The organism is Microcoleus sp. S13_C3, from assembly GCF_036700905.1.
Classification (GTDB): domain Bacteria; phylum Cyanobacteriota; class Cyanobacteriia; order Cyanobacteriales; family Microcoleaceae; genus Microcoleus.
This window is the reverse complement of record NZ_JAUBPT010000041.1, coordinates 1-51952: the sequence shown is the minus strand read 5'-3', so window position 1 is coordinate 51952 and position 51952 is coordinate 1. Positions and strand designations below refer to the sequence as shown.

47 protein-coding genes and 1 tRNA gene are annotated in these 51952 nt (G+C 46.0%); 15 read left to right on the top strand and 33 right to left on the bottom strand.

Going from position 1 to position 51952, the window contains the following annotated elements:
* Positions 1 to 70 precede the first annotated feature (70 nt).
* The 15 genes from QUA16_RS13885 to QUA16_RS13815 all read right to left on the bottom strand — a co-directional run bounded on the left by QUA16_RS13885 (position 71) and on the right by QUA16_RS13815 (position 17338).
* Positions 71 to 232 carry a hypothetical protein gene (locus tag QUA16_RS13885; protein WP_333103907.1) on the bottom strand — a complete coding sequence of 54 codons (162 nt, stop codon included), beginning with the start codon at positions 230 to 232 and terminating at the stop codon, positions 71 to 73.
* A 426-nt stretch (positions 233 to 658) separates the two neighbouring features.
* A tRNA-Gly gene (locus QUA16_RS13880) sits at positions 659 to 729 on the bottom strand.
* A gap of 162 nt (positions 730 to 891) precedes the next feature.
* A complete protein-coding gene (uvrC, locus tag QUA16_RS13875; RefSeq protein ID WP_333103906.1) occupies positions 892 to 3000 on the bottom strand; it encodes an excinuclease ABC subunit UvrC in 2109 nt (702 codons plus the stop codon).
* Positions 3001 to 3116: 116 nt separating this feature from the next.
* Positions 3117 to 3869 (bottom strand): amino acid ABC transporter ATP-binding protein, encoded by a 753-nt coding sequence (locus tag QUA16_RS13870; protein ID WP_333103905.1) that lies wholly within the window; start codon positions 3867 to 3869, stop codon positions 3117 to 3119.
* A 50-nt stretch (positions 3870 to 3919) separates the two neighbouring features.
* On the bottom strand, positions 3920 to 5119 hold the full coding sequence (locus tag QUA16_RS13865; RefSeq protein ID WP_333103904.1) for an amino acid ABC transporter permease: 1200 nt from the start codon (positions 5117 to 5119) through the stop codon (positions 3920 to 3922).
* Between the two features lie 16 nt (positions 5120 to 5135).
* Positions 5136 to 5735, bottom strand: coding sequence for a hypothetical protein (locus QUA16_RS13860; protein ID WP_242723093.1), 600 nt, complete (start codon positions 5733 to 5735; stop codon positions 5136 to 5138).
* Positions 5736 to 5785: 50 nt separating this feature from the next.
* Entirely contained in the window at positions 5786 to 7000 is a 1215-nt protein-coding gene (locus QUA16_RS13855) for an ABC transporter permease subunit (protein ID WP_333103903.1), read from the bottom strand.
* A 299-nt stretch (positions 7001 to 7299) separates the two neighbouring features.
* Positions 7300 to 8385 (bottom strand): amino acid ABC transporter substrate-binding protein, encoded by a 1086-nt coding sequence (locus QUA16_RS13850; protein ID WP_333103902.1) that lies wholly within the window; start codon positions 8383 to 8385, stop codon positions 7300 to 7302.
* A 317-nt stretch (positions 8386 to 8702) separates the two neighbouring features.
* Positions 8703 to 8930 (bottom strand): hypothetical protein, encoded by a 228-nt coding sequence (locus QUA16_RS13845; protein ID WP_333103901.1) that lies wholly within the window; start codon positions 8928 to 8930, stop codon positions 8703 to 8705.
* Positions 8931 to 9528: 598 nt separating this feature from the next.
* Positions 9529 to 14634, bottom strand: coding sequence for a PAS domain S-box protein (locus tag QUA16_RS13840; protein WP_333103900.1), 5106 nt, complete (start codon positions 14632 to 14634; stop codon positions 9529 to 9531).
* Between the two features lie 329 nt (positions 14635 to 14963).
* On the bottom strand, positions 14964 to 15365 hold the full coding sequence (locus QUA16_RS13835; protein WP_006634220.1) for a fasciclin domain-containing protein: 402 nt from the start codon (positions 15363 to 15365) through the stop codon (positions 14964 to 14966).
* Between the two features lie 346 nt (positions 15366 to 15711).
* Positions 15712 to 16107 (bottom strand): hypothetical protein, encoded by a 396-nt coding sequence (locus tag QUA16_RS13830; protein ID WP_333103899.1) that lies wholly within the window; start codon positions 16105 to 16107, stop codon positions 15712 to 15714.
* Positions 16100 to 16462, bottom strand: coding sequence for a hypothetical protein (locus QUA16_RS13825; protein WP_333103898.1), 363 nt, complete (start codon positions 16460 to 16462; stop codon positions 16100 to 16102). Before QUA16_RS13825 ends, QUA16_RS13830 begins: the two co-directional genes overlap by 8 nt.
* Before the next feature lie 128 nt (positions 16463 to 16590).
* On the bottom strand, positions 16591 to 16974 hold the full coding sequence (locus tag QUA16_RS13820) for a hypothetical protein (RefSeq protein WP_333103897.1): 384 nt from the start codon (positions 16972 to 16974) through the stop codon (positions 16591 to 16593).
* Between the two features lies 1 nt (position 16975).
* The gene (locus QUA16_RS13815; RefSeq protein WP_333103896.1) at positions 16976 to 17338 is read right to left on the bottom strand and encodes a hypothetical protein; all 363 of its coding nucleotides are present in this window, start codon (positions 17336 to 17338) and stop codon (positions 16976 to 16978) included.
* A 6-nt stretch (positions 17339 to 17344) separates the two neighbouring features.
* Between QUA16_RS13815 and QUA16_RS13810 the strand changes: the two genes are divergently transcribed.
* Positions 17345 to 17653: a hypothetical protein gene (locus tag QUA16_RS13810; RefSeq protein WP_333103895.1), complete on the top strand. Its 309-nt coding sequence runs from the start codon at positions 17345 to 17347 to the stop codon at positions 17651 to 17653.
* A gap of 14 nt (positions 17654 to 17667) precedes the next feature.
* On the opposite strand, the gene QUA16_RS13805 is transcribed toward QUA16_RS13810, so the two are convergent.
* Both QUA16_RS13805 and QUA16_RS13800 read right to left on the bottom strand, forming a co-directional pair.
* Positions 17668 to 18108 (bottom strand): Hsp20/alpha crystallin family protein, encoded by a 441-nt coding sequence (locus tag QUA16_RS13805; RefSeq protein ID WP_333103894.1) that lies wholly within the window; start codon positions 18106 to 18108, stop codon positions 17668 to 17670.
* 254 nt (positions 18109 to 18362) lie between these two features.
* On the bottom strand, positions 18363 to 18650 hold the full coding sequence (locus QUA16_RS13800) for a hypothetical protein (RefSeq protein WP_333058030.1): 288 nt from the start codon (positions 18648 to 18650) through the stop codon (positions 18363 to 18365).
* Positions 18651 to 18836: 186 nt separating this feature from the next.
* Between QUA16_RS13800 and QUA16_RS13795 the strand changes: the two genes are divergently transcribed.
* The 4 genes from QUA16_RS13795 (at position 18837) to plsY (ending at position 22262) form a co-directional block, all read left to right on the top strand.
* Entirely contained in the window at positions 18837 to 19631 is a 795-nt protein-coding gene (locus tag QUA16_RS13795; protein WP_333103893.1) for an MlaE family lipid ABC transporter permease subunit, read from the top strand.
* 53 nt (positions 19632 to 19684) lie between these two features.
* Positions 19685 to 20077 carry a DUF3119 family protein gene (locus QUA16_RS13790; RefSeq protein WP_333103892.1) on the top strand — a complete coding sequence of 131 codons (393 nt, stop codon included), beginning with the start codon at positions 19685 to 19687 and terminating at the stop codon, positions 20075 to 20077.
* Between the two features lie 59 nt (positions 20078 to 20136).
* Positions 20137 to 21468 (top strand): DUF3086 domain-containing protein, encoded by a 1332-nt coding sequence (locus QUA16_RS13785; protein WP_333103891.1) that lies wholly within the window; start codon positions 20137 to 20139, stop codon positions 21466 to 21468.
* A gap of 113 nt (positions 21469 to 21581) precedes the next feature.
* Complete coding sequence (gene plsY / locus QUA16_RS13780) at positions 21582 to 22262, top strand: glycerol-3-phosphate 1-O-acyltransferase PlsY (RefSeq protein ID WP_333103890.1); 681 nt, start codon at positions 21582 to 21584, stop codon at positions 22260 to 22262.
* Between the two features lie 97 nt (positions 22263 to 22359).
* Here plsY and QUA16_RS13775 read toward each other — a convergent pair whose 3' ends face one another.
* Positions 22360 to 23145, bottom strand: a complete 786-nt coding sequence (locus tag QUA16_RS13775; RefSeq protein ID WP_333103889.1) for a calcium-binding protein — start codon at positions 23143 to 23145, stop codon at positions 22360 to 22362.
* 148 nt (positions 23146 to 23293) lie between these two features.
* Between QUA16_RS13775 and QUA16_RS13770 the strand changes: the two genes are divergently transcribed.
* Both QUA16_RS13770 and QUA16_RS13765 read left to right on the top strand, forming a co-directional pair.
* Positions 23294 to 25750, top strand: coding sequence for a bifunctional serine/threonine-protein kinase/ABC transporter substrate-binding protein (locus tag QUA16_RS13770; RefSeq protein WP_333181173.1), 2457 nt, complete (start codon positions 23294 to 23296; stop codon positions 25748 to 25750).
* A gap of 168 nt (positions 25751 to 25918) precedes the next feature.
* Positions 25919 to 28354 carry a bifunctional serine/threonine-protein kinase/ABC transporter substrate-binding protein gene (locus tag QUA16_RS13765; protein ID WP_333103887.1) on the top strand — a complete coding sequence of 812 codons (2436 nt, stop codon included), beginning with the start codon at positions 25919 to 25921 and terminating at the stop codon, positions 28352 to 28354.
* Between the two features lie 36 nt (positions 28355 to 28390).
* Here the strand turns inward: QUA16_RS13765 and proC are convergent, their stop codons facing one another.
* The 8 genes from proC to der all read right to left on the bottom strand — a co-directional run bounded on the left by proC (position 28391) and on the right by der (position 35297).
* Entirely contained in the window at positions 28391 to 29236 is an 846-nt protein-coding gene (proC, locus tag QUA16_RS13760) for a pyrroline-5-carboxylate reductase (RefSeq protein WP_333103886.1), read from the bottom strand.
* Between the two features lie 187 nt (positions 29237 to 29423).
* Positions 29424 to 30041 (bottom strand): cell division protein SepF, encoded by a 618-nt coding sequence (locus QUA16_RS13755; RefSeq protein WP_333103885.1) that lies wholly within the window; start codon positions 30039 to 30041, stop codon positions 29424 to 29426.
* 117 nt (positions 30042 to 30158) lie between these two features.
* Positions 30159 to 30824 (bottom strand): YggS family pyridoxal phosphate-dependent enzyme, encoded by a 666-nt coding sequence (locus QUA16_RS13750; RefSeq protein WP_333103884.1) that lies wholly within the window; start codon positions 30822 to 30824, stop codon positions 30159 to 30161.
* Positions 30825 to 30896: 72 nt separating this feature from the next.
* On the bottom strand, positions 30897 to 31166 hold the full coding sequence (pipX, locus tag QUA16_RS13745; RefSeq protein WP_333103883.1) for a transcriptional coactivator PipX: 270 nt from the start codon (positions 31164 to 31166) through the stop codon (positions 30897 to 30899).
* Between the two features lie 42 nt (positions 31167 to 31208).
* Positions 31209 to 31667: a holo-ACP synthase gene (acpS, locus tag QUA16_RS13740; protein ID WP_333103882.1), complete on the bottom strand. Its 459-nt coding sequence runs from the start codon at positions 31665 to 31667 to the stop codon at positions 31209 to 31211.
* A 501-nt stretch (positions 31668 to 32168) separates the two neighbouring features.
* Entirely contained in the window at positions 32169 to 33167 is a 999-nt protein-coding gene (locus QUA16_RS13735; RefSeq protein WP_333103881.1) for an energy-coupling factor transporter transmembrane protein EcfT, read from the bottom strand.
* A gap of 290 nt (positions 33168 to 33457) precedes the next feature.
* On the bottom strand, positions 33458 to 33829 hold the full coding sequence (locus QUA16_RS13730; protein ID WP_333103880.1) for a four helix bundle protein: 372 nt from the start codon (positions 33827 to 33829) through the stop codon (positions 33458 to 33460).
* Between the two features lie 106 nt (positions 33830 to 33935).
* On the bottom strand, positions 33936 to 35297 hold the full coding sequence (der, locus tag QUA16_RS13725) for a ribosome biogenesis GTPase Der (RefSeq protein ID WP_333103879.1): 1362 nt from the start codon (positions 35295 to 35297) through the stop codon (positions 33936 to 33938).
* A gap of 245 nt (positions 35298 to 35542) precedes the next feature.
* Between der and QUA16_RS13720 the strand changes: the two genes are divergently transcribed.
* The 3 genes from QUA16_RS13720 to QUA16_RS13710 all read left to right on the top strand — a co-directional run bounded on the left by QUA16_RS13720 (position 35543) and on the right by QUA16_RS13710 (position 38203).
* Positions 35543 to 36751, top strand: a complete 1209-nt coding sequence (locus tag QUA16_RS13720) for a NupC/NupG family nucleoside CNT transporter (RefSeq protein ID WP_333103878.1) — start codon at positions 35543 to 35545, stop codon at positions 36749 to 36751.
* Positions 36752 to 36972: 221 nt separating this feature from the next.
* On the top strand, positions 36973 to 37560 hold the full coding sequence (locus QUA16_RS13715) for an acireductone dioxygenase (RefSeq protein WP_333103877.1): 588 nt from the start codon (positions 36973 to 36975) through the stop codon (positions 37558 to 37560).
* A 43-nt stretch (positions 37561 to 37603) separates the two neighbouring features.
* Entirely contained in the window at positions 37604 to 38203 is a 600-nt protein-coding gene (locus tag QUA16_RS13710) for a class I SAM-dependent methyltransferase (protein ID WP_333103876.1), read from the top strand.
* Positions 38204 to 38467: 264 nt separating this feature from the next.
* Here QUA16_RS13710 and QUA16_RS13705 read toward each other — a convergent pair whose 3' ends face one another.
* From QUA16_RS13705 to QUA16_RS13690, 4 genes are all read right to left on the bottom strand, one after another.
* Positions 38468 to 39286, bottom strand: coding sequence for a hypothetical protein (locus QUA16_RS13705; protein WP_333103875.1), 819 nt, complete (start codon positions 39284 to 39286; stop codon positions 38468 to 38470).
* A gap of 409 nt (positions 39287 to 39695) precedes the next feature.
* Complete coding sequence (locus QUA16_RS13700) at positions 39696 to 40172, bottom strand: DUF732 domain-containing protein (RefSeq protein ID WP_333103874.1); 477 nt, start codon at positions 40170 to 40172, stop codon at positions 39696 to 39698.
* 193 nt (positions 40173 to 40365) lie between these two features.
* Complete coding sequence (locus tag QUA16_RS13695) at positions 40366 to 40986, bottom strand: cupin domain-containing protein (protein ID WP_333181171.1); 621 nt, start codon at positions 40984 to 40986, stop codon at positions 40366 to 40368.
* A 144-nt stretch (positions 40987 to 41130) separates the two neighbouring features.
* Positions 41131 to 41697, bottom strand: coding sequence for a sigma-70 family RNA polymerase sigma factor (locus tag QUA16_RS13690; RefSeq protein WP_333103872.1), 567 nt, complete (start codon positions 41695 to 41697; stop codon positions 41131 to 41133).
* Positions 41698 to 42630: 933 nt separating this feature from the next.
* Here QUA16_RS13690 and QUA16_RS13685 point away from each other — a divergent pair.
* The 3 genes from QUA16_RS13685 to QUA16_RS13675 all read left to right on the top strand — a co-directional run bounded on the left by QUA16_RS13685 (position 42631) and on the right by QUA16_RS13675 (position 47130).
* The gene (locus QUA16_RS13685) at positions 42631 to 43845 is read left to right on the top strand and encodes a DUF4331 domain-containing protein (RefSeq protein WP_333103871.1); all 1215 of its coding nucleotides are present in this window, start codon (positions 42631 to 42633) and stop codon (positions 43843 to 43845) included.
* A 282-nt stretch (positions 43846 to 44127) separates the two neighbouring features.
* Entirely contained in the window at positions 44128 to 45528 is a 1401-nt protein-coding gene (locus QUA16_RS13680) for a tetratricopeptide repeat protein (RefSeq protein ID WP_333103870.1), read from the top strand.
* A gap of 96 nt (positions 45529 to 45624) precedes the next feature.
* Entirely contained in the window at positions 45625 to 47130 is a 1506-nt protein-coding gene (locus QUA16_RS13675; RefSeq protein ID WP_333103869.1) for a HoxN/HupN/NixA family nickel/cobalt transporter, read from the top strand.
* Between the two features lie 120 nt (positions 47131 to 47250).
* On the opposite strand, the gene QUA16_RS13670 is transcribed toward QUA16_RS13675, so the two are convergent.
* The 3 genes from QUA16_RS13670 to QUA16_RS13660 all read right to left on the bottom strand — a co-directional run bounded on the left by QUA16_RS13670 (position 47251) and on the right by QUA16_RS13660 (position 48601).
* Positions 47251 to 47691: a DUF6918 family protein gene (locus tag QUA16_RS13670; RefSeq protein ID WP_333103868.1), complete on the bottom strand. Its 441-nt coding sequence runs from the start codon at positions 47689 to 47691 to the stop codon at positions 47251 to 47253.
* A gap of 374 nt (positions 47692 to 48065) precedes the next feature.
* The gene (locus tag QUA16_RS13665) at positions 48066 to 48248 is read right to left on the bottom strand and encodes a hypothetical protein (protein WP_333103867.1); all 183 of its coding nucleotides are present in this window, start codon (positions 48246 to 48248) and stop codon (positions 48066 to 48068) included.
* 47 nt (positions 48249 to 48295) lie between these two features.
* Positions 48296 to 48601: a hypothetical protein gene (locus QUA16_RS13660; RefSeq protein ID WP_333103866.1), complete on the bottom strand. Its 306-nt coding sequence runs from the start codon at positions 48599 to 48601 to the stop codon at positions 48296 to 48298.
* A gap of 18 nt (positions 48602 to 48619) precedes the next feature.
* On the opposite strand from QUA16_RS13660, the gene QUA16_RS13655 reads away from it, so the two are divergent.
* Positions 48620 to 50194, top strand: coding sequence for a Ycf66 family protein (locus tag QUA16_RS13655; RefSeq protein ID WP_333103865.1), 1575 nt, complete (start codon positions 48620 to 48622; stop codon positions 50192 to 50194).
* 204 nt (positions 50195 to 50398) lie between these two features.
* Positions 50399 to 51865 (top strand): cobyric acid synthase CobQ, encoded by a 1467-nt coding sequence (cobQ, locus tag QUA16_RS13650; RefSeq protein ID WP_333103864.1) that lies wholly within the window; start codon positions 50399 to 50401, stop codon positions 51863 to 51865.
* Positions 51866 to 51952: the final 87 nt, after the last annotated feature.

Sequence of the window (51952 nt, the reverse complement as noted above, 5' to 3'; positions counted from 1 at the left end):
TTCAAAATCCAAGTCGATCGCTTGAAGTAAGGCTTGAGCCGTGTGAGTGCGAAAGTCTCATGCACGGTTCTTAGGGGAGGGGAGAGCGGTGACGCTTGAACCTTACCCGACTATCCCCCCTCGACTCAACCAAACCGAAAATTTTAGATTTGAGCTTGACACCTTGGCGAATTTCTTCGAGAAACTGTTGCCGTTCCCGCAGCAAATACATTACTACTGAAAAATATTTCACGGGCCCTCCTTGTGACTGATGCGACTCCGAATCAGTCATAACTCAAGCTGAGTTCGATCGGCAATCTTGCCAAATCAGGGCACTCTATGTTAACCAATTGTTCTTGTACCGAGCTCACCACAAGCTCAGATGTGGAGGCGTTTTGAGAGATACCTGCAAAGCTAAACGGCTGAAACTGAATACACTTATGCTTTGTATTCAATTTGTATTCATTTGTCTCCAAATTGTCTCCACAAAGGGCGATCGGGTAGTCATTTGATACTCAGTTGATACTCAGTTTGGTCGTTCCGTAGTCAAATCGTAGTCATTTTGTCTCCAATTTGTATCCAATTTCTAGTCAAGTTGACCCCTTGATAACCCAAAAAATCAGCACTAAAAAACCTCAAACCGTTGATTTCTCGTTGGTTTGAGGTTTTTATAGACATAAGCGGGCAGCGGGAATCGAACCCGCATAGTTAGCTTGGAAGGCTAAAGTTTTACCACTAAACTATGCCCGCGCACAGAAACTAAACATACCACAAGTCTCTGGGGATTGCAATAGGCCTGTGCAAAATTTTTGAATACCTCCCTCACAGTGACTGAATCCGGGCTGAATCGGGACTTGCGGCCCGATCGCCCCCTCACCCCAAAAATCCCCGTCTCCAATGCTGGGTAAGACTTTACGGGTGGAAATAATCGTAAATTTGCTGCGCTAGACGCGGGCCAATCCCAGAAACTTCTGTCAACTGTTCGGGAGTCGCTAAACGGAGATAGTCGATCGACCGAAAATGTGCCAACAATTGTTTTTGTCGGTGGTGTCCCAATCCGGGAATTTCATCAAGGCGCGATCGCTTCATTCTCTCGCTTCTTCGATCCCGGTGAAAACTCACAGCAAACCTGTGCGCCTCATCCCGCACCCGGCGCAATAATTGTACCCCAGGCTGCTCAGAATTAGTTGGCAGCGGCAAAGATTCCCCCGGCAAAAATATTTCCTCTCGCTGCTTTGCCAAACTGACAACGCGCAACTCTTCTAGCAAATTCATCTCCCGCAAAACAGCCACAACTGCTGACAGTTGACCTTTGCCGCCATCTATCATAATTAAGTCTGGTTTGTCGGAGATAGTACGAGAAACTGAGGATAAATTGCTGATTGTTTCCGAATTTCCTAAATCGCTAAATTCTTCTTCCTTATTCGTTCTATCCGTTAAATCCTTTATAAAATCCGTTGCCGAACTTTCTTCTTCCTTCAATCCTCGGAATCGGCGACCGATAACTTCTGCTAAACTAGCAAAATCATCAGAATGACCCGATTTAATTTCAGGATTTTTAATTTTGTAATGGCGGTAGTGTTGATTTGCCGGCAAACCGTCAATAAATACGACGCGAGAAGCTACGGCGTCAGAACCTTGAATGTGAGAAATATCGTAACCTTCAATGCGGCGAGGAACTTCTGGCAAATCGAGAATTTCTGCTAAATCTTCCATTGCTTGAGAATTGCGATCGCTCAATCTTTGCATTCTCGCCAATTCATACTCAGCATTGCGTTCCACCATCTCAATCAACTCTGCCTTAGTTTGCCGCTGCGGAGTCAAAATGGTAACTTTTCGCCCCTTACGGTTGCTCAACCAATCTGCTAATATTTCTCCTTCTGGCAATTCGTACTGCACAGAAATTTCGCTGGGAATTTCTACGGATTCAACATTTTGATAGTGTTCTTCCAACACCCGCTGTAAAATCGCTCCGGCCTCTACCCCCCCTCGTTCCCCCCCTTGCCAAGGGGGGGAGGAAAGAGAAAGTTCAGATAACTCTTGCCCATCTTTTACAAGAGATTGAGATAACTCTTCCCCCCTCGATTGTAGGGGCGGTGCCCCCGTGCCCGCCCTGGGTTGGGAGGGTATTTCCGCCATAAATCCCAATCTTCCGACCAATTGACCAGCGCGAATTTGGAACAATTGGACGCAAGCGTGCTGGGTGTCGGCCGCAAGTGCGATCGCATCTCTGGAAACAGTATCGTCTGGCAAAGACACTTTTTGACCCGCACTCAAAGACTGCAAACCTTTAATTTGATCGCGAATGCGCGCCGCCGTTTCAAAGTTTAAATCTTCGGCAGCTTGTTCCATTTGCGGCGCTAACAAGTCGAGCAATTCCTGAGTTCTTCCCTGGAAAATCATCGCTACTTTTTGGATTATTTTCCGGTATTCTTCAGGCGAAGTTAACCCTTGACAAACGCCAACGCAGCGCCCGATGTCGTAGTTCAAACAAGGACGGTCTTTAAATAGCGGTTGAGGGCGCTGCCGCAGCGGGAAAATCCGCTTAATTAAATGCAGCGTACTCCTCAGTGCCCCTGTATCGACGTAGGGGCCGTAGTAGCGGTCTTTTGCATTACCTGCGCGGCGTTTGCGGGTGATAAAAATGCGCGGGTATTCCTCCGACCAAGTTATGCACAAATAAGGATATTTTTTATCATCTTTGAGGAGGACATTAAAGTAAGGTTGGTGCTGTTTTACGAGGTTTGCTTCTAAGGCTAAAGCTTCTGCTTCTGTGTCGGTGGCGATGAATTCAATTTCGCGCACTTGCTGCACCATCATCGCGATGCGGGGACTGAGATTTTGGCTTTCGCGGAAGTAGGAACGGACGCGGTTTCGGAGTTTTTTTGATTTGCCGATGTAAAGGATGCGATCGCTCTCGTCTCGCATTAAATATACACCAGGAACCGCCGGAATTTCTTTGAGGCGACTTTCTAGGCGTTCCGAGTCTTTAACTAACGGCAGAGTTTTTGTGGATGGCATTGCAAGCTATCTCAGCAAAATAGAGACTGATTGTACACTCTTTTATTTTACCTTAATTATGTCTATTTTTACTGCTGCTACCGTCGCCAAACCCACCGACTAAACTTAAAAAGCAGTTACAAAATCTGAGATAAAAACTTGCGAGTGCGTTCTTCCTTCGGATTCTGAAAAAACTCTTCCGGCTTCGCTTCTTCCACTAAAACGCCGCCATCCATCAAGACAATGCGATCGGCAACTTCGCGCGCAAACCCGACTTCGTGAGTCACAACCACCATTGTAATTCCCGTTTGAGCCAAATTTCGCATTACATCTAAAACTTCCCGCACCATCTCCGGGTCTAATGCTGATGTCGGTTCATCAAATAACATGATTTTAGGCTGCATGGCCAGAGAACGTGCAATAGCGACACGCTGCTGCTGTCCTCCAGACAACTGTCCGGGATATTTTTTTGCTTGTTCCAATATTCCCACTCTTTCTAAGAGTTGCATTGCCACTTCTTCGGCTTTTTTCTTCGGCCAGCGGCGCACCCATACTGGCGCTAGCATGACGTTTTGCAAAACTGATAAGTGGGGAAACAGGTTAAATTGCTGAAACACCATTCCTACTTCGCTGCGAATTGTCTCAATGTTGCGTAAGTCGTGGGAAAGTTCGATGCCGTCGATCGTAATTTTACCTTGTTGGTATTCTTCTAATGCGTTGAATGTGCGAATAAACGTTGATTTTCCCGAACCAGAGGGCCCCATCACGACCACGACTTCACCTCGGTTTACGGTCATGCTGACGCCTCGCAGTACGTGAAATTGTCCGTACCATTTGTGGACGTTTTCTGCTATGATTACTTGTTCGGGGATTGTGGGTTTAGTTTCCATATTTTTTTGTTCTTAAACCGCAGATGAACGGGGATGAACGCAGATTTTTTTCACCTTTGACCTACGCCTAAAGTTCGCTCTATTTTACGGCTTGCTAGGGACATTGAGTAGCAAAATATCCAATAAATTATCCCGACGAATATGTAAACTTCGGCGTATCTGCCGATATAGGATGGATTTGCTAAAACTGCGCGGGATATTCCTATTAATTCTAACATTCCGAATAGAGAGAGCAGGGAAGTATCCATAAATAATCCGATGAATTGACCGCCGATCGCCGGAATGACTATTCGCAGTGCTTGAGGCAGTACAATGAGAATTGTAAGCAGGGGTGTATTGAGCCCGATCGACCTAGCTGCTTCTATTTGTCCCCTGGGCACGGCCTGCAAGCCACCGCGCACGTTTTCCGCCAAGTATGCCGCACTAAATAAGGTTAATCCAGCAATCGCTCTAATTACTCTATCCAATTTCGGATATTCTGGCGGCAAGAAGAGTTGCAGCATCACTTGACCTAAAAACAAAATGCCAATTAATGGTAAACCGCGAATAATTTCGATGTATAATGTGGATAACAATCTCACAACTGGCAAAGAACTTTGTCTGCCGAGTGCTAGCAATACTCCCAAAGGAAAGGAAAGCACAATACTAATAACTGCTAAAAACAGCGTCAATACTAAACCGCCCCAATCATTTGTTGACACTTCTGTCAAACCCAACCCGCCTTTAATTAGCCACAAAATTATGGGGAAGGAAAGAGCCCAAATTGCAGGCATCCAGTCCATCATTTTTGGGTTAATTTGCCTGCCGATGGCATAGCTGGCGGCGGCTGCGATAATATTTGCTAGCAGGTAAAGGCGAGAGGTGAGGTCGATCGGCGAAATGACCGCACCCACAACCGCAGCACCGAGTATAATTAGTAAAGGCGGATTCCAAAGACGTTCTTGCCGCTGAATGTTTCCCCAAGTTAATCCTCCCAACAAGGCAATTATGGCCGATACTATCCACAGCCGCCAGTACGATTCGCGGGGAAATCTTCCTGCAAAAAATAGCGGCAAGTTGGCTTCTAAAACGCGCCACTGAGCTTTTGTTGTTGCCCAAACGATAATTCCTTTAATAGTTTGGAAGGCGATAATTACGCAAAATACTGTCAGAATGCTGTTGTACCAGGTACTAAATAAATTTTTGCGCGCCCAATTCCAAGGAGTAGGCGATTCGGTGGCTGGGGGCGGTAATACAGGTATTGTTTCCATCAGTTTTTAGTTCTTCTTAATTTCTAATACTGTTCGCTAAGATTCCTAAAATTTTATTCACATCTCTCAAGTAATATTCACCTAAATCAATTTCAATAATTTGTTCTTGCAACTTCAGGAATTTCCAGATAGTACCTGTAGTAACAGTCCCATAAATCGCAGGAATTTCGTTGCCTTCACGTTCATTAAATATTCTAGCAGCCAACATTTCTGCTACGCACTGTCCCAATCCGCCATTGATATTTTCCTTCTTGGCTTCTACAATGATGATTATTGGCGCTCTAACAATTAGTAATTCTGGGGAATGACTGATCAGAAAATCGCAACTCCCATTTAATCCTTTTTCAACATCTACTGTAAAGTCTATTCCCGAAAACAAACTAATTTCCAATTTTAACTGTTTTCTAAGCTCAATCAAAATCGGTGCGATAATCATTTCCGATCGAGCTTTTTCAGTGTTGCTGCTCAATGCTAAGGGTACATTATCTTTGAGAATTTCTGCCAGTAACCTACTCGGCTCTAATTCTGAGACAGCAGCGAACATATCAATTTTATCGGAAATCGTTAAATCAAAATTTTTAGTTACTCTGTCTAAGCTAAAGTCACTGTATGCCATTTAACGCGCTCTCCTTTTATCACCCTTAAAATATATTAAAGTTAAACTATTTATCTTTCCTTGATTTGTACGGTTTTATTGTACCAATTCATGAACAGAGAAACTATCAAACTAATTGTTAGATATGTTACCATGATAATTAACATTGCTTCGATCGCCCGCCCGGTCTGATTCAACGTCGGAGAGCCCACCACAAAATAAACGTCGGGATAAGCAACCGCAACCGCTAAACTCGAATTCTTAGCTAAATTCAGATACTGACTGGTTAAAGGCGGCACAATCACCCGCAAAGCTTGCGGCAAAATTACCATCCGCATCATTGTTCCAGACTTCAGCCCTAAAGACTTTCCCGCTTCCCACTGGCCTTTCGATACTGACTGAATTCCGGCCCGGACAATTTCTGCAATGTAACTGCCAGTATACAAGCTGAGTCCTGTCACCAATGCTGCAAATTCTGGAGTTAATTTTAATCCTCCTTCGAGTTGCAATGCTGGTGTCAGGCGCGGAACATCTAGGCGAAAAGGCAGATTTTTGGTGATAATCCAAGCTAAGATTGCACTTAGCCCGATCGCACCTAGAGCCCAAAACAACTGTCTTCCCGGCTTAGCTTCTTCCACCATCACCCGCGCCCGCCACATCCACAGCGCCACCGCCACCAAAACTCCGACAGTTAGCAAAATCAACCAAATCTCACAACCAGGCAAAGCCACCGGCGTTGGTACAGCAATGCCGCGATTTGTCAAGTAAATCGGCCCCCTCATCTGCTGATTCTCTTCGAGTTTGGGCAGGGAAATGAAAACGGCAAAATACCAGAAAAATAATTGCAGCAATAACGGCGTATTTCGCAAAATTTCCACATACAAACCAGCCAAACTCCGCAGCAGCCAATTGTCGGAAAGGCGCGCAATTCCTACCGTCAAACCCGCAACTGTTGCGAAAATAATGCCGAGACCCATCACCCGCAGCGAGTTGATTAAACCGACAAAATAAGCTTGTCTGTAAGTATTTTCGGGACTGTAGGGAATCACGCTTTCGCCGATGTCAAAAGATGCTTGGGAATTGAGAAAGTCAAATCCAAATGCAATCCCCAGTTGCGAGTAATTGGCGCCCAGATTGTCGCCGAGAATCGCGAGCACAACTATTACTAAAATTAGGGCGATCGCCTGTCCGGCTATTTTCCAGAAGCGATCGTCCCGCAGGAGTTTTGATATATCTTTAAAATAGGGAAATTTCTGGGCTTTGCCCGGTTGAGGTTCTGGGTTCATAAGTTAAATTATATTTTATAAATCTGCTGGGAAATCCAGGCGAGATTGAGCTTTGGTGCGTGATATCGTTTCCGGTTGCATCGGAATGATTTAACCGCAGAGGGCGCAGAGAACGCAGAGGGAGAGAATACAGAGATGAATAATTCCGATGCTACCGGATTTGATATGACTTGATAGTTACTCGATTGGCGATCGGGATTTTCACCGTCACGCACCCTACATAGCTTTGGTGCGTGACTGTTAACAGTCAACAGTCAACAGTCAACAGTTAACAGTCAACAGTTAACGGTTAACTAAAATTAGCGGAATGGCGGCGAGTAAAGCAAACCGCCATCTTTCCAGAGTCTGTTTTGACCCCGTTCTAACTTGAGTGTACTTTTGGGGCCGAGGTTGCGATCGTACATTTCCCCGTAATTCCCCACTTTCTTCACAACGCGGACGGCGTAGTCGTTCGGGAGTCCGAAACCTTTACCTAAATCTCCTTCTGTTCCTAGCAAACGTTTGACGCTGGGGTCTGTAGTGCTTGCCACAATTTTGTCTACATTTCCTGAATTAATTCCCAAATCTTCAGCTTCAATGGCCGCAAAAACGATCCATCTCACCGCATCCGACCATTTAGGATCGCCGCTTTTTACTGCTGGGGCTAAGGGTTCTTTTGACATCACGATCGGCAAAACAACATTATTATCGGGATTCGGCAGAGTGGTGCGCTTAGAAACAAGTTGCGATCGATCGGCAGTCACACCTTGACAGCGACCTTCTTGATAGGTAGCAAAGGTAGAATTCACATCTTCAAACACGACAGGAGTGTATTTAACTCCTATTTTTCGCATTTGGTCGGACAAATTTTGTTCGGTGCTCGTACCTGTCTGCACGCAGATAGATTTGCCCGCAAAATCTTTTAAACTTTTGATGCCGCTGTCTTTTTTGACCATGATGCTTTGAGAGTCATAAAAGATCACCGGGGCAAATTCCAGTCCGGTAGTGCTGTCGCGACTCGCTGTATAGGTGGTATTTCGGCTGAGAATGTCGATTTCTCCGGCCTGCAAAACTGTAAATCTATCTTTAGCGTTGAGTTTTCGGTACTCGACTTTTTCGGGATCGTCAAATATTGCTGCCGCCACAGCCCTGCACACATCCACATCCAGTCCCGAATATTTGCCTTTTTCGTCTACAAAGCTAAAACCCGGCAGTTCGCCGCTGACGCCGCAAATCAGTTTGCCGCGGCTGACAATTGTATCTATCCGGCTGGAACCTTGTTGCGAGTTGCCGCCCGCTGCAGTTGTTGCTGTTGTTTGTCCGGTTTGTGCCGATCGATCCCTACAAGACGCCAACGGTGCCACAAGTAACACACTTGCTAGTAGCAGAAATCCCCATTTACGCATAGATTTTAATAGAACGCTTTCCTGACAATCCTACCTTGTAGCTGTCAGAACTGTGGCGATCGGCGATCTACACAGCCTCCGGTTTCAAATTAGCCGTTCTGCATCCGTTGCTGCACAGCGACAACTGCACCGACTACCCGCCTGTTTTTTTTGAGCAAACTGGGAGCCCAGAGTTAGAAACCCGGTTTCTGGCTGGAGATCTGGTCGTCAAACCTAAGATTTATCCCTGAAACCCGGTTTCTTTTCTGCTATTTCTGCCCAGCGCGAGCGATCGTCGCCTTTCCCTGGAATATTTATCCGATTTTGATTGAATTGGCTCACATTAGCTCTGGTGCCAGCCGCTGCTCAGCTAAATCGCGGATTAGGCACAGCCGAGACTGGATGTATTCGTCCAACAAATCTGCTTCTTTGCCATTGAGCGCAGAGTTCGTCTTTAACTGTTTCAGCAGCCACTGTACCAGGGTGGCATCGTCTAAATTGACTAACAGAGTAGCTTGGGTGGTCTCAATTAATGACCAGAGTTGGCGTAACATGACTGGAGTCATAAAACCTCGTTGAGCGTAAATACGCACTTAATGGGCGGGCATAGCGAAAAGCTGGTCTTGGTGTCTCAAGCCGATAGACGAAAAGCACCCTCATAACCATCGGCTTAATGATTATTTTATATTTGACCACAATAACTTAAGACAGTAGTGCCATAAGCTACAACACACAAGATGTTATAAGAGTTCCGAATATTGTCACATTGAGACCAAAATCTTGATAAAACATTAAAAATCTTTACAGACTATAGCTCGTGGGGGCTGCCAAGAGCCGTCAATCGATTTTAGATTTTAGATTTTAGATTTTAGAATTGAAGCATTGACTTGCGCGAGATAAATTCGGGGGCAAGTTTATCGGATACAGGTTTTTTATTTCTGGACGGATGAATCACGTGGCGGGTATCCTGGATGCTTTCGATCCGCGATCGGGCCCGATCGCCCGGTTCAAACTGAGATCTTGCACCATTCTCAATTAGCCGTAGGGGCGGGTTCGCCAACAGCCTTAAAGCTTGCAAATAGGTTCTATAAACCCGCCCGACCCCACGAAAAATCCTCTTATTGATATTGCTGCAAGATGTCAGTTCAAAAGAAAATTTATTGATTACTCAGCCGCCACAAACTTTTGAACCCGCGCCAGAATTATTTCTAATTCAGCGATGATTTTTGTAGCCCCCTCCAAATCATTTGAGTCGGCCACACTTTGAAGCTGATCTGCCATATCGGGCATTAACCGCACCGCCGCGGTAGCGCTGACACCTTTAATTTGATGAGCGTGACGCGCCAGTGCCTCCATATCTCCCGAGGCGATCGCCCCCTTAGCAGCTTCTAAATAACTAGCAGTATCCACCACAAAAGCTTGCAGTATTTCCCGCTCAAACTCTAAATCAGCGCCAGAAATTTCGTGCAAACGTGCCATATCGACTACCGATTCGATATCTGGCTCAGAATTTTGAAGTTCCTCGCCATTAAACTTGGGAGTTCCAATTTTTAGCTTGGCCGACCAATTTTCTAGTACCGATTTTAACTTTTCGATCGCAATAGGTTTGCTAATATAATCGTCCATGCCCGCCGCCAGACACTTTTCCCGATCGCCCTTCAAAGCATTCGCCGTCATCGCAATCACCACCGTCTTTTGATGCGACTCCATCTTCCCAGCAGCAACATCTGCAGCTTCCCGGCGACGCAATTCCAGCGTTGCTTCGTAACCGTCCAAAACCGGCATCTGACAGTCCATCAACACAATGTCATACTTTTTCAGAGCAACCATAGATAGCGCCTCTGCGCCGTTATTCGCGACATCCGCCGCGCATCCCAAAACTCTGAGTTGATTCAGACCAACTTTTTGATTGATGGGAGTATCTTCAACTAACAAAATCTTTAAACTTGCTAACTCCCGGTTGTCAATAGCTGAGGCTCGATTGGGCGTTGAATTTGCCAGAGGCTCATCAATCGGCGTCATCGGGGCGATCGCATTCGCCAAGCAATCAAATAGTCGGTGAGCTTTAACAGGTTTAGTTAAATACCCGCTAAAACCGCTATCTACCAAGCGTTTCGCCTCTCCAAGCTGAGTCATTGAAGTCAGCACCACCCAATGCGTCTGCTGCATTGCCGGCTCAGAAATCCTCAAGCGTTCGAGACTTCCCGCCACCATTTCCGGCAACTGAATATCAACCAAAACGATATCGTAAGGGGAATTAACGCTAACAGCTTTGTACAGAGATGCGATCGTCATCCAACCGTTCTCAACCTCCTCAACCTCCATTCCCCACAAAACAGCCATTCTCACTAGCACTTTTCGCACTGTCGGCTTGTCGCTGGCAACTAACATTTTTCGCCCCGCCAGCACCGTTTCAAAATTCACGTCACACGCTGTTCCGACAGCAGTTAAATTTTCCGTAACTGTCGGCACAGTAAACCAAAAAGTCGAGCCTTGACCAGGGGTACTTTCCACACCGATTTGCCCATCCATTAACTCCACCAACTCCTTAGAAATAGCCAGCCCCAAACCTGTGCCACCGTATTTTCGTGTCGTAGAGGCATCAACTTGAGTAAAAGATTGAAACAGCTTTCTTTTGTCTTCGGGAGCAATCCCAATTCCTGTATCTGTCACTTTAAACAGCAGGAGCATCGAGTCATTGTTTTCTATTTTTAACGGTTCGATATTCTCTAAAATTTTCTGATTATCGCTAGCTGCCCACACCCCAGGATTACTAGCATTAGCAACCTCAATTACCACTTCTCCTGCTTCTGTAAACTTAATAGCATTGTTGATTAAATTAGTGAGTATTTGCCGCAACCGCGCTGCATCGCCTTTAATTTGCAGCGGCACGTCGCTGTCAATTAGTGCCACCACTTCTAGACCTTTTTCTTGTGCGGGAGTTGCTAACAAATCCAGCACTTCATTCACACAGATACTGAGGTTAAATTCGATTGTTTCTAACCGCATTTCTCCTGCTTCCAGTTTGGAGAGATCCAGAATATCATTAATGATAGAGAGTAAATTTTGGCTGCTGAGTTTCAGCGTCTGTACAAAGTCAAGCTGTTCGGGAGTAAGATTCGTTTTCAGCAGCAAATCAGTCATCCCCATCACTCCATTCATCGGAGTACGGATTTCGTGACTCATATTTGCTAAAAATAGCGACTTCATTCGAGACGCTTCTAGGGCTGCTTCTCGGGCCTGCTGCGCTTGTTCAAAAAGAGTAGATTGCTGAATGGCGATCGCCAACTGCACGCTCAACCTTCCCAGCAAATCCATCTCTGAATCAGTCCAAACACGCGGAGCGCTGCACTGATGGGCAATCAGCAATCCCCACAACCGATTTTGACTCGTTTCCAAACTCCTTCCCGGCAGTTCACTTCGAGTTTCCAGCGAATATTCGGCTGCCAACCCCTGACTTTCATCCCCTATAAAAATTGGTACAACTAAATTAGCCCTTACCTGCAAACTAGCAAGTAAATCTCGGTGTTCCTCGCTCAAATTGGCAGTATAAATATCTGCCATTGCTTGAATTGTTCCTGGACTGTACAGCCATACAAAACTTTCCCCAAAGGATGTTCTTTGAACTTTTCTTCCCAGCAGGGGCATCCAATCATCCCCTACAGATTCCACAACAACCAGCGCTGTTTCCTCGGACTCAAAACGATAAATTACGGTGCGGTCAGTGGCCAGCAACTGCCGCACTTCTTGTACAGCAGTGCTCAGAGTTTGAGTGAGGTTGAGAGACTGCCGGACTCGCTGGGCGATCGCCGAAACCAGCCGTTCTTGTTCTGCTTGTTCCTGCAGCATTCTCTCAGCTTGCTTGCGTTCGGTGACATCGCGAATTACCGCAGCAAAGCACAGCGGTTCGGTGGTTTGAGGGTGCTTGACCAGAAAAGCATTCATCACAACATCAATGGGTTGTCCGGTGCCCAAGTGCTGCATTTGACCTTCGCCTTGCCACTGGCCATGACTGATAATTGTTGGTAAAATCTCTTGTCTGAATTTCTGTTGAAAATCGGGTCCAATATAATCCCATATCTCCGTATAAAGCACTGGTGAAAGATTCTCTACACCCACCAGTTTTCGTCCGGCTTCGTTGACAAACAGCGTTTTGCCTTTTAGGGTAGCCATACCGATAAAATCGCTGCTGTTTTCAATCAGCGACACAAATTTTTGCCGTTCTTCTTCTCCTTTTTTGCGTTCGGTAATGTCGCGCTTGACGCAGACATGACAAATTACATCGTCGGCGTTGTTAATCACAGAGTATGCCGCAACGTCGATCGCCAGCGTCTGGCCTTTTTTAGTGGAGTTAGTAATTTCGCCCCGAAAACTTCCTGTTTTTGCTAAACTTTGGGCAATTGCCAAAAAGCGATCCCCCGCAACCAGCGGCGAAGCTTCTGCTTCTAATTCCGCGTCTGTGTATCCTAGAAGCGTTTGGTGAGCAAGATTTTGTTCGAGGAAAAACCCGTCTGCATCGATAATGACGATCGCATCGTTGGAGTTTAAAAATATTTCTCGGTAAAGTTTTAGTTTTTCCTCAGCTCGCTTGCGTTCGCTGATGTCTCTTTTGACACTTACATAACAAACTACATCCCCAGCATCATTGAGAACCGCAAAAGCCGAAACCTCGACCTCAACTGTTCCTTCTTGCACAGCCTTAATACAGGTCATTTCGCCTCGGTAACTCCCAGTTTCTCCCAAGCTTTGCATTACCGAGGCAAATCCCTGTTCTCCCATGTGAGTGGCCGGGGTTTTCCCCCACAATTTCGATGCACTGTAACCCAGCAAAGCAGTGTGAGCTTGATTTGTTTCTAAGTAATAGCCTTGGGGGTCTAAGATCGCGATCGCATCGTTGGATTTCAAAAAGATTTGTTGATAAAGTTGCAGCTTCAGTTCAGCTTGTTTCCGGGCGCTAATATCCGTGAACAAGCCGTAGTAAACTATCTCCCCCGATGCTTGGAATTCTGGCTGGGAAGCTCCTTGCACCCATTTAAGTTTTCCTGACGGAGTGACAATTCTTCCTTCCCACCGCCAAGGCTGCAAATTTTCAGCAGAAAGCGTCACCGAGTTGAGAAAATCATCTCGATCTTCGGAATGAATCATGTCAACAATTACATTAAAATTCTGCTGAGCCGCCTCTGGTTCTATTTCATACAATTCTCGGCAGCCCGCGCTCACAAACGAGAAGGCCATTGAGCCGTCTGGATGCAAGTCAATTTGATATACCGTACCGGGTACGCTAGCAGTAATTTTTTGCAGTTGGGCTTGGCTTTGATTCCTGGCTTCATCTGTGGCCTGCAATTGACCAATCTCTCTAGAAAAACCCAAAACCCCAAATATATTACCCTCTGCATCGCACAGTGGCACTTGTTGCGTGTCAAAGATGTGCTGTTTGCCACCTTCAAAGACGATCGCCTGGTAGGGATTGCGAACCCTCTCCCCGGCCAGCACAGCTCGATCGTCCTCGCGGATGCTCCTAATTTTGCCGTTGCGATCGCCAAATACTAATTCGGCACAAAACCCTAATTCAATATCATCTTTGCCGATAATTTCCTCAACATTTTTCCCCAAATATTCAGCAAAACTTTGATTGACAAAAATGTATCTAAAATTTCTATCTTTCGCAAAAACTCTGTCCGGGGCCGCGTCCATTACAGCCCGCAACAATAGTTCTTGACTTTGCGAATCCAGAGCAAAATTATTTTTAAGTTTATCCTTGACAGTGGTCGTTTTAGCTGCTAAAATAACTAACTGTTTTGCACAAATTTGAGCGACCGTGTGGAGCAAACAAAGGTGTTCCAAATTAAAAGCAGTTGCCTGTTCTGCACCAATGAAAAATACTCCCAACAATTCTTCACTTTCATCCGGGTTGGCTGGTGCCATCAAGACCGACTGAAACTGAGCAATTGGTGGCGGAGCGATGTTGTGCGCCCAGTCCCGATTGCCGGCGAGCCATTCAGCACGAGCAGCTTGCAAGCGCCCTTCAATTTCGGCTTTGGCGCTAGCAGTTAAGGGCTGTGAGTGTTCCAGGTATAGTCGATCGTCCGGTAGCGTCAAAATTGCGATCGCCTCTGTGGGAATGAGGCGATCGAGATATGCCAGACACGCAGACCAAATTTCATCCGCACTGAGAGCTGCTTGAACTTTTGCAGTAAGTTCGTTGAGAACTTGCAGTTCCAAGGTACGCTGGCGGACTTTTGCTTTGAGGCTGGCGGCTAGGATTTGCATAGTGCTAACCAAACTGGTTTGCTTATATTATAATTATTGATTTTCAAATTTTTGTAAACAATCATCTTAAAATATATCCGGCGAAAAGACAACGGTTTTATATTTATATTACCTTCAACCGCTAAAAAAAAGGCGAGATCGGGAGCAAAGAGACACTGCTCAATGCAAGTTCTCGCTCCCGCTGCGACACTTAAGCTCACACCCAAACACAGATGCAAGCTGCGACTTCCGCGATCGAACTCAACACATTTTAGACCAAAGTTCAAACCCTCAAATTCATGTGTTGAGTCAATCAAAAATCGAAAATCGAAAATCAATGGACGGTGAAACTACCCCATTAAAATCACATTATCGATCACATGGATGACGCCGTTATCAGCTTCGATATCCGCAGCGACAACTGTAGCATTTTTCACCTCAAAACCGTCAGAACAATCAATTTTAATCGGCGAACCTTCCAAGGAAGTAACAAAACCGAGTTTGGCCAAATCAGCTTTCATAAACTTCCCTGATACGACATGAAACATCAAAATCCTAGTCAGTTGGGGAACGTTCTGCACTAAGGTTGTGATAGTTCCCGGTGGCAATTTGGCAAAAGCATCGTCAGTGGGTGCAAAGACAGTGAAAGGGCCCGGACTTTTGAGCGCGTCTACTAAATTAGCTACTTGCACCGCCGTTACCAGGGTTTGAAACGAACCCGCACCTACGGCAATATCAACAATATCAGGCATTGTGTTTTACCTCATCTGGGAAAAAAGTTCTATTAAGTATCGTAAACTGAGGCGGGCAACAATACCTAATGTCTTTTTTGAAAAATTGGTAATTCTTTTGTAGTGAGGACTTCAATCCTCAGATTTTTGATGAGGACTTCAGTCCTCACTACAAACCTAATAATATAGGACTTACGCATGGGGGCGCAGAAACCGGTTTTTTTACGAAAAGACGCGTTAAAACCCGCCGATTAGGTAAAAAACCCAGTTTCGAGGAGTCGGAGTGCGTAAGTCCTGTAATAGTTATTTTACCAGATATAATATTACTAACCGCTTGGGAATTTAACGGCGCGGTGCTTTTCAATTGCTACAAGACTGCTGGCGATTGTGATACCAAAACCTCGGTTTCTAAATCTGCTACTTCACCATTGAGGTTTTCTCCCTTGTGAATGCTAAAACGGCCGTACAAAATTGAAATTTCAAAAATGTCTGTAGTAATCACCGCAGGCTTGCGGTGTTCGGCATCGCCCAAAGAAATTCCGAAGAATTCAGCTTCCAGTTCGCTAACTGCCTTTTCATCGTGTACAGTCCAATTGATATCGCGACAGTCTTTGAATTCCAGCATATAAGGCAATCTTTCTTCGGGATTGTAGACGCATTCAATTAATACTTCGTTTCCCCATAAAGATACGTTTACTTTTGTGATTAAAGATGTAAAACCACCCAATCCAAGCAAGTTATAGTCATCCTTCCAATCACTCATTTAATTTTTCTCCCGTATTGTGAGTACCTGGAATTAAATTACCCAATTCATCTCGCGTTCGCAATAAATTACCATCTCTATCGAGACGGAAACCTTTGTTGATATTTCTCCCATCTGAGCCATATTTCGGTGCAGGCGTTCTAATCACTTCACCGTTAGGACGGATCATTACTGTTGACTTATCAAAAAATTTATATGCAACATAACCATCTCTAGTAGTTCTGATTTCTGCACCCAGTCCGCGCAAAAAGTCATCGACTTCTTGGCGAGTCATCCCGGTTAAGTCTCCAAACTCAGATGCAATTCCATTTCCTCCAACTCCCTGACTCGGCACGCAAGTCTCCTCACCAACCATTGCCTTTTCGAGTTTAGCACATTACCTTTTGCAAGTAGCTACGCAATACGCTTGTGATACCAAAACCTCTGTTTCTCAACTCATTCCCAAGTCTTTTATCTAAAATCTCACAGCTAACATCGAAATTACTAAACGACTGCTTGCGCTGGTGATACCAAAACCTCTGTCTCTAAATCTTCAGAATTTAGTTTTTCTCCCTTTTGAATGCTAAAACTGCCGTACAAAATTGAAATTTCAAAAATGTCAGTATGAATTAAAGCTGCTTTCCGGTGCGCGTCCTCACCTAAATGAAAACCAATCAAATCAGCTTCAGGATCTTTGACATCTTCAGGATGGAACACCTCCCAACTGATGTCTCGGCAGTCATGAAATACTATGCTATAAGGCAATCGATCGCCTGTCGGATCGTAAATACATTCAAATAAAATTTCATTCCCCCACAAAGACACATTGACATTTGTGATGAGGGATGTAAGTCCACCTAAATTAAGCAAGTTGTAGTCATCGGGCATATTAATTACTCACTTTTTCTCCAGTATTGTGCGTCCCAGGAATCTTATTGCCAAATTCATCGCGTGTTTTGACCAAGCTGCCATCTTTGTCAAGACGCAAACCTTTGTTTATTTTTCGGCCATCTGAACCGTATCTGGGAGCTGGGGTGCGTACAACTTCACCATCAGGACGGATATTGACTCGCGAACGATCGGCAAATTCGTATTCAAGATAACCTCCGTCAGTAGTTCTGATTTCTGCACCCAATCCGCGCAAAAAGTCATCGACTTCTTGGCGAGTCATCCCGGTTAAGTCTCCAAACTCAGATGCAATTCCATTTCCTCCAACTCCCTGACTCGGCACGCAAGTCTCCTCACCAACCATTGCTTATTGGAGTTTAGCACGGTTGAAGAATCGGAACCAGGAAGTTCGGCAACGGATTCGCTTTCTTCGGATGTAACGGATGGATGGAAGAAGGAAGAAGGAAGTTCGGCAACGGATTCTGTAACGGATGTAACGGATGTAACGGATGTAACAGATGTCAGTCCGATGGAAGTCGGAAGAAGGAAGAATCCTTCCTCAAACTCGCAATCGCCAATTACCGATGCCCAATGCTTTTCGGCGCAATTACCAATTACAAATTCCCAATTCCCAAAACAAATAGGGCGCGCACCGCACGCCCTATTTATCAGCAATTAGCCAACAATTATTTATTAGCCGAGTTGAACTTTAACCACGCGGTTCTTTTCGGCTTCCGCTTTGGGCAAAGTCAGGTGCAAAACTCCATTTTTGTACTCAGCTTCTACGCTGTCATTTTGAACCCGTGCGGGTAGGGGAATCACCCGGCGGAACGAACCGTAGCGGAACTCAGAGCGAGTCATGCCTTGATCTTCACTCTTAGTTTCCAGACGGCGTTCGCCACTGATAGCAACAGCTTGTGCGGTTACTTGTACGTCCAAATCCTTAGCTTCCATGCCCGGAACTTCTAATTTAAGGTGGATGGCTTCGGGAGTTTCTTCGAGTTCGGCGGGGGGTAGAAAAGCAGAACCGTTAGATCCGCGATCGGTTGCCGGAGTCAAGCTATCAAACAACCGATTCATTTCTCGCTGCAAGGAGTCCATTTCCCGCAAAGGTTCCCAACGAATAAGTGCCATAACTAATACCTCGACTATCTGAAATTTTTAGAGGTTGAGAAACACTTGACTCAACTTGTATTTAATATATTCCAGCTCCCGAAACTGGGGGATTCGGTTTTCCGCAAAAAGAGCGATCGCATTTCCGAACATTCGCGATCGATATTGTAAAATCATCAAAAGGGGCGGGTATCCGATCCAACCGGAACCCAGCAATTTTAGATTTTAGATTCGAGCGAGGAATTCCCATCTAAAATCTAAAATCGAAGGTTCGATTAACTCCACCGCGAATGCTGATAAGAAGCGTAGGTATCAAACAAAGCACCCACCAAACCAAAAGTTAGACCGATAACGAAAAAACCCTGGAGGGGACAGCCGCTGCCGAAAGTAGCTAAGAACTGCAAAATCAGCTCTTCTCCAGAACGACCAACTCCTTGGAGAGCAGGCACGAAGCCAATCAGGGAAAAGCTAGTCAATCCCCCGCCGATTAACAATAAGGGGGCGACAAAGCTCAACAGGCCCGTCAGCAGTACAGAGCGAAGAAAATTGGGAAAAATGCTCATAAGAGTCAGTAAATTCAGCTAAACTGCCGAAAGGTACAAGCAAACAAAACTTGTCCTTTTCTACAATAGGCAGCGATCGCCCTCAGTGGCCGGTTCTGTCAGAAATCTTAAATGTTAGAGAAAAAACTTGTTTAAGATTTGTAGATAAATTTCATTTTTTGCAGTTGTTCTATACTCGAAATCCCCTTGAGCACCACTACATCTTCCAGCCTCAGTTTGTGGAGTCAGCGGTTGCTGGCAGCAGCTTTATTGGGCGGCCAAGTCATGCTGCACTTGCTGAAGGGCAAAATTCACCGCCGCAACACCCTCGACCAAATGGCAGCAGTCGGCCCGGAATCTCTGCTGATTGCTTTGCTGACTGCGGGTTTTGTCGGCATGGTATTTACTATTCAGGTAGCGAGGGAGTTTATTAACCTCGGTGCAGGCAATGTCGTCGGTGGCGTTTTGGCTTTGTCTTTGACGCGCGAGCTCGGCCCCGTCTTAACAGCCGTAATCGTGACGGGACGGGTAGGTTCGGCTTTTGCAGCGGAAATCGGCACGATGCAGGTAACAGAACAGATAGATGCCCTGCTGATGCTCAGAACAGACCCGATCGACTATTTAGTAATTCCCCGCGTCATTGCTTGCTGCTTGATGCTGCCCATTTTAACTATCATGTGTCTCGTCACCGGCATCGCCGGCGGACTGCTGATTGCTACGACAATGTACGGCATCTCTCAAAGCGTGTTTTTAGAATCAGTCCGCAATTTCCTGAGTCTGTGGGATATTTGCAGCGCGGCCATTAAGGCTTTTGTATTCGGTGGCTTGATTGCTGTAATCGGCACTAGCTGGGGTTTGACCACCACTGGCGGGGCAAAAGGCGTCGGCCAATCGACTACTACGGCGGTGGTGACGGCTTTACTGGCTATTTTTATTGTGAACTTTTTCCTGACTTGGCTGATGTTTCAGGGGACGGGCTCTAGCGTACTCAAAGGCTTGTAAGCTAGGAAACGGTAAAATATAAAGTATTGACAAAATTCGTTTAACTTAAACCCGTGAATAGCACTGCCTCTTCGACTGCGCCGGCAAGTACGATCGAACTCGCCCCGAGTTATGCCATTCCCCTAGTCCTGGTACTGGCGGCCCTACCGCTGCTGTTCGTGCAGAAGTGGGCAAGTTTGCCACTTGCGCTGTTCGGCTTGTTTCTGATGTACCAAGCCGCCACCATCCGGCTGCAATTTACCCCAACAGATTTGGACATTTATCGATCGTCCAACTTAATCCGCCGCTTTCCTTACCGAGAATGGCAAAATTGGCGGATATTTTGGCCCGCGGTGCCGATTTTGTTCTATTTCAAAGAAATTAACAGCATTCACTTTCTGCCGGTTCTGTTCGATCGTAAAATGCTACAGACCTGCTTAGAACAGCGCTGTCCCCGTCAAGACTAAAAAAGTTGTTAATTTTAAATTTTTAACTTTTCCGTGCCCTACGCCGAACCAAATTTCCCATGAATTCAGACCCATCTCCAACTCAAGAACCGCAACCACAACCAGCCGCGCCAAGCGGTGACGGCGAAGTCGATTTACCCGTGAATGAGAGGGAGTACCAACTTCTATCTCAAACAGAGGATTTGTGGCTCGACGAAAATGAACTGCCAGCCCAACTCCCGGCAGAAACAGACCAGCCACTGGACGAGGAAGATGCCGAAATCGCCCAATTCGTGGACGAAGCAGGCGCCATCGCCCAAATTCCACCCAACACCGCCGATGCCGAATCAGAAAGTCCGATCGCTCAAATCGAGCCTCCCACAGACTCCCAGCCAACAGCAATCCCAGAAACGGTAACGCACATCCCAGAAAATGTTACCGAACAGTTGGCAGAGAGAGTCCAAGAATTGCAGCAGCAAGAACAAGCTTTGACTGAAAAAATTGCCGCCTTGGAAGCCGACAAAGCCAATGCTATAGAAGCGTTGGGCCAGGCTCAATCATCGATCGGGCGTTTGGTACAAGACGGCTTGATTCAACTAGATCAGCGCAAACAAGCGCTACAAATCGAAGTAGAAAAACTAGAACGCCGGCGCGATCGAATTCAAAAGGAAATGCGAACCACTTTTGCCGGCGTTTCCCAAGATTTAGCAATTCGAGTTCAGGGTTTCAAAGACTATTTAGTAGGGAGTTTGCAGGATTTGGCCGCTACCGCCGAACTCTTAGATTTGACACCGCCAGTGCAAGAGACACCACAGCGAACTGCTGCTGAGGAGTCTCAATCCTCAGCACCGGTAAATCCCAAATTTGCCGAACAGGGATTTCAAGAACAAGCCAAACAAATTCGCCGCACCCTCGATCAATACCGCACTGTCCCCGACTACTACGGCCCGCCTTGGCAACTCCGCCGCACTTTTGAACCCATCCACGCGGAACGAGTTTCTAACTGGTTTTTCACCCAAGGAGGAAGGGGTGCTTTGCGGACTATGGGTTCGCGCTTGCAAAATATCTTGATTACTTCGACTATTATTTCTGTACTCAGAAGCGTCTACGGCGGGCGGGTGCGGACTTTGGTGCTCGCCAACAGTCCCGAACGTTTGGGAGAGTGGCGCCGGGGTTTGCAGGACTGTTTGGGCATTACTCGCAGCGATTTTGGCCCGGAAAGGGGGATTATTATGTTTGAGTCTGCGGAGGCTTTGGCTCAAAAAGCCGATCGACTGGTGAAAGATGGCAAATTGCCACTAATTGTCATTGATGAAACTGAGGATTTAATTAGTTTGTCAATCCTGCAATTTCCGTTATGGTTGGCCTTTGCTGCCGATCCGCAAACTTTGACGACTGCTAAGGATTTTTGATGGGGTAATTGGTAATTGGTAATTGGTAATTGCTAATTAGTAATTGCTAATTGCTAATTATGCTAGGGGAAAGGTTGCAAATTTTAAAAGTACAGGAAATCTCAAATTAAAAAATGGCTAGCTGGATAATTTTAAATGGCGCATTGCTAATAGCAGCTTATCTGCTGGGTTCGATCCCGACTGGGTACGCCTTGGGGAAATGGATGCTGGGAATTGATATTCGAGAGGTTGGTTCGGGTTCGACTGGTGCGACTAACGTACTGAGGACTTTGGGGAAGTGGCCGGGGTTGGGGGTTTTGTTGGTTGATGTGTTGAAGGGGGTAAGTGCGATCGTCCTAATCCGCTACATTTACTCTCTCACTTTTACCAGCCAGCTAGCAACCGCGGCAGGTTTAGAAAATACTGCAACTCTCCTCCCTTGGATGGCAACTTTGGCGGGTTTCTCGGCTGTTTTGGGCCACAGCAAATCAATCTGGCTGGGGTTTACGGGGGGTAAATCTGTGGCTACGAGTTTGGGAGTTTTGCTGGGTTTGTACTGGCCCGTTGGTTTGGGAACTTTCGGAATTTTCGGGATAGTATTTGCGGTTTCGCGAATTGTTTCTTTAAGCTCGATTATCGGAGCAATTAGCGTTTCTGGATTGATGTTTGCTTTACATCAGCCGCTGGCTTATGTATTGTTTGGAATTGCGGGCGGCGTGTTTGTAATTGTGCGGCATCGGAGCAATATTCAGCGGTTGTTGAAGGGTACTGAACCGAGGATTGGAGAGAAATTGGAAACAGCAGCTAGCGATTGACCGGTAGTATTTTTGTACCGCTGGTTGCAGATTACTATTTCTCTGTCCAATCTTGGATTTAAGCTTTTGCAGGATGCCTTGCAACGCATTGTACAGCTTAGAATCCCTGAGCAGAGATAATACTGTTTTGGAGTTGAGCTGGCGTTACACCTTCAAAAAAACCTACTAAATCGCCAGAATTTCTGACTTTGATTAGAGTCCCTGAAGTAACTATCGGTGCAGGATTTAAGATTGATGGGGATACCCGGGGTTTCCCTGCTTCTGGAACGTCAAACGAGAGTAAGATTGTCACATTTGTCAAGCTTTCCAAAACTACATCGTTAACCGTCAAACCGTCTGCTAATCCAATTTTATCGAAAGCGGGTCTGAAAGCTGTAATGAAATCGACATTATTGATATTAGTCACTCCGGGTTCTGCTTGGAGGACGTACAAGTTGCTGCCTTCGATTTTGATTGAATTATTATAACCCAAACCTGCTAAAAAGTCGCGACCTAAACCTCCCACCAGAGTGTCATTTCCGTTACCGCTGGCTAATAAATCATTGCCTTTACCGCCCAATAGAATATCGTTTCCCGCACCACCTATAAGAAAATCTGCATCTTGACCCCCGTTGAGAAAATTATTTCCCTCTTCTCCAAGCATGGAGTCTCTTCCTTTTCCTCCGAATAAAGAATCGTTGCCAAAACCCCCACTGATAATATCTTCCCCCTCATTGCCAAAGATCAAATCGTTGGTTATTGCGCCATCGATTGTATCGTCACCTCCGAACATCAAAACTCCCCCAGAGGAAATTCCTCCACTTCCGATCCGTAAATCTACATATTCGGATGTATTGTCGCCAAAGAAGCGCGACGATCCTGATGGGTCTCTTTGTAAAGCCATAAAATATCTTCTCCGTAAAATCTCAGATGCCAAGATTATTAAATAAGCCAATCTCAAAGTCTATTCATAAATTCAGAACTTTGAGTTCATAAAAGTCATAACTTTGAGTTCATAAAAGTCATATTTGTGGTACGATCGACACCAACGAGTGCAGCGATTCGAGGGGATAGAACAATTTATGTGTCTGAATCCAGGGGATATTCTGCGCGATCGCTACCGAATAATCGCTCCATTAGGGGAGGGAGGGTTTGCCATAACCTATAGGGCTGTCGATCTACATGAACCCGACGAAAATCCCCTGTGCGTCGTCAAGGAAATTAGGCCGCCTCAATCTCACGATCCCGATGTTTTGCACAGGGCACAGGTGCAATTTGAAACAGAAGCTGAATCCCTGATATCTCTGGAGCAGTGCTCGCGCATTCCCAGGTTAATCGACCACTTTCAAGAACAGGGAAGATTTTACTTAATTCAAGAATATATTGAAGGAAATCCGCTGAACAAAGAAATCGGTTCAGGCAGGCAGTTTCAGGAGTCAGAAGTTATTGATTTATTGCAGGACATTTTGTCCGTTTTAGCTTTCGTCCACGATCAAGGGATTATTCACCGCGATTTAAAACCATCAAACTTAATCCGGTGCAAAAAAAACGGCAAAATTGCGGTGATTGACTTTGGGGCAGTCAAAGGTATTAGCAATTTGGCGATTCAGGGCGGTCAAATAACTCAAACTCGCGTCATCGGTACAGACGGTTATATGCCGGCCGAACAGTGGAAAAATCAGCCAAGATTTAACAGCGATATCTATGCTGTGGGAATCATCGGCATTCAAGCGATCGCAGGCTTAGATATTCAAGATTTTTTTAATGATAAAAAAACTGGGGAACTCGTCTGGCACTACTCAACTGACGATCGCCCGATGGTACAAATTAGCGAGGAACTCAAAAAAATTTTAAATAAGATGGTGCGTTATCACTTTAACGATCGCTATCAATCCGCTGCTGAGGTGTTGCAGGATTTGCGATCGGTAACAGTAGTGCAGTTACCACCTATTCAACTGCCTTCGATGGAATTAAACTCCGACACCAATATCTGGAAAAGATTGAGAGTCCGACTGCCGATCGCGATCGCCGTCGTTGCTGCTGGAGCGAGCGCGATTTATTACAGTTTTTTCTCATCAAAAACTGCTTTAGTCTTCAGAGATGGCTTAAGTGCTGGAGAAGAAATTCTCTTTACAAGTTCTCGTCCTCGGCTCAAGAAAAAAGGAGTGGATGAGTTTGCAGCTTCAAATTCAAAGCTTGCTTTGAAAAATTTCAAAGAATCGTGGCAGAAAGAATACGGCAAAGATCCAGAAACTTTAGTTTACATGAACAATGCTTTTCTGGAGGCCAGCAAGACTCCTTATTACACAATTGCTGTGGCCCTTCCCATCGGATCGAGAAATCCAGACACTCCTGCTCACCTTGGCGATCGGGCAAAAGAGGTTCTACGCGGAGTGGCTCAAGCGCAAACAGAAGTTAATTTGGGACTGCCCAGTTCTAGGAGCGATCTGGACTTTCCAGGTCTTGGTTTTTTACCAAGTAAAGCCATTAAGGGCAAAGGACTTAAAGTAGTTATTGCTGACGATGCAAACGATGAAGAAGAGGCAAAACGAAAAGCACAGTTACTGGTAAATCAACCGGATATTTTAGCAGTTGTCGGTCACACTAACAGCGAGATGACGATGCCCACGGTAGATATTTACAATGACAATAATCTGGTTTTGATATCTCCAGGTGCTTCCACAGAAGAACTGACCTATGAGTTGAGAAGATTTTTCTTTCGGACTCAATATACGAGCAGTTTAATAGCTAAAGATTTAGCGGACTACCTGTTAGCAAAAACGACCAAAAAAGCAGCAATTTTATACAATGAGGAAAATCCCTTCAGCGCATCTTTTAAGCAAGAGTTCACAAAATATTTTGGAGACAGCAAAGGGGGGAAAATAGTCCGAATTCGTGATTTCGATTTATCTAAAAAAGATTTCAACGCCCAAAGAGCAATAAAGGAGATCGAGGCAAAGGGAGAAACTGGGATCGCGTTAGTTCCAGACGCTCAAGTTACGAACTCCCTAAACAACGCCGTTGAAATAATGAAAGTTAACGACGATCGCAATTGGATTGTCGGGGCATGGACGCTGATGCGATCTGGAACTTTAGAACTTGCATCCCAGCGGCAGCAAAAGTCGTTTAAAAAACTCCTCTTATCTGTCGGCTGGCATCCCTTAAACAGTCCCAACAAAGAATTTCCTCAACAGGCTCGCTCGCTGTGGGGAGGAGAGGTAAATACCCGTACAGCTTCGGCTTACGATGCAGCCCGCGCACTTATAAAAGCATTAGAAATGCAGCAGGAACCCAGTCGCGAAGGAATGCAAAAAACGCTTTCATCTCCAGATTTTAGCGCTTGGGGAGCAACAGGAACCATTCAGTTTAACTCGCCGGAAAATGGCAATCGCAAAAATCCTCCCAGCGATTTGGTGCATATTGTAGAGTGTCCAAAAGAGCAGTTCGGCCTCACTTTTGTTCCGGTCAAGTATCCGACAGCGGCAGCGGCAGGTTTAAACTGCAATTGAACTCATTTCCGATTGATTCAATTTTCTGGCGTTAGCCGCCCTCGCTCGCGGTACATGAACCGCCAGAGGGGGACGTTACATACTCGTGAGTAAACTATATAAACCCGTTCCCGCCCGATGGTAAAATCAACGTCAACGAGTGCAGCCAGTCGGGGAATCGGAGAATTTATGTGCCTACAGCCAGGGGATATTCTGCGCCAGCGCTACCGAATTATCGGTCAATTAGGGCAGGGAGGGTTTGCTAAAACCTATACGGCTAACGACGCTTTAGGCAGCCCCGAAAATTCCCTGTGCGTCGTCAAGGAAATTGAGCCTCCTGAATCTAACGATCCGCGGCTGTTGAAGGAAGCACAACAGCAATTTGAAAGAGAAGCTCAAACCCTGAAGTATCTCGATAAGTGTCCGCGTATTCCCAAGTTAATCGAGCACTTTCAAGAACAGGGAAAATTTTACTTAATTCAAGAATACATCGAAGGGAATCCGCTGAACAAAGAACTCGCTTCTCTCAGGCAGTGTAAGGAGTCAGAAGTTATTGATTTATTGCAGGACATTTTGTCCGTTTTAGATGTCGTCCACTCTCAAGGTATTATTCACCGCGATATTAAACCGTCAAACTTAATCCGGCGCCAACTTGACGGCAAAATTGTTTTAATTGATTTTGGGGCGGTAAAAGCGATCGGCACTTTGGCGATCGAGAACGGTCAAATAACTCAAACTCGTGCCATTGGTACCGAGGGTTATATGCCGGCAGAACAGTGGAAAAATCAGCCAAGATTTAACAGCGATATCTATGCTGTAGGAATCATCGGCATTCAAGCGCTTGCCGGCTTAGATATTGAAGACTTTTTTAATGATAAAAAAACTGGGGAACTCGTCTGGCACTACTCAAGTGACGATCGCCCGATGGTACAAATTAGCGACAAGCTGAAAAAAGTTTTAAATAAGATGGTGCGCTACCACTTTAACGAGCGCTATCAATCTGTTGCTGAAGTGTTGCAGGATTTGCGTGAAGCGAAGCTATCCCGTAGGGAATCGCTAACAGCGTTGCACTCACCTGCGCCCCCTCCACAACAACCTCTGCTGCCGAAGCCTCAACGCCAATGGCAAGATACATTGAGAGTCTGCTTGCCGATCACGATCGCAGGATGCCTTGGGCTAGCAGCATTTTTAATACACAAAATTTTCACACCTCAAACTTGTCCTTTAATCCAGGGAGATGCTACGAGTTGTGGCGAAGAAATCCTGATAAAAACATCTGGTTCTCGCTTAAAACAACGGGCAATTAATGAATTTTTAAATGCCAATTATCAATCAGCCTTTAATTTATTTAAACAATCCTGGAACGAAGAAGAACGCAAAGATCCAGAAACTTTAATTTACATGAATAATGCCCTTTTGAAGGCAAAAAAAGCTGATTACTACACCCTGGCAGTTGCCGTTCCGATTAGCAACAGCGAAGGAGGTACTGTCAATTCTGATTTGGCTAGAGAAATGTTGCGCGGCATTGCCCAGACCCAAACAGAAGTCAACCTAGGACTGTTTAATTCCGATCGCAATAACTACTTTCCCGGTCAAGGTTTTTTAGCAGGGAAAGCCATTAATGGCAAGGGTATTAGAGTCATTATCGCTGACGATGCCAACCTCAAAACAGAGGCAAAAGCTAGGGCCTCTTCACTCGTGAAGCAAACCGAGATTTTGGGCGTCGTCGGTCACTATACTAGCGAGATGACTGTGCATGCAGTCGATATTTATGACAAAAATCACTTGGTCTTAATTTCGCCTGGGAGTACAACTGAACAATTAACAGAAAAACCTCGGAAGTTTTTCTTTCGCACTGTCCCTAGAAATCAAATTACTGCTGAAGCTTTCAAAAAGTATCTGATTGAAAACGCAGGTCAGAAAAAAGCGGTGGGTTTTTACTGTCCTGAGATTCAAGCTACTTCTTCATTGTGGGAAGAATTCAGAAAACAGTTTAGACAAGCAGGAGGAAATATTTTCAGCATCACTGAATTCGATTTGTGTAAGAAAAATTTCAACGTTGAACTAGCATTACAAGAAGTCGAGCGAACCGAGAAAACAGCGATCGTCTTAACCACGAGTCATGTCCCGGATGCAGTCAAAAATGCGATGGCACTTATTAAAGCCAATGGCGATCGCAATTGGGTAGTGGGAACCGGGGGAATCTACAGCCAGAAAACCTTAGAAACCGCCTCCCAGTTACAGTCTTTTGAGAAACTGGTGACATCATCCTCTTGGCATCCTTTAACTGCTCCCAACCGCACATTTGCCGATAATGCTCGAAAGCTTTGGGGAGGAAATGTCAACCACCGCACAGCTTTAACCTACGATGCAACTCGGACGCTAATTAAAGCAATAGAAATCCAACAGCAACCCAGTCGCGAAGGGATGCAGAAAACTATTGCTAGTCCGAATTTTAGCGCCACAGGAGCAACCGGAACTATTGAGTTTGATGCGAACGGCGATCGCCAAAATTTTCAACCGGAGTTAGTGCATATTGTCAAGTGTCGAAAAGAACAGTTTGGTGTAGCTTTTGTTCCCGTCAAATATCCGACGGCCAAAGCGGCAGGTTTAAAGTGCGATTGAACTCATTTGTGATAGTTTCTGTGCGTCATTCCTGACTTATTTCCCTAATTCTTGAGAACGCAAACAAGCTGCTTTCACTGCTTCGATCAGCGCCGAACGAAAGCCGTTACTCTCTAATTTAGCAATTCCCGCAATAGTCGTGCCGCCGGGACTCGTAACTTGATCTTTCAATTGTGCCGGGTGCATTCCCGTTTCTTGCATTAGCTTCGCCGTACCGAATACTGTTTGTAAAGCTAATTGAGAGGCGATCGCCCGTGGCAGTCCAGCACAAACTCCGCCATCTGTCAAGGCCTCAATCAAAATTGCTACATAACCAGGCCCGGAACCCGAAAGCCCTGTCACCGCATCCAGCATACTCTCAGGTACTTCTACCACTTCTCCCACGGCCTGAAAGATGCGCTTTACCAATTCTAAATCAGCCGGTTTAACAAGTTTTCCCGGAGCGATCGCGCTCATTCCCGCCCCTACCGTTGCCGGAGTATTCGGCATCACCCGCAGCACTCCCCGCCCCGGAAACGCTGGTTCTAGCTTGCTCAGTGGCACTCCTGCCAAAATCGACACTACCAGCGCTTCTGGCTGGGAATCAGCCGTTTCTCCATTATTTCCTTGTTTGCGATCGGCCGCCACCGCCAACTCCAAAGCTACCGTATCAAAAACTTGCGGTTTAATCGCCAAAAACAGCACTTCTGTAGCCGCAGCAACTTCTAGATTGCTGGCTGTTGTTCCAATCCCGTATTTGTTAGCCAAAAACTCGCGGCGCTTTACCCCAGGCTCGCTCACCAATATTTCTGAAGGCAAATAAACTTTTTGTGCTATTAAGCGGGATAAGAGAGCTTCCCCCATTACCCCGCCGCCGATCGTACCAAATTTTATGTTAGTCATTAGTCAGTTGTCACTTGTCACTTGTCACTTTTGAGTTATCAGTTGTCAGTAGTCAGTTGTCAGTTGTCATTGGTTACTTAGTTGTTAGCTAATGTTATTAATCCGCAGTCTTTATTCCACAGTTATTTAGTTGTTAACTGCTGACTACTCACCACTGACTACTGACCACTGTCAACTGTCAACTGAACTACTGAGCTACTGGAGCTTGTTCTGCCGGCCAGACTGTGGGTGCAGGAGCAGCAGCACGAGGGCGTCCTTGAGCAGGAGGCACTTCGTGAACCACACCAGACTGAGTTCTCACCTGCACGCAGCTAGGCGTAAACAAGAAAATACTTTCGCCAATTCGCTCTTGATGACCGTCAAGGGCATAAGTACCGCCCGCCACAAAGTCCACAGCTCTTTGCGCTTGGTCTGGGTCCATCACCGTCAGGTTCAAAACCACAGACTTCCGTTCCTTAAGGGCTCGAATTGCTGCCGGCATCTCTTCAAAAGTGCGCGGCTCCATTACTACTACTTCCGAAATCCCGTTCATAGCTCCAGGCATTCCAATCACGTTATTCATTACTGACCCTACTCCCCCGGTTGGTGCAACGACATCCATACCTGTCGATCCTACTACTGACCGCTCTCGCATTCTACGATTTTGACGACGTTCTTCTTCGGCTGCTGCGACAGCAGCAGCGTTGGGTTCAGGCGCTTGGTAGAAGTTCTGATAGCGCTCGCCTTCAGTTTCGTCGTACACGTCATCGTACTCAGGCTCATTGTTGATGCCTACAAAATCTCGCAGTTTAGAAAAAATATTCATGATTCACGCTCCTTCACGACTTTGCTGCCCCGACTATACTCGCGTTGCGCGTTAGTCGCGGGTGGCTGACTATTCTATATTTAACCCAAATTGTCTTTATCAGAAGATTTCAATTATTTATCCCCTCCTAGAGCCAAATAAGGTTTGTCCTAGCCGTACCATAGTAGCACCTGCTTGAATTGCCAAATGATAATCTCCCGACATCCCCATCGAGAGCTGCTGCATTTGAATGCAGGGCAAATTTTGCTGCTGGATTTTCTGTGCAAGTTCGCGAGTGCTGTTAAATAATTCTAGGATTTGCGAGTCATCTAATCCCAGCGGAGGAATTGTCATCAAACCTTGAATTTTGATATGCTGACATTTGTTGAGTTCTGGAAGGTCGGCCAGCAGTTCTGGAACGCTCCAGCCGTATTTGTCCGGGTCGGGCAACATTTTGACTTGCAGGCAGACTTGGGGAGAGCACGACTGTTCGCCCGCCAAGCGCGAAAGTCGCTGAGCGAGTTTTAAATTGTCGAGAGAGTGAATCCACTGGAAATGCTCTAGGGCCTTGGCGGCTTTGTTGGCTTGCAAGTGCCCGATCAAGTGCCAGTTGATATCCGGTAAATCTTGCAGTTGGCTTTGTTTTTCGGCAGTCTCTTGAACCTTACTCTCACCAAAATCCCGGATACCGGCCTCGTATGCTTCGCGGATAGCATCAGTCGGTACCTGTTTGGTAACGGCAATTAACCGCACTGATTCCGGCAAGTGTTGGCGAATGCTGTTAATTCGAGAGGCTATGGTCATGGGTGCTCAACGCTCTTGACGGGAGGGAAGGAAAATTTAGACAGTTACCAATTACAAAATTACTGATTTTCGTTATTGAAATGTGCGCTGGTGAATGATCTGCAATTGGTCGTACTCCTGATATTGACCGCTGCGACGCAGGGTTCGCAGGCGAATTTCGACCATCAGGCGAGCGTCGGAGCGACTGATTGGTTCAAATCTCAGCCCCCCAGGGCCATTTGTCACCAAAAAAAACAGGCGCTGGGCGTATAGGGTGGTAAATAATTCTTGGCTGTCTTCAACCTGGGATACCCTGAAGAGGAGCCCAAAGTTTGGATGATTCAGGTAGGTTTCGGTAGTCATTCACACTCACAATCGATCAATTTTAGATTAAAGATTTAGATTTTAGATTTTAGTTTCGCTCGATCGCCCGACGGCGTTGTTTGAGAGCGGGGTACAAAGGGCGATCGCCGTAGCCGTGCAATAGTCTCCGTCGTGGCTGAGGCTCAATTGCCACTGGCAATTTCCCCAAACAGAGGCTTGTGCTGCTGCGGTTCCGTGCAGTTGCACATTGGGAGCACCGTTTTCGGAGCGCCGAATTTCCACATCTGCATACCGTATTCCCCGCCATCCCGTGCCTAGAGCTTTGACAACGGCTTCTTTTGCTGCCCAGCGCCCCGCTAGCTGGTTGCAGGAAACTCGATTCATTTTACCTTTAATGCTGCTGTGTTGAGAATTTAGTTGCCCGCAATCCCTTTGTTCGGCGGGCGTGTAAACTTTTTCGAGGAAGCGATCGCCAAACCGATCTAATGCGGCTTGAATGCGCGGAACATATACGATATCTGTCCCAAGATAGATGTTCAAGGTCTTGGTTCTCTAAATATTTGTCTCCATTACTTTAGCAGGACTGTCGCGCACCAGACAAAATTTACTCAAATGTCAATACGGTTCAGTTAAGGAAAATTGTAGCGAAAATGTTGGGTTTCGTTCCTCAACCCAACCTACGCACGATCGGTTTTTTTAGCACTAACCCAAGCGTATTGACTCAAATGTATGCCCGTGCTTCAAAGCCCGCTCGAATCTTTCCTTCCCAATTCTTCAATCTCAACTCTAATCAATCTAAAATCTAAAAACTAAAATCTAAAATCGCAACATCTGTCCCAAGATAGATGTTCAAGGTCTTGGTTCTCTAAATATTTGTCTCCATTACTTTAGCAGGACTGTCGCGCACCAGACAAAATTTACTCAAATGTTGGCCTGTACTCCAAACGACGAGCTTCATCAGTCATTCCCAATTCTTCAATCTCAAATCTAATCAATCAATCAATCAATCAATCTAAAATCTAAAATCTAAAATCTAAAATCTCAACTGTCCCACCCCCAAACAAAGCGGGCGCTCCAGAGGATGAGCAAGCAGCCGAGGGCGATCCAGTCTCGGATTTTCAATTGCAACTGGTGCCATTCTACACGGTGTCGATCGGGACTGGTGAAACCGCGAACTTTCATGGCGCTGGCAATTTGTTCAGCTCGCAAAAGCAAGTTTTCTAACAGCCGTTCCGCTATCATCAACCACACTTGAGCTGCGCTGCGAAATCCGAGTTTTTTCCAGTTTATCGCTCTGGTTCTGACCGATCGCACTAAATTTTGTATTTCTTCCAATACTAGGGGAATAAATCGCAAAGATAAAGTTAATGTTAAGGCTATTTCGGTAATAGGCCAGTTCAAGCGGCGCAGGGGCTGCATTAAGTTTTCAAGGGCGGCGGTAATTTCTTCGCTGGCTGTGGTGAGAAGGTAGAGGTTGGTGCTGTAAATTACTGTGAAAAATAGGGTGCTGACGTTGATAGCTAAATCTAGGGATTTGCGGGTGATTTTAATCGGGCCTTGTTTGAATACAACGTAACGGTAGTTTGTAGGTTGGGGGAGTTGATTTGGGCTTTGGGCTTTGGCATTATTGGGGATTGGGGGGTTTGAGCCTAAGTTAAAAGGTTTGTACCAGGGTTTTGGTTGGGGCGGGGGTGGAAGAGTTGCGGGCTGTTGGGAAAAGGTTAATTCGTCGGCGGGGATGCGGGGCTGGTGTTCTGCGGGGAGTCCGTCGGGGGCGATCGCGCTGAGGCAAAATAGTAATAGGCAGAATAGCAGCAGCAGTCCCATTTGCTGTTTCCACACGCGCCAGGGAATTGCTGCTGTTAGTGTCAGTACGATTAACATTCCTACTAGCATGAACCGCCAGATGGGATTGGCGAGTATGGGCGCAATCAGAAATGTCATCAACCAGGCTAGTTTTACGCGGGAGTCTAGCCTGTGAAGCCAGGTTACGGGTTGTTCTAGGTACAATCCTATGGGGAGCGATCGAAGTAAGTCCATCTTGTCGATTTTAGATTTTAGATTTTAGATTTTAGATTGAGGGATTGATTGATTGAGGGATTGAGGGATTGAGGGATTGATTGAGGTATTGATTGATTGATTGAGGGATTGATTGATTGATTGAGGGATTGAGGGATTGAGGGATTGATTGAGGGATTGATTGATTGAGGGATTGATTGAGGGATTGATTTTTGAATGGGATTATTTGATTGAGCAATTGATTTTTTGATTGGGGATTATTTGATTTTTTTATTTTTGATAGGAAATTTCTGTTGAATTTTGACATTTTTTTATTTGCGGTTTGCTGCTGGGTTTTTAGCAATTAAAGTTTTGATGGAGGCAACTGTCATCGCTAAAATTTCATTCGTTTCTGACATGATACTCCTCAAATTAGTGGCATCTACTAATTTAGATTCAACTATCAACTCCATCCAGTACAAAGATTCATCCGCTTCTTCTTCCACTATTCTGAGTTTGGCAATTAAGTCTGCTGTTGACCTAGCGCGACAAGCTGCTCGATAGTTAGCCCCTACAGAAGTTGCTGAACGAATTAACTGCTTGCCAATTACCTCGGAAACGGTATTTTTTGGCAGTGAACTTACTAGCTTAATAACTCTTAATGCTAGCTGCTTGGTTCTTTGTTTAAACTCTTGTTCGTTCATCCGATATTTAGATTTTAGATGAAAAATTGGGCTGTAATTGGCAACAAATTATATCATCTAACAGCATCTTTTCTTCAATCTAAAATCCAAAATCTAAAATCTAAAATTACTTGACGCGCAGTGCTCTGTTTGTTGTACTCATTTCGGTGGCACGAACTTTTTTGCCTCTCCAAAGCAGCCGCATTGGTGTACCGGTAAAGCCGAGGTGTTTGCGGAATTGGCTTTCCATGTAGCGGCGGTAATTTTCGGTGAAGCGTTTGGGATCGTTGACAAATAGGGCGATTGTCGGTGGCTGCGATCGTACTTGAGTACCGTAATAGATTTTGCCTTGTTTTCCTTGGCGGGTAACTGGGGCTGAGTGCCAGGTTGTGGCTTCTTCTATGACTTCGTTAATCACGGCGGTAGTGACGCGGCGCTTGTGTTCGTCGGAGGCTTTGTCTACTAATTCAATGATTTTTTCTACTCGCTGTCCACTCATGGCGCTAACAAAAATCATTTCTGCCCAGTCGAGGAAATAAAGTCGGGTTCTGACTTCTCTTTCGTACTCGTATATTGTGTCGGAGTCTTTTTCTACTGCGTCCCATTTGTTGACGACTATGATGCAGGCTCGACCTTCTTGGCTGATGCGATCGGCTAATTTTTGGTCTTGATCCGTAACGCCGTCTATTGCGTCAATTACTAATAGTATGACGTTGGCGCGGCGGATGGCTTTGAAAGCGCGGTTGATGCCGAAAAATTCTGCGCCGTATTCGACGTTTTTCTTTTTCCGAATTCCGGCGGTGTCGATCAGGCGGTAGGTTTTACCGTTCCGTTCTACTAAGGTGTCGATCGCGTCGCGGGTTGTGCCGGAAATCGGGCTGACTATAGCGCGATTTTCTCCGAGAAATGCGTTTAACAAACTCGATTTGCCGACGTTGGGACGACCGATAATTGCTACTTTAATTTCCTCAACTTCTGGTAATACTTCCGTGGGAAGATAAGTTATTAATTTGTCAAGCAATTCGCCGGTGCCGTTGCCGTGAATGCCGGAAACTGGGAAAGGTTCTCCGAGCCCCAATTGCCAAAAGTCTGCAGCTTGGGTGAGTCCTGTATTTTCGGATTCGCATTTGTTGACTGCGAGAATGACTGGGACTTTTTGCAGTCTCAGCCAAGATGCGATCGATTCGTCGCCGCCGGTGAGCCCGGTTTTTCCGTCAACTACGAAAATGGCTGCGCTGGCTTCTGCGAGGGCCGCCATTGCTTGTTCGCGAATTAAAGGCAGAAATTCTGTCTCGTCGTCGAATACTAGCCCGCCGGTGTCTACGACTTGATATTCCCGATCGCCCCAGTATGCTGGTCTGTAAGTGCGATCGCGCGTGATTCCCGGTTCGTCGTGGACGATCGCGTCTTGGGTGTTGGCTAAACGGTTGACGAGCGTCGATTTGCCTACATTGGGGCGTCCAATAATAGCAACTATAGGTAGAGACATAAAAGTAGCAGCAATAAGGCTGCGCCGTGATTTTGAGGTTTAGCCTTTTATTGTAAGCGAAGCTGGCCCAGATTGTATGCGATCGGGCTGCATCGTGTATTATACGCCCTCCGGGGCTGTGCTGCCCGCGCCGCGAACTCGTGGCGACCTCTGGAAACGAGATAAAGTACGATCGGACTGTTAATCTGGATTACCAGAGCCTGGTAACGATAAAAGCTTGCTGCACCTTCTCTAAAAATTGCTAAATGGAACGACTTATTTCTGTATTCGGGTTAGCTGTTTTTGTCGGTTTGTCCTACGCCTTTTCAGTCGATCGGCGCGCTGTCAAGTGGCCGCCCGTATTGTGGGGAATTGCTTTACAGCTAATTTTTGCTATTTTGATTCTCAAAACTGCTCCGGGTTTGGCTGTATTTAAATTTTTGGGAGATATGGTGACGCAGTTTCTCAATTTTTCGGATGCGGGGGCAAAGTTTATCTTTGGAGACAATTTGGCCGAACACTTTATCGCTTTTAAAGTGCTGCCGACTATCATTTTTTTCTCTTCGTTTATCACCATACTTTATCACTACGGCATTTTACAGCGAGTTGTGCAAGCAGTGGCATGGTTGATGATTAAAACCATGAAAACTTCGGGCGCAGAAACGCTTTCTTGTGCTGCGAATATCTTTATCGGGCAAACGGAAGCTCCTTTGTTAATTAAACCTTATTTGGCGGCGATGACGCTCTCGGAACTCCATGCTGTCATGACGGGAGGATTTGCCACAATTGCCGGCGGAGTCATGGCAGCTTATATTTCTTTTGGAGTACCGGCTCAACATTTAATTGCGGCGTCGGTGATGTCTGCACCAGCAGCTTTGGCTATTTCTAAATTGCTGTACCCAGAAACTGAAAAGTCGCTGACTGCTGGGGAGGTGGAGGTGAAGGTGGAACAGGTTTATGCTAATGCGGTGGATGCGGCGGCTTCGGGTGCGAGCGACGGGTTGAAGTTGGCGGCGAATGTGGCCGCTATGCTGATTGCTTTTTTGGGTTTGTTGGCTTTTTTTAATGCGCTTTTGGGGTGGTTTGGAGGGCTAATTAGTTTGCCTCAGTTGTCGCTAGAATTAATTTTTGCTTATTTGATGGCTCCGGTTGCTTGGCTGATGGGGGTGCCTTGGGCTGATTGTGCAGAGGTGGGGATTGTTTTGGGAAAAAAAACGATTTTGAATGAGTTTATTGCTTATTTAGATTTGATGGAATTGGTGAAACAACAGGCGATTTCTGAACGATCGCAAATTATCTCGACTTATGCTTTGTGCGGGTTTTCTAACATTGGTTCGATCGGGATTCAGATTGGGGGAATTGGCGCGATGGCTCCGCAGCGGCAAGGCGATTTGGCTAGGTTGGGCGTGAGGGCGATGATTGCTGGGTCTTTGGCTTGTTTTATGACTGCTTGTATCGCGGGGATGCTGATTTGAAAGTTTTGAGTTTTTAGTTAAGCTGTGCGGTGCTTATGGTGCACCTTACATTAACTCCAGTAAATCTTATTAAATAAAAGTTAAAAAACCCACAAAATTCTTTGATGGGTGGTATTGCTTTGATGATTGGCGAGGCAGGAGATGGAATTTTAGCGATCGGCTATTATTGAAAACAAGCAGGAGTTTAGTTTTTGACGAAAGCTTAAAACAGCAGCTTAAAAATGGAAACTAAATTTCCCTCAAAGCTCAACACATTAGGTGGTAATATGGCTGTTCTGCAACTAGAAGACGGTAGAACATATACGGATATCCGGGCGATCGCCAGTCAACTGGCAGTTTTAAATATTGAGATCGATTCCCTGCCCGCAAACGAAAATCCGGCGTTTCAAGAACTGCTAGTTCAAGACATTCTCAATGTTACAGAAAAACAGCAGATTCTCGCAGCATATAATAGCGAGTTTGAACAGTTTAAGCGCGCCAGCGGATATCGGTGGTGCGACTTAAAAGTGCTGCATCCAGGTTCGCAGCAGATTTACGCGCTGATGACTCAAAGCCATCGCACTCATACCCACACAGATGCAGAAGTTCTTCACATTTTAGCTGGGGAATGCGTTTTTGGGTTTGTGTATTCTAACGGCTCTCAGGTACAATTAATGCTGCAAGCTGAAGAATACATTAAAGTGCCTGCCAATACCGAACATTGGTTTTATCTCACTCCGTCGCTGTACTTGAAAGCCTTGCAGTATTACACCACGGCTCAAGGGTGGGTTCCTCAGTATACTAATCGGCAGTTAAAAATTAAAAATTAAGAGTCAGAAGAAGAGGGGAAATTTGTAGAGGAGGAAGAAGAAGATGAAACAGAATTGGGTGACTTACTATCAAGCGGTGGAAGGTCGCCCGCCGCATGAAACTTTGCTGAAAGCCTTGTCAATTTTTAACACGGAACCGTTGCTCGATCGTCCTCGATTCGCTGTAGATTTAGGCTGTGGCGATGGACGAGATACGGTGGAACTCCTGCGTCGAGGCTGGCGGGTTTTAGCGATTGACAGGGAACAAAATGCCTTCGATCGCCTGCTGGATCGTCCGATTCAACGCGATCTCCTGCAAACTCAATTGATGCGTTTTGAAACCTTAACTTTGCCTCAATCGATCGATCTAATCAATGCCAGTTTTTGCCTTCCTTTTTGTCAGGCCGCCGATTTCCCCCATCTTTGGGAAACGATCGTGACATCGCTAAATCCAGGAGGATATTTCTGCGGTCAATTGTTTGGCGATCGCGACTCATGGACTGTTTATCCCGATCGCACTCATCATACTCGCGAACAAATTCAAGTGCTGCTAAAGTCCTTTGAGATTGAGTGGCTTGACGAAGAAGAACATCCTGGAGTAACGGCGCTAGGTGAGGAAAAACACTGGCATATTTTTCACATTGTTGCTCGTAAGAGAGATTAATATATATAGTGCCGACTGCTTAAAGAAGTCGGCACTCTCTTGAAGTCGGAGTTCTGGAAAAGTTGCAGATGGTTTTTACTGAATTTTTCGGAATTTACCGTTTTTTAAATTAGACTTCTTGCAAAAGTCCTTTCGATCAAATTTTCGGACGGGCTCTCCGGCCCATCCCACAAGAGAAAAAACTTTTTGTGGGACGGGCCGGAGAGCCCGTCCCAGCTATTTTTGCAAGAGGTCTATTGATTAGTCTCCAACGTTTCGGATTTTTTAAAGGGGGTTCAACTCAGCGGGTGTGGCAATTTCAATTTCTTCGCATCGCTGCAAAAGCGCTTCTATTTCCTGAGCTAAAAAAATTACTTCCGGCCAAGAAGAACCATTAATTAAATCTTGAGCGTGAGCTAATTTGTTTCTCAATGCTTCTGCTGACTTTAAAAAACGCTCCCCGTAGCGTTTGGATTTGAGCCCCAGCCGATCGACTATTTCAGCAGAAGTCAGGATTAAATCTCGCTTGTCGCAGAATTGCAGGTAATCGATCAAGTCAATTGCTTCATTTCTGGATCGCCCCAATTCCCAAAGGTGTTTTGCGGCTAAAATGCGATCGCCCTTAAGAAATTTTTGCCAAGAATCTTGGGGAAAGTAAATCCGCACGATCCGCAATAAATTCATTTCCAGAAGCGTCACCAATCCAAACAGCAGCATCCGCACCGGTGCTTTTTGCAAATCGCCGCAGGTAACGATCCCGTTGATCCTGTTGCTTTCCAATACAAATAATCTCGGTTTTTCTCGCAGCAGCGGCAGCAATTCCATCAAAGGAGTGGCGGCGGCAATTAATTGGGAGGGGTGAAAAATTTGCTGGTAGTCGCTGCACTTGCCTGTCTTTAAGTGCGATCGTTCTACATAGCCGCAAACCGTGCCATTTTCTTCGATACCGAGCACGTCAAAATCGCGGGCCTCCATCCACGATCGCAATTTGGCTGCATCTTCGCAAGCGGGGACAGCTTTCAGCGGTTCCGCCAGGTATTTAACTGTAATGCTGTCTTTGAATAAATCCCGCAAGTCGGCGGAACTAGATTTTAAATGTTTCATCTCATGTCCGGTAATTTCATGGATCGTTGCCCGACAAAATAACAATTAATATTGTAACTGCCAGTAAAGACGCCGTATTACCGTGGGAGAATCTCAGTTTTGTAAAAAGGGTTTTTTAGGAGTGCGAACGTCCCCCTTGCACTCCTGTAAAATCTAAACAGAGATGCTGCCTTACCCAAGGCGAACTTAACGTTAAACCCATAGTCCGGCTCTTGTTGAAACCCCTGCCTCAAAGCTAAATTCCTCGCTATGAGGACTAATGAGTTCTTCAGTCCTCTTTGAGAGGACTTTCGCTATGAGACAGGGAATTCATTCCCTGGCGGAATGCCGGGTGAACGGGAGGAATGGCGGACTAAATGCTTAAGTTGACACTAATATGCCTTACCGTGTCTCTACAGATTTCATGATATTACTTACTGGCTAATTCCGGGCAATAATGATTGGCGGCAAGGGTGGTAATAATATCGGCATCCGCGAGAAAACTTTCTTTGGCAGTTGGATTTTCGATACTGACAGCTTGCCCGATCGCTCTTAATTTAACTTCCGGCAGAGAAAGTCCCGATTTTGCTTCCGCACACATTCTTTTAGCGGCCGCAATTTTTTGACCAGGGGCCCTTCGGATTGCTTGCAGTAAATTATCCGTTGCTTCGGGAGAGTAGCTTTTTGCTAAGCGTTTGTAGTCTTCGAGAAATTTCCCATCGTTTCCTGTCAGCTTAATGTCGGATTCTTGGGGCGAACACAACAAATTTAAGTTAATTACTTCTCCTACTGAATTGACAAGAAAACATCCTTCGCGTTCTTGGGCGCTCGCGCTTTGGTTGCTGGGTACAAATTGTATAATAATAACTGCGGACAGAACAGCAGTTAAACGTGAGTAATTTAGCATGGGAATTACGTGATATATTTGGGATTCTTAACCGCCGAATGCGGAGCAATGTGGTGTTTTTGAGTTAGAGCGTGTCCGGTAAATTAACCGAAATAATTGTAGGGGCGGGTTTCACCAACCATCTATACTTCTAACTAAAAATCTACATAAACCCGCCCTCCAAGCTTTCGGCAATTCAACAAAAATAATATTATCAGACGAACATTTCGTTGTCTAGGGAAGTTTTCATTAACAGCAAACATCCCCCTTGTGTGAGGGGCGAATGTGTGGAACCGGGAACCGATCGAATGTAGTCGCCTTGATGGCAAATTTCCCCTTCTACAATTAAGTCTCCTTCTAATACAAGCACTTCCTCCGAGGCAGCGTGTCGGTGCAGGGGAAATGTTACTCCCGGTTCGAGTCGCATCAAGCAGGTTATTTCGCGCTTTTTTTTGTCAATATAAAGCTTGCCGAACGAAACTCCCGGAGCTCCATAAGATTTCCATTTGACATCGTGCGATCGCACTATTAAAGATGGAGTATTGTTCTCGGTTGGGGAAGTAACAATTGGCTTTATATTGGCTGATTCTGCCGGGATTGGCGGCAGTTCGGCTATACGCTGGAACAGGCGGTTTTTGAGGTCGGGGGCGACAGGAACTGGGGGGGCTGTGTAGGCGATCGCGGCAATTGTGGATTCCAAAGCAGCTAATTCACTTGTAAGTTCTGGGGACTCTTTCAATTTCTCTGCAAATGCGCCACGTTCTGACTCGTCGAGGGTATCGAGAGCTTGAAGGGCTGCAAGGATTTTATACTCCTCGTCTGGCATCATTTCCATCTGTTTTCCGCCATTAATTGTAATTCAGCCTAGGTTAATTTTAAACTTGAAATTGGTCTGCTGCCCTCGCACTCAAGATGGATGATGGGAGATGCCAGAATTTTAGATTGATGTTAAACAACTTAAATTTTGTTTTTTGACTCTCTAAAATTCTTCGCTCAAAGCTTGACGCAATTTGGAAATACCCAATCGAATTCTGGTTTTGATTGTACCTGTGGGGATACCAGTTTTAGCCGCGATCGCCGCGCAAGTCAGCCCTTGGTAGTAAGCGAGTTCGATCGCCTGTTGCTGTTCCTTTGGCAGTTTTTCTAAGGCTGCTTTTACTTGTTCCCTGCGTTCTTTAAACATTGCATCTTCCATCGGTTCTGCAACGCTAGAGATGGGTACTTTAGCCTCTTCCAGACAAGCTTCAGCAGCCCGGACTGTTCGCTGCACAGCTCGCAGCCGATCGAGGGAACGACTGCGGGTAAGCATGAACAACCAGGTATCTGCTCGACTGCGAGAAGGATCGTAAGTTGCTGCTTTTTGCCAAATTTGGGAAAAAACATCGAGTACCACTTCTTCAGCTTCTTCTACCGAACCCAGGATTTTGTAAGCGAGAGCGTAACTTGGGCGACCGTAGCGATCGTAAAGTTTAGCTAATGCCGTTTGGTCTTTCTGGGCAATCTGCACTAAAAGCAGCGATTCATCGCCTGACTTCTGGCCTGTCATCTCAGTGTACCGAAAATTTTTGTTTTGACTGCACAGATCCAAAATTAAAAATTCGGCGTATATCACTACAGAACATAATTGTAAGTTTGAAGTTGGGGTACAAACTGGAGTAGGCCTTTTCAGGCTAATTTTGTCGTGCTTTGAATTGTAAAAATCCCAAGTCATCTTGGATTTTACCACCTAATTAGTGATTTTTTTGAGACTTAGCAATCCGCTTTATGCAGAACAAAAAAATCCCTGAGCGTGAAGAGTCAATCGATTTTCGATTTTCGATTTTCGATTAAAGAATTGAAGCATTGACCCGACGGATAAATACGTTCGGCAAGTTTCATCGGATACAGGTTTTTTATTTCTGGACGGATGAATCACGTGGCGGGTATCCTGGATGCTTGATTGTCAAAACCGCGCCCTTCACTCGTTCCCAATCTCTGTCGGCTCGCTCCCAATAAGAGCCTGGAAACCCCTCTAAGCGAGGCTCTGGCTCCGCTCGATCGAGGGAAGCCGTGTCTGGGAGCAGGTCTTCCCAAGCATAGTCAGGGAACGAGTAAATCCTCAATTACCCACTTTTTTACATAAATTTGTCTGGCAGCAGAGATCCAAAATTGCCCAACCTTCGTATACCACCAATAGGAGACGGCTCAGCAACAGCGCAAAAGCCCGACAGGTTGACAGATTGCAACCTGTTGCTACAAAAGTCCAACCCGCTAATACCAATTTAATGTGAAGTTTCACATATCTCGATCCCCCTCGCATACCCCCTACTCCCCCTGGTTGTTGGGGGACGAAAGAGAAGAATCTTGTCCCACCCCCTACTCCCCTCCGGCGGGGGGTTAGGGGGGATCCGATTCTACGGGGCCTCATAAAAAATTGGTATAAGGCCGGTTATTTACCATTGATTTGTGCAAAAAATTCATTGAAATAAAGGTGCTAACTGTGAAGCTCACAAAAAAAATTCGCCGAACCATACTAGCTATTGAAGTAGCTCTAATTGCTCTATTAACTCCAGGGATAATTGTCGCTTCTGACCACGACGACGGCGAAGTAGATATCAAAGGTCGCGCGGTCAATTTAACTGACCTATATGTATATCGCGAAAAAGACCAAAACTCCGGTGCTGCGGACGGGGATTTAGTATTTACCATGAATTCAAATCCCAGGTCTGTCGCCCGTTATCAATATTATTTCAGCACTACAGCCCTCTACCAATTTCACATCACCCAGGTAGGTGACGTGAATTCTACACCTACTGGACGTTCGGATATTATCTTGCGGTTGGCCTTCAGTCCGCCTAACAATAGAGGTATGCAAGCGGTAGCTGTAACTGTTGTTCGCAACGGCTCGGAGACTGTTGCTAAGACTACAGTTAACGGCGGGCTAATTGCTACAACTCCGCTGAATTCTAATGCTGTTTTGAATACAGTACCTGTGGGCGGTTCTAACTTGACTGTATTTGCGGGTTTACGCGAAGACCCGTTTTTCTTTGATGTGGAACAATTTTTTAGAGTTCGCGCCGCAGCTTTGGGAACGGGGCCGCGCACTGCTTTTAAAGAACCGAGTCAAGCGATCGACTTTACTAAAGGTTACAATGTCAATACAATTGCTGTGCGCGTTCCGAAAGCGTTTTTGCAAGCAGGAACAGGGGCAAATACTTTTGATGTTTGGTCAACAGTTTCGATCCGGGATGGAGCTGGCGGTTTTAAACAATTCGAGCGTTTGGCAAGACCTGCAATTAATGAGGGTTTGATAGTTACTCCTGCTTATCTGGAAGCATTCAATAATATTCCTCCGAGATCGGATTTGAGCGCTGCTGCTGCTCCGGTGCGTCAGGAAGCTGTTGCTACTCTGAATGCTGTGGATCTTTTGGACGGTCGGGATAATGTCGATCCAAATGCGATCGCCGGAGCTTTCTTACCCGATGTCATGCGGATCGATACCACAAAAACCAGCGGCTACGCTAGCGCTACAAATGCTCAAGGAAGCTTGATCGGAGGTCGTATGCTGATGGACGACGTTATTGATATCACTCTGGGAGCCTTGGTAGGTTCTCCGGTTGGCGATAACGTTTCATATAACGGAACTCCGGGAAATCCGGCTCAAGGACACAAACCTTTAGAACCGACTTTTCCTTATTTGGCTTTGCCTAATTAGTCAGTTGACAGTGGACAGTTGACAGTTGACCGTTGACAGTTGACCGTTGACAGTTGACCGTTGACAGTTGACCGTTGACAGTTGACCGTTGACAGTTGACCGTTGACAGTTGACAGTTGACAGTTGACAGTTGATGGTAGTCAGCTCTATGAATGTAGGGTGCGTCGCTATGAGATTTTTAATGAAACTTGCAGATTATAGATGGCGACGCACCTTACCACAATAGAAAAGGCTTTTTTTGACCGCAGATGAAGGCGGATGAACGCAGATTAACGCGGATGTATGAAAACTAAAAGTAAACAAGAAATAAAATCGGATATTTTGTCGTGGTGGCTGCTGATAGTAGTCCCTTTAGTTGGGATGGTAGTAGTGAATTTACCTCCTAATTGGCGTTTTATTTCAGATAAATTTTCTAGCCAAAGTCCAGAAAATCTTGATGCTACTTACCGCTATCAGTTCTCGGAAAGTTTGAGAAATAATCCAAATCAAAAGGAAGCACTTCAGCAAGAAATTGTTTTTTATCAGCAGCGGCTGGCTGTTGATTCAAAAAGCGGTTTGAACAGGGCTGCATTGGCAGGGGTTTATTTGAAAATGGCTCGCGCTACTGGGGAGGGCGGTTGGTTTTTGTTGGCCGAACAGGCGGCTCAAAGATCGATCGCCGATTTGCCTTTTGACAACAAAGGTGCGCTGTTAGTTTTAGCTCGAATTGCTGAGGCAAGACACGATTTTGCTACTGCTTTGCGCTTTGCTAAGCAGGTGGGTTCTGACAATGAAGATGCGATCGCCCTGGAAGTTACATCTCACTTAGCGATGGGTAAAGTGAGCGAGGCCAATGCAGCCGCAGAAGCCTTAGTTAACCGGATTCCTAACTTGGGTTCTCTCACTTTGAGAGCTTTAGTGAGAGAGTCTCAGGGCCGAGATGCTGAGGTTTTGCAGGATTACCGCCAAGCAATGGCGGCGGAGGAACCGGGAGAGGTTGCTGGTTCGGCGCGGGCCCGATCGCTCTTGGGTCGATTTTACGCGCGTCGCGGGCAGTTTGTGCAGGCGAAAGCGCTGTTTTTGGAGGCGCTGCGGTTGGTGCCGCGATACCCGCTGGCGCTGATTTATTTGGCGGATTTGGAGACGCGCCAGGGCAATTATCGGGAAGCGGAAGGCTATTACAGGAAGGTTTCGGCGTATTCTGGCGGAGTTGCGACGGTGTTCGATCGCATTGTCGATCGCGGTATGGCGAGAGTTAAAGAGTTCGAGGGAGATGCGATCGAATCCCGACGACTTCGCGACAAAGCAGAAGCAGGGCTGCGACAGGAACAGGCTTCTGGGGGTTTTGGCCACCGCAGGGATTTGGCAAGTTTGCTGCTGGAAAAAGGTCGATCGCAGGATGTCGCGGAAGCGCTGGCGTTAATGCAGGAGGAGGTGAAAATTCGGCGGGATGCTTTGACGCTGGATACTTTGGCTTGGGCGCTTTCGAGTGCTGGTGAATGGCAAAAGGCCGATCGAGTGATGGCGGAAATAGTGCGATCGGGCATTCGCGATGCGGGTATGTTTTACCGGGCTGGTGCGATCGCCCGTACTTTAGGTAAAGATACCGAATCTCGCGCTTATTTTCAAAAGTCCAAGGAAATTGATCCGACTTTTGACGATCGATCTCGCCAAGCATTGGGTTTGGGAAGTTATGAATTTTGAGCCGTAGGGGCGGGTTCACCAATAATTTTATGGGATATAGACAATTTAAATAAACCCGCCCCCACCCGACGATAAAACTCTGAAAAGGATATACTTATGCAATACAAACTAAACCGACTACCAAAACTTTTCATTTTATTCTTCCTAACAGTTTCCTTGTTACTAACAACCTCAACCCGACCAGTTTACTCACACTGGTCAGACTTATCCGTAGCAGAAATAGTAGTCAACGATTTGCAAACCGAAATAACATTAACTTTCCCAACCGGCTTAACAAACTTCGCCGACGACAATCGAGACAGCCAGCTACAACCTGCTGAAGTTCGCAACCACCAAACACAGCTAGAAAAGTTTTTCAGCCAACAAATCCGCCTCACAAACAGTAGCAACACTCAAGGCTCCGTAGCAGTAAACCCGCTAGAAATAGCAACTAAAACCGCCAGCTTAATACAGCAGCCAAATACCCACAGCACCTTAATTTTAGACTACACCTGGCCCGCACCTTCTCAAGATAAAACCCCCGGTTTACCTGACTCAATTTCCATCTCCAAACCAGAGAAATTGCGGATTAATTACAATCTGTTTTTGCCCGGAGTTCCGACAGCTAGCTGTCAAGCTACGATTGTGCAAGCCGGTGCTGTAAAAAGCTTTGTGTTTACGCCGCAAAACCGGGACTTTTTGTTAGCCGGAAAGGAATCTATCTGGGATTCAGGTTGGAGTTTGCTGCTAGCAGTAGCGGGAGCATTTGCTTGGGGATGCGTGCACGCGATGTCGCCCGGACACGGAAAAACCATAGTCGGCGCTTATTTAGTTGGTTCGCGGGCTACTCCGCTACACGCTTTATTTCTAGCAGCGACGACTACAATTACTCACACTGCAGGCGTGTTTGCTGTGGGCGGAATTACTTTGTTTGCTTCTAACTTAATCGATCCCGAAAAATTAGATCCTTGGCTGAGTTTAATCTCTGGTTTATTAGTAGCCTTCATCGGGTTTAACTTACTGTTATCAAAAATTAAGACTAGGTTGGTAGTGAGGACTGAAGTTCTCAAACAAATCCAAAGTAAAATTTTTAATAATAAAAACTGGTTTTTAAGGAGTAAAGTCCTTACTGCGGAATGTGAAGAACCAGTGAATCTTTTGACTAGAGGAAGTTGGGAGCGAGAATTTAAGCCTGTAAAACCCGATATATCTAACCACTACCACCATCACGGAGACGGCCGGATTCACTCGCATTTGCCTCCCGGTACTGACGGTTCTCCCATTACTTGGAAAAGCTTATTAGCATTGGGGATTTCCGGCGGTTTGTTGCCTTGTCCTTCCGCTTTGGTGATGCTGTTGAGCGCGTCGGCTTTGGGCAATGTTGGTTTGGGAATGACGTTAGTGGTAGCGTTTAGTTTGGGATTGGCTTTAGTGCTGAGTGCGATCGGATTAATCTTAGTTTATGCCAAACGGAATTTTGATAAACTGCCCAAACAGATAACAGCCGTCAAATTTCTGCCTGCGATTAGCGCTATGTTTGTAATGTTTTTGGGGTTGGGAATTACGGGACAGGCGCTGTTGAAAATATTGGCGGCAAATCAGTGGGTAATTGGCAATGGATAAGCATAAAATTAGGACTCTCCCTCCTAACTACAAACTTACGAATTAGTCTGATTTTAGATACCCGATTTCTTGAAAAAACCGGGTATCTGGGTATTCTGTTTTTTAGCCGTTGCTCAGTTATCAGGCCGCACTATTATATTTATTAATAATTTCGGCTAAATCCGGTACTCCCTTTTCCACGTAAGTCTTAGCTGAGGGGCGGAGTTTGGCATAAGCGCCTCTAACAACGGCTCTTGTGCTTTTCTCGGCTTTTTTGTCGCTGATCTGGAGCAATTCGTCTGCTACTTCAGCTTTTCTTTGGGCTAGATATTCGACTGGGTTGCCATTGTTTACTGCTTCAGCCCACATCGGATCGAGTGCGATCGAGATTTCTGGCAGAAGTTGATCGACGACTTGGGCGCAATAGTCAGCCCGTATCCCCTTGACAGTAGAGTAGGCAGCTTTAAGAGCCATACCACCCAATCCCGGCGCTGCTGCAACTTGTTTGTCTATCAGCTTTACACAGTCATCAACAAAACTTTCTCTGTTGTTTTCATTCAATAGAATATCGCTAAGTCCCATTTTCGCTTTCCTTGATTTAATAGTCAATGTGCTTATTAGCTTGGAGAGCCATCAGGGGATTATATATCTATTTTGATCCTTTACTCAGGATTACACAAGTTTTTTAAGGTTGGAAAGTCTTTACTTGACAAGCTGATGTTGAGATTTGTCTAGTAGTATGTTATAGGAATTAATGTTCAATCTGCTACTCATTATTGACCTACGGTTTGTAGTAAGGGCTTTAGTCCTTATTAGGTGAGATTAATGAGGACTAAAGCCCTGACTACAAACTGATGAGTTGTGAACAGCCACATAGAAAAGAGGACAGCTCGAAAAAAATATTAGAAAGGCTCTGCCTAAGTCCGATCGCACTTGCACGTATCTTGCAGGTATCATTACGATTGGACGTTCGGCTTGACGCCTGCAGGTACTGAAACGAGGGGAAGTTTCACGGTTTGAGCCGGGCGATCGCTCGATCGCACTACCAAATTTTTCGGTAATTTCGCGGAAGTGCTTAGTCCGGGAAATATTTGAAGCGATAAGGTTAAGCCGGCGGCTAATAATAGTTTTTCAAACATGGCATTGTCTCCCATACCTATGCCCTAGGGCATAATTCCTCTTACACCTACAACATATAAACATCCTCAGTCGCTTGGTGCGATCGCACGGGCATAGTTAAGTGACATCTATCACCACTGAGAAGGGGGTGATGGGGATAGGGGGTGTGGGCATAGGGGGTAATGGGCATCATGGAGGTGGGGGAGAGTGGGAAATCTTTCCTGGCACTTCTGGCGTCAACATCCGTTGAACGTGTTAAATTCCTTACACTGCTTCCTTGCCAAACTTCCCTAAAAATCAAGAATTGTCCTAGAGAAAGAAGCCGTTGAGTCTCTCTCAAAGGTAGAATTAGCGCGTAGAAGTTATTTGACACAGCGGAGGTACCGACAATATGCTTGCATACTTTCTGGCGTTAGCGGTCGGTCTAGGCAGCTTCAGTATTTACATGGCGGCCTTCTTTTTTCCAGAAGTGCACCGCAAAAGTGATTTTACCTGGAGCGGGATAGGGCTTTTTTATGCGTTAATTTTATGGGCTTGTGCGGGACGAATTACTGGTGCTCTCCTGCTTGGTCAAATGGCGGGCGTGGCGATGTTGGGCTGGTTTGCCTGGGAAACTCTGACTTTGCGCCGGCAGGTGACGCCCGTTGCTGAGCAAACGCCGATTCCTCAGTCGGCGAATTTGGCTGCAGCAGGCGTGCCGTTGGCTGGCTTGTTTGCCAAGAAAAAAGAACCCGCAGCGGCCAAAAAACCTAAGTTTGTTCGATCGCCCAAACCGAAAACTGATGTGGTTCCAGCACCCACTCTGGATAAGGGCGAGGTAAAGCTAGAGGAACAACCGGCGATTACCCCCATAGCTGAAAGTATTGCCGAAAGTGCGATCGCCCCTGACTTGAAAATTCCCGACTCGAAAACACCTGCAATTGCAGAAATACCAGTGTTTTCAGTCGAAACTCCTGCTGCTGAGACTTCACCAACCCCAGCAGAATTAGCCAGCAACTTCACTCCTCTACCTCTACCTCTAGAAATTTCAGAAATAGCCGTTGCACCAAGTGTGGAGCCAGCAGAGGCTCAGTCAGAGCCTCCACAGCAGCCAGAAGTCGATGATTTTGACGAGGAAACAGAATGGAGGACAGCCGTTAAAGAGTCGCAGGCGGCAGCGGCGGCGGCGGCCCCAACTCCTCCTAAACCAGCTAAAAAATCCGGCGGTTTCGCAAGTCTGTTCGACAATATCAAAAATAGTCTCGGCGGTATGTTGGGACTCGGTGCGGCTAAAAACAAGTCTGATGCAACTCCCCAGACGCCAAAACCTTCCGTGACTCCAGAATCGATCGCACCTGAATCTAAAATAACGGCAACTCCTGCACCGGGTATCGACCAAATTCTCGAATCCGAATTAGCCGAGGCGGCTGCGGAAGTGGCAGCCGAAAGCAGCAACACTGTTGTGGAAACAAGCCTTGGAGTGCCTTTTCCCACCAATGTTGAAGCAATGGCCGCGTTGATGGCCACAGAAACCGCGAGTTCTGACAAAATAGGGGACGGGACGATCGAAGATCGATCGTCCGCTGAAATTCAGACACCGCTGGCTGCAGTTGGTGAACCGGAAGCAGCAGCCCCTGCTTTATCTCTGGAAACCCAGACACCGCTAGCTGCAGTTGATGAACCGGAAGCAGCAGCAGGCGTACCGGAAGCAGAAGCCCCTGCAGCATCGATAGAAATGACTGTGGTGGAAATGGCACCGCCTGTAGAGATAGAAGTACCGGGAGAACCTGGGTTGAGCGTGCAGGTGGAAACGGTTTCAGTATCAGTGATCTCGATCGAATCGACAGGTGAAGAACTCTCTTCTGAGCCAGAACAAACTGAATTGACTCCCCCGAATCTCCCCGATCCGAATCTAGTTGAAACTGCTAAACCGGCCACTGAATCCAAGCCTGAGAAGGTATCCGGCGAAGATAAGCCGTCATCTTGAGGCAGAAAACAAAAGGTAGAAACCAGAATTTTTTTGATTCTGCCTTCTGCCTTCTGCCTTATTACTTTTTACTTTTTACTTTTTACTTTTTACTTCTTCCTTCTTCCTTCTTCCTTCTTCCTGACATCCGTTACATCCGTTATATCCGTTACATCCGTTACAGAATCCGTTGCCGAACTTCCCTCTTCCTTCTTCGTTAATATTATGAAAGCAATTATGGTCGTGGGAACAACATCTCACGCAGGGAAATCATTACTTGTGGCAGCTTTGTGTAGAATCTTTAAGCGGCGAGGCTGGCGGGTAACTCCGTTTAAAGGTCAGAATATGGCCCTGAATTCCTATGTCACAGCGGCCGGCGGAGAGATTGGTTACGCTCAAGCAGTGCAAGCTTGGGCTGCGGGCGTCGCACCTTGGGTAGAAATGAATCCGATTTTGCTCAAGCCACAAGGAGACATGACTTCTCAATTGATTGTCAAGGGCCGGGCGATCGCCAATGTGCGAGCATCTCAATATTACGAGCAGTATTTCGATATCGGCTGGCAAGCTATTCGGGACTCTTTAGAATTTCTCAAGCAAGAATTTGACATGATTGTGTGTGAGGGAGCCGGTAGCCCTGCAGAAATTAATCTCAAACACCGCGATTTAACAAATATGCGGGTAGCTAAATATTTAAAGGCTCGGACTTTGCTAGTAGTTGATATCGATCGCGGCGGTGCTTTTGCTCACATTATCGGTACTTTGGAATTGCTCGATCCCGACGAACGAGCTTTAATTAAAGGATTCATTATTAATAAGTTCCGAGGGCAAAAATCGATATTAGATCCGGGCCTGACTTGGCTAGAAGAAAGGACGGGAATCCCGGTAGTTGGGGTGATTCCTTGGATAGACGAAGTGTTTCCCTCAGAAGATTCTCTCGATTTGCTCGATCGGCGTTCTCCTAATTCTCAAACCGACATAAATATTTCGGTCATCCGCCTGCCCCGAATTTCCAATTTTACCGACTTTGACCCCCTGGAGTCGGAAACTACCGTCACAGTCAAATATGTCAGCCCAAAAGACCATTTAGGCCATCCAGACGCCGTGATTTTACCAGGCTCTAAAACTACAATTTCCGATTTACAGGTGCTGCGCCAAACAGGTATGGCAAAAGCTATTCAAAATTATTTAGTAGCTGGCGGTACAGTCATGGGAGTTTGCGGCGGCTTTCAGATGCTGGGACAAAGTATCACCGATAAAGAAGGCATTGAGGGAGAAAAGGGAGAATTTCCAGGATTAGGATTGCTGCCTTTGAAAACTGCGATGGCACCGAACAAAATTGCCCGCCAACGAATCGTAACATCTAACTATCCTCAACCGGGTTTGCCAGTTTCCGGTTACGAAATTCATCAAGGAAAAACGCAAATCCTAGAGTCAGATTTGACTCAACCGCTATTTGACGATGCTAGTTTAGGCATTGTCAATACTTCTCAATCAATTTGGGGTACATACCTGCACGGCATCTTTGACAACGGAGCTTGGCGGCGAGCTTGGTTAAATCACTTGCGGCAGCAGCGGGGACTCCGCGCATTGCCTACAGGTATTCCTAATTACCGAGAACACCGCGAAACTCTGTTAGACTCTCTAGCAGATACAGTGGAAAAGCATTTAGATATAAAGCATATTTTAGGTTAATTAGTTAACTGTTGACAGTTGACAGTTGACAGTTGACAGTTGACAGTTGACAGTTGACAGTTGACAGTTGACAGTTGACAGTTGACA

What these genes read in the sequence shown, in the direction of transcription:
- uvrC (WP_333103906.1), bottom strand. Translation starts at nt 3,000, where the DNA reads ATGCCATCCACAAAAACTCTGCCGTTAGTTAAAGACTCGGAACGCCTA.
- QUA16_RS13870 (WP_333103905.1), bottom strand. Translation starts at nt 3,869, where the DNA reads ATGGAAACTAAACCCACAATCCCCGAACAAGTAATCATAGCAGAAAAC.
- QUA16_RS13865 (WP_333103904.1), bottom strand. Translation starts at nt 5,119, where the DNA reads ATGGAAACAATACCTGTATTACCGCCCCCAGCCACCGAATCGCCTACT.
- QUA16_RS13860 (WP_242723093.1), bottom strand. Translation starts at nt 5,735, where the DNA reads ATGGCATACAGTGACTTTAGCTTAGACAGAGTAACTAAAAATTTTGAT.
- QUA16_RS13855 (WP_333103903.1), bottom strand. Translation starts at nt 7,000, where the DNA reads ATGAACCCAGAACCTCAACCGGGCAAAGCCCAGAAATTTCCCTATTTT.
- QUA16_RS13850 (WP_333103902.1), bottom strand. Translation starts at nt 8,385, where the DNA reads ATGCGTAAATGGGGATTTCTGCTACTAGCAAGTGTGTTACTTGTGGCA.
- QUA16_RS13845 (WP_333103901.1), bottom strand. Translation starts at nt 8,930, where the DNA reads ATGACTCCAGTCATGTTACGCCAACTCTGGTCATTAATTGAGACCACC.
- QUA16_RS13840 (WP_333103900.1), bottom strand. Translation starts at nt 14,634, where the DNA reads ATGCAAATCCTAGCCGCCAGCCTCAAAGCAAAAGTCCGCCAGCGTACC.
- QUA16_RS13835 (WP_006634220.1), bottom strand. Translation starts at nt 15,365, where the DNA reads ATGCCTGATATTGTTGATATTGCCGTAGGTGCGGGTTCGTTTCAAACC.
- QUA16_RS13830 (WP_333103899.1), bottom strand. Translation starts at nt 16,107, where the DNA reads ATGAGTGATTGGAAGGATGACTATAACTTGCTTGGATTGGGTGGTTTT.
- QUA16_RS13825 (WP_333103898.1), bottom strand. Translation starts at nt 16,462, where the DNA reads ATGGTTGGTGAGGAGACTTGCGTGCCGAGTCAGGGAGTTGGAGGAAAT.
- QUA16_RS13820 (WP_333103897.1), bottom strand. Translation starts at nt 16,974, where the DNA reads ATGCCCGATGACTACAACTTGCTTAATTTAGGTGGACTTACATCCCTC.
- QUA16_RS13815 (WP_333103896.1), bottom strand. Translation starts at nt 17,338, where the DNA reads ATGGTTGGTGAGGAGACTTGCGTGCCGAGTCAGGGAGTTGGAGGAAAT.
- QUA16_RS13805 (WP_333103894.1), bottom strand. Translation starts at nt 18,108, where the DNA reads ATGGCACTTATTCGTTGGGAACCTTTGCGGGAAATGGACTCCTTGCAG.
- QUA16_RS13800 (WP_333058030.1), bottom strand. Translation starts at nt 18,650, where the DNA reads ATGAGCATTTTTCCCAATTTTCTTCGCTCTGTACTGCTGACGGGCCTG.
- QUA16_RS13785 (WP_333103891.1), top strand. Translation starts at nt 20,137, where the DNA reads ATGAATTCAGACCCATCTCCAACTCAAGAACCGCAACCACAACCAGCC.
- plsY (WP_333103890.1), top strand. Translation starts at nt 21,582, where the DNA reads ATGGCTAGCTGGATAATTTTAAATGGCGCATTGCTAATAGCAGCTTAT.
- QUA16_RS13775 (WP_333103889.1), bottom strand. Translation starts at nt 23,145, where the DNA reads ATGGCTTTACAAAGAGACCCATCAGGATCGTCGCGCTTCTTTGGCGAC.
- QUA16_RS13765 (WP_333103887.1), top strand. Translation starts at nt 25,919, where the DNA reads ATGTGCCTACAGCCAGGGGATATTCTGCGCCAGCGCTACCGAATTATC.
- proC (WP_333103886.1), bottom strand. Translation starts at nt 29,236, where the DNA reads ATGACTAACATAAAATTTGGTACGATCGGCGGCGGGGTAATGGGGGAA.
- QUA16_RS13755 (WP_333103885.1), bottom strand. Translation starts at nt 30,041, where the DNA reads ATGAATATTTTTTCTAAACTGCGAGATTTTGTAGGCATCAACAATGAG.
- QUA16_RS13750 (WP_333103884.1), bottom strand. Translation starts at nt 30,824, where the DNA reads ATGACCATAGCCTCTCGAATTAACAGCATTCGCCAACACTTGCCGGAA.
- pipX (WP_333103883.1), bottom strand. Translation starts at nt 31,166, where the DNA reads ATGACTACCGAAACCTACCTGAATCATCCAAACTTTGGGCTCCTCTTC.
- QUA16_RS13735 (WP_333103881.1), bottom strand. Translation starts at nt 33,167, where the DNA reads ATGGACTTACTTCGATCGCTCCCCATAGGATTGTACCTAGAACAACCC.
- QUA16_RS13730 (WP_333103880.1), bottom strand. Translation starts at nt 33,829, where the DNA reads ATGAACGAACAAGAGTTTAAACAAAGAACCAAGCAGCTAGCATTAAGA.
- der (WP_333103879.1), bottom strand. Translation starts at nt 35,297, where the DNA reads ATGTCTCTACCTATAGTTGCTATTATTGGACGCCCCAATGTAGGCAAA.
- QUA16_RS13720 (WP_333103878.1), top strand. Translation starts at nt 35,543, where the DNA reads ATGGAACGACTTATTTCTGTATTCGGGTTAGCTGTTTTTGTCGGTTTG.
- QUA16_RS13715 (WP_333103877.1), top strand. Translation starts at nt 36,973, where the DNA reads ATGGAAACTAAATTTCCCTCAAAGCTCAACACATTAGGTGGTAATATG.
- QUA16_RS13710 (WP_333103876.1), top strand. Translation starts at nt 37,604, where the DNA reads ATGAAACAGAATTGGGTGACTTACTATCAAGCGGTGGAAGGTCGCCCG.
- QUA16_RS13705 (WP_333103875.1), bottom strand. Translation starts at nt 39,286, where the DNA reads ATGAAACATTTAAAATCTAGTTCCGCCGACTTGCGGGATTTATTCAAA.
- QUA16_RS13700 (WP_333103874.1), bottom strand. Translation starts at nt 40,172, where the DNA reads ATGCTAAATTACTCACGTTTAACTGCTGTTCTGTCCGCAGTTATTATT.
- QUA16_RS13695 (WP_333181171.1), bottom strand. Translation starts at nt 40,986, where the DNA reads ATGGAAATGATGCCAGACGAGGAGTATAAAATCCTTGCAGCCCTTCAA.
- QUA16_RS13690 (WP_333103872.1), bottom strand. Translation starts at nt 41,697, where the DNA reads ATGACAGGCCAGAAGTCAGGCGATGAATCGCTGCTTTTAGTGCAGATT.
- QUA16_RS13680 (WP_333103870.1), top strand. Translation starts at nt 44,128, where the DNA reads ATGAAAACTAAAAGTAAACAAGAAATAAAATCGGATATTTTGTCGTGG.
- QUA16_RS13675 (WP_333103869.1), top strand. Translation starts at nt 45,625, where the DNA reads ATGCAATACAAACTAAACCGACTACCAAAACTTTTCATTTTATTCTTC.
- QUA16_RS13670 (WP_333103868.1), bottom strand. Translation starts at nt 47,691, where the DNA reads ATGGGACTTAGCGATATTCTATTGAATGAAAACAACAGAGAAAGTTTT.
- QUA16_RS13665 (WP_333103867.1), bottom strand. Translation starts at nt 48,248, where the DNA reads ATGTTTGAAAAACTATTATTAGCCGCCGGCTTAACCTTATCGCTTCAA.
- QUA16_RS13655 (WP_333103865.1), top strand. Translation starts at nt 48,620, where the DNA reads ATGCTTGCATACTTTCTGGCGTTAGCGGTCGGTCTAGGCAGCTTCAGT.
- cobQ (WP_333103864.1), top strand. Translation starts at nt 50,399, where the DNA reads ATGAAAGCAATTATGGTCGTGGGAACAACATCTCACGCAGGGAAATCA.